44 protein-coding genes, 1 tRNA gene and 2 CRISPR repeat arrays (2 of these 47 cut by a window edge) are annotated in these 57,347 nt (G+C 73.6%); of the genes, 19 read left to right on the top strand and 26 right to left on the bottom strand.

Features of this window, described 5'->3' with window-relative positions:
* Both OSB71_RS09005 and pyk read left to right on the top strand, forming a co-directional pair.
* Positions 1 to 232: the final stretch of a glutamine synthetase family protein gene (locus tag OSB71_RS09005; protein WP_265946219.1), read on the top strand. 1,130 nt of this gene lie to the left of the window's left edge; 232 of the gene's 1,362 nt are visible here — the last part of the coding sequence; its start codon lies off the left edge, out of view; the stop codon is at positions 230 to 232.
* A 108-nt stretch (positions 233 to 340) separates the two neighbouring features.
* The gene (pyk, locus tag OSB71_RS09000) at positions 341 to 1,780 is read left to right on the top strand and encodes a pyruvate kinase (RefSeq protein ID WP_265946217.1); all 1,440 of its coding nucleotides are present in this window, start codon (positions 341 to 343) and stop codon (positions 1,778 to 1,780) included.
* A gap of 17 nt (positions 1,781 to 1,797) precedes the next feature.
* Here the strand turns inward: pyk and OSB71_RS08995 are convergent, their stop codons facing one another.
* Together OSB71_RS08995 and OSB71_RS08990 are read right to left on the bottom strand one after the other, a co-directional pair.
* A complete protein-coding gene (locus tag OSB71_RS08995; RefSeq protein WP_265946215.1) occupies positions 1,798 to 2,577 on the bottom strand; it encodes a helix-turn-helix domain-containing protein in 780 nt (259 codons plus the stop codon).
* 76 nt (positions 2,578 to 2,653) lie between these two features.
* Positions 2,654 to 2,736 (bottom strand) — tRNA-Leu (locus tag OSB71_RS08990).
* A 97-nt stretch (positions 2,737 to 2,833) separates the two neighbouring features.
* Here OSB71_RS08990 and OSB71_RS08985 point away from each other — a divergent pair.
* From OSB71_RS08985 to OSB71_RS08960, 6 genes are all read left to right on the top strand, one after another.
* The gene (locus tag OSB71_RS08985; RefSeq protein ID WP_265946214.1) at positions 2,834 to 3,541 is read left to right on the top strand and encodes an ANTAR domain-containing response regulator; all 708 of its coding nucleotides are present in this window, start codon (positions 2,834 to 2,836) and stop codon (positions 3,539 to 3,541) included.
* A 338-nt stretch (positions 3,542 to 3,879) separates the two neighbouring features.
* Positions 3,880 to 5,025 carry a branched-chain amino acid ABC transporter substrate-binding protein gene (locus OSB71_RS08980; RefSeq protein WP_323055260.1) on the top strand — a complete coding sequence of 382 codons (1,146 nt, stop codon included), beginning with the start codon at positions 3,880 to 3,882 and terminating at the stop codon, positions 5,023 to 5,025.
* Positions 5,026 to 5,233: 208 nt separating this feature from the next.
* A complete protein-coding gene (locus OSB71_RS08975) occupies positions 5,234 to 6,157 on the top strand; it encodes a branched-chain amino acid ABC transporter permease (RefSeq protein WP_265946210.1) in 924 nt (307 codons plus the stop codon).
* On the top strand, positions 6,154 to 7,518 hold the full coding sequence (locus OSB71_RS08970) for a branched-chain amino acid ABC transporter permease (protein ID WP_265946208.1): 1,365 nt from the start codon (positions 6,154 to 6,156) through the stop codon (positions 7,516 to 7,518). The genes OSB71_RS08975 and OSB71_RS08970 overlap by 4 nt, the downstream gene beginning before the upstream one ends.
* Complete coding sequence (locus OSB71_RS08965) at positions 7,515 to 8,519, top strand: ABC transporter ATP-binding protein (protein WP_265946206.1); 1,005 nt, start codon at positions 7,515 to 7,517, stop codon at positions 8,517 to 8,519. Before OSB71_RS08970 ends, OSB71_RS08965 begins: the two co-directional genes overlap by 4 nt.
* Positions 8,516 to 9,280: an ABC transporter ATP-binding protein gene (locus tag OSB71_RS08960; protein ID WP_265946204.1), complete on the top strand. Its 765-nt coding sequence runs from the start codon at positions 8,516 to 8,518 to the stop codon at positions 9,278 to 9,280. Before OSB71_RS08965 ends, OSB71_RS08960 begins: the two co-directional genes overlap by 4 nt.
* Before the next feature lie 143 nt (positions 9,281 to 9,423).
* Here the strand turns inward: OSB71_RS08960 and OSB71_RS08955 are convergent, their stop codons facing one another.
* Together OSB71_RS08955 and OSB71_RS08950 are read right to left on the bottom strand one after the other, a co-directional pair.
* Positions 9,424 to 9,879 carry a PaaI family thioesterase gene (locus OSB71_RS08955; protein WP_265946202.1) on the bottom strand — a complete coding sequence of 152 codons (456 nt, stop codon included), beginning with the start codon at positions 9,877 to 9,879 and terminating at the stop codon, positions 9,424 to 9,426.
* A gap of 65 nt (positions 9,880 to 9,944) precedes the next feature.
* Positions 9,945 to 12,230 carry an FdhF/YdeP family oxidoreductase gene (locus tag OSB71_RS08950; protein WP_265946200.1) on the bottom strand — a complete coding sequence of 762 codons (2,286 nt, stop codon included), beginning with the start codon at positions 12,228 to 12,230 and terminating at the stop codon, positions 9,945 to 9,947.
* Between the two features lie 340 nt (positions 12,231 to 12,570).
* Here OSB71_RS08950 and polA point away from each other — a divergent pair, with 340 nt between their 5' ends.
* Both polA and OSB71_RS24610 read left to right on the top strand, forming a co-directional pair.
* Positions 12,571 to 15,240 (top strand): DNA polymerase I, encoded by a 2,670-nt coding sequence (gene polA / locus OSB71_RS08945; RefSeq protein ID WP_265946369.1) that lies wholly within the window; start codon positions 12,571 to 12,573, stop codon positions 15,238 to 15,240.
* 225 nt (positions 15,241 to 15,465) lie between these two features.
* A complete protein-coding gene (locus OSB71_RS24610) occupies positions 15,466 to 17,094 on the top strand; it encodes a lytic murein transglycosylase (protein WP_416237223.1) in 1,629 nt (542 codons plus the stop codon).
* Between the two features lie 79 nt (positions 17,095 to 17,173).
* Here OSB71_RS24610 and hrpB read toward each other — a convergent pair whose 3' ends face one another.
* Complete coding sequence (gene hrpB, locus OSB71_RS08935; RefSeq protein ID WP_265946198.1) at positions 17,174 to 19,786, bottom strand: ATP-dependent helicase HrpB; 2,613 nt, start codon at positions 19,784 to 19,786, stop codon at positions 17,174 to 17,176.
* A gap of 251 nt (positions 19,787 to 20,037) precedes the next feature.
* A complete protein-coding gene (locus tag OSB71_RS08930; RefSeq protein WP_265946197.1) occupies positions 20,038 to 20,841 on the bottom strand; it encodes a class I SAM-dependent methyltransferase in 804 nt (267 codons plus the stop codon).
* A 397-nt stretch (positions 20,842 to 21,238) separates the two neighbouring features.
* Here OSB71_RS08930 and rpsA point away from each other — a divergent pair, with 397 nt between their 5' ends.
* A complete protein-coding gene (gene rpsA / locus OSB71_RS08925; protein WP_265946194.1) occupies positions 21,239 to 22,753 on the top strand; it encodes a 30S ribosomal protein S1 in 1,515 nt (504 codons plus the stop codon).
* Between the two features lie 295 nt (positions 22,754 to 23,048).
* Here rpsA and OSB71_RS08920 read toward each other — a convergent pair whose 3' ends face one another.
* The gene (locus OSB71_RS08920; RefSeq protein ID WP_265946192.1) at positions 23,049 to 24,116 is read right to left on the bottom strand and encodes a methyltransferase; all 1,068 of its coding nucleotides are present in this window, start codon (positions 24,114 to 24,116) and stop codon (positions 23,049 to 23,051) included.
* A 526-nt stretch (positions 24,117 to 24,642) separates the two neighbouring features.
* Entirely contained in the window at positions 24,643 to 25,626 is a 984-nt protein-coding gene (locus tag OSB71_RS08915; protein ID WP_265946190.1) for an NAD(P)/FAD-dependent oxidoreductase, read from the bottom strand.
* A gap of 240 nt (positions 25,627 to 25,866) precedes the next feature.
* On the opposite strand from OSB71_RS08915, the gene OSB71_RS08910 reads away from it, so the two are divergent.
* From OSB71_RS08910 to OSB71_RS08890, 5 genes are all read left to right on the top strand, one after another.
* The gene (locus OSB71_RS08910; protein WP_416237228.1) at positions 25,867 to 26,805 is read left to right on the top strand and encodes a PAC2 family protein; all 939 of its coding nucleotides are present in this window, start codon (positions 25,867 to 25,869) and stop codon (positions 26,803 to 26,805) included.
* A gap of 21 nt (positions 26,806 to 26,826) precedes the next feature.
* The gene (gene coaE / locus OSB71_RS08905; protein ID WP_265946186.1) at positions 26,827 to 27,420 is read left to right on the top strand and encodes a dephospho-CoA kinase; all 594 of its coding nucleotides are present in this window, start codon (positions 26,827 to 26,829) and stop codon (positions 27,418 to 27,420) included.
* Between the two features lie 60 nt (positions 27,421 to 27,480).
* A complete protein-coding gene (locus tag OSB71_RS08900) occupies positions 27,481 to 27,843 on the top strand; it encodes a tetratricopeptide repeat protein (protein WP_265946184.1) in 363 nt (120 codons plus the stop codon).
* 596 nt (positions 27,844 to 28,439) lie between these two features.
* Entirely contained in the window at positions 28,440 to 29,156 is a 717-nt protein-coding gene (locus OSB71_RS08895; protein ID WP_416237222.1) for an HNH endonuclease family protein, read from the top strand.
* Between the two features lie 153 nt (positions 29,157 to 29,309).
* Positions 29,310 to 29,894, top strand: coding sequence for a phosphatase PAP2 family protein (locus OSB71_RS08890; protein WP_265946183.1), 585 nt, complete (start codon positions 29,310 to 29,312; stop codon positions 29,892 to 29,894).
* Positions 29,895 to 30,487: 593 nt separating this feature from the next.
* Positions 30,488 to 30,890: a CRISPR direct-repeat array (repeat unit 37 nt; unit sequence GTTGCGATCCTCGACCGCCCCGGAGGGCGGTTGCCAC).
* Between the two features lie 139 nt (positions 30,891 to 31,029).
* Here OSB71_RS08890 and cas2 read toward each other — a convergent pair.
* The 14 genes from cas2 to OSB71_RS08815 all read right to left on the bottom strand — a co-directional run bounded on the left by cas2 (position 31,030) and on the right by OSB71_RS08815 (position 46,832).
* On the bottom strand, positions 31,030 to 31,320 hold the full coding sequence (cas2, locus tag OSB71_RS08880; RefSeq protein ID WP_265946181.1) for a CRISPR-associated endonuclease Cas2: 291 nt from the start codon (positions 31,318 to 31,320) through the stop codon (positions 31,030 to 31,032).
* On the bottom strand, positions 31,320 to 32,354 hold the full coding sequence (gene cas1c, locus OSB71_RS08875; protein ID WP_265946179.1) for a type I-C CRISPR-associated endonuclease Cas1c: 1,035 nt from the start codon (positions 32,352 to 32,354) through the stop codon (positions 31,320 to 31,322). The genes cas2 and cas1c overlap by 1 nt, the downstream gene beginning before the upstream one ends.
* The gene (gene cas4 / locus OSB71_RS08870; RefSeq protein ID WP_265946176.1) at positions 32,351 to 32,968 is read right to left on the bottom strand and encodes a CRISPR-associated protein Cas4; all 618 of its coding nucleotides are present in this window, start codon (positions 32,966 to 32,968) and stop codon (positions 32,351 to 32,353) included. The genes cas1c and cas4 overlap by 4 nt, the downstream gene beginning before the upstream one ends.
* Before the next feature lie 44 nt (positions 32,969 to 33,012).
* Complete coding sequence (gene cas7c / locus OSB71_RS08865) at positions 33,013 to 33,945, bottom strand: type I-C CRISPR-associated protein Cas7/Csd2 (RefSeq protein WP_265946174.1); 933 nt, start codon at positions 33,943 to 33,945, stop codon at positions 33,013 to 33,015.
* Positions 33,946 to 34,008: 63 nt separating this feature from the next.
* Positions 34,009 to 35,814 carry a type I-C CRISPR-associated protein Cas8c/Csd1 gene (gene cas8c, locus OSB71_RS08860; RefSeq protein ID WP_265946172.1) on the bottom strand — a complete coding sequence of 602 codons (1,806 nt, stop codon included), beginning with the start codon at positions 35,812 to 35,814 and terminating at the stop codon, positions 34,009 to 34,011.
* 3 nt (positions 35,815 to 35,817) lie between these two features.
* The gene (cas5c, locus tag OSB71_RS08855; RefSeq protein ID WP_265946170.1) at positions 35,818 to 36,588 is read right to left on the bottom strand and encodes a type I-C CRISPR-associated protein Cas5c; all 771 of its coding nucleotides are present in this window, start codon (positions 36,586 to 36,588) and stop codon (positions 35,818 to 35,820) included.
* A gap of 545 nt (positions 36,589 to 37,133) precedes the next feature.
* Positions 37,134 to 39,398 carry a CRISPR-associated helicase Cas3' gene (gene cas3 / locus OSB71_RS08850; protein ID WP_265946168.1) on the bottom strand — a complete coding sequence of 755 codons (2,265 nt, stop codon included), beginning with the start codon at positions 39,396 to 39,398 and terminating at the stop codon, positions 37,134 to 37,136.
* 297 nt (positions 39,399 to 39,695) lie between these two features.
* Positions 39,696 to 40,096: a CRISPR direct-repeat array (repeat unit 37 nt; unit sequence GTGGCGACCGACCCCCGGGACGGTCGAGGATCGCAAC).
* 75 nt (positions 40,097 to 40,171) lie between these two features.
* Entirely contained in the window at positions 40,172 to 41,335 is a 1,164-nt protein-coding gene (locus OSB71_RS08845) for an oxygenase MpaB family protein (protein WP_265946166.1), read from the bottom strand.
* A gap of 62 nt (positions 41,336 to 41,397) precedes the next feature.
* Positions 41,398 to 42,450, bottom strand: a complete 1,053-nt coding sequence (locus OSB71_RS08840) for a polyprenyl synthetase family protein (RefSeq protein WP_265946164.1) — start codon at positions 42,448 to 42,450, stop codon at positions 41,398 to 41,400.
* Positions 42,443 to 42,724 carry a polyprenyl synthetase gene (locus OSB71_RS08835; protein ID WP_265946162.1) on the bottom strand — a complete coding sequence of 94 codons (282 nt, stop codon included), beginning with the start codon at positions 42,722 to 42,724 and terminating at the stop codon, positions 42,443 to 42,445. Before OSB71_RS08835 ends, OSB71_RS08840 begins: the two co-directional genes overlap by 8 nt.
* 122 nt (positions 42,725 to 42,846) lie before the next feature.
* Positions 42,847 to 43,674: a DJ-1/PfpI family protein gene (locus tag OSB71_RS08830; protein WP_265946159.1), complete on the bottom strand. Its 828-nt coding sequence runs from the start codon at positions 43,672 to 43,674 to the stop codon at positions 42,847 to 42,849.
* Entirely contained in the window at positions 43,671 to 44,675 is a 1,005-nt protein-coding gene (locus OSB71_RS08825) for a GlxA family transcriptional regulator (RefSeq protein WP_265946158.1), read from the bottom strand. The genes OSB71_RS08830 and OSB71_RS08825 overlap by 4 nt, the downstream gene beginning before the upstream one ends.
* Before the next feature lie 34 nt (positions 44,676 to 44,709).
* Entirely contained in the window at positions 44,710 to 45,882 is a 1,173-nt protein-coding gene (locus OSB71_RS08820; protein WP_265946156.1) for a CapA family protein, read from the bottom strand.
* Between the two features lie 173 nt (positions 45,883 to 46,055).
* Positions 46,056 to 46,832 (bottom strand): class I SAM-dependent methyltransferase, encoded by a 777-nt coding sequence (locus OSB71_RS08815; RefSeq protein ID WP_265946154.1) that lies wholly within the window; start codon positions 46,830 to 46,832, stop codon positions 46,056 to 46,058.
* A 116-nt stretch (positions 46,833 to 46,948) separates the two neighbouring features.
* Between OSB71_RS08815 and OSB71_RS08810 the strand changes: the two genes are divergently transcribed.
* A complete protein-coding gene (locus OSB71_RS08810; protein ID WP_265946365.1) occupies positions 46,949 to 47,650 on the top strand; it encodes a PIG-L deacetylase family protein in 702 nt (233 codons plus the stop codon).
* Between the two features lie 422 nt (positions 47,651 to 48,072).
* Here the strand turns inward: OSB71_RS08810 and OSB71_RS08805 are convergent, their stop codons facing one another.
* The 3 genes from OSB71_RS08805 to OSB71_RS08795 all read right to left on the bottom strand — a co-directional run bounded on the left by OSB71_RS08805 (position 48,073) and on the right by OSB71_RS08795 (position 51,455).
* Positions 48,073 to 49,416, bottom strand: a complete 1,344-nt coding sequence (locus OSB71_RS08805; protein WP_416237221.1) for an MFS transporter — start codon at positions 49,414 to 49,416, stop codon at positions 48,073 to 48,075.
* A 309-nt stretch (positions 49,417 to 49,725) separates the two neighbouring features.
* Entirely contained in the window at positions 49,726 to 50,280 is a 555-nt protein-coding gene (locus OSB71_RS08800) for a methylated-DNA--[protein]-cysteine S-methyltransferase (RefSeq protein WP_265946152.1), read from the bottom strand.
* Between the two features lie 137 nt (positions 50,281 to 50,417).
* Positions 50,418 to 51,455, bottom strand: coding sequence for a glycerophosphodiester phosphodiesterase (locus tag OSB71_RS08795; RefSeq protein ID WP_265946151.1), 1,038 nt, complete (start codon positions 51,453 to 51,455; stop codon positions 50,418 to 50,420).
* Between the two features lie 207 nt (positions 51,456 to 51,662).
* On the opposite strand from OSB71_RS08795, the gene uvrB reads away from it, so the two are divergent.
* The gene (gene uvrB, locus OSB71_RS08790; RefSeq protein WP_265946150.1) at positions 51,663 to 53,825 is read left to right on the top strand and encodes an excinuclease ABC subunit UvrB; all 2,163 of its coding nucleotides are present in this window, start codon (positions 51,663 to 51,665) and stop codon (positions 53,823 to 53,825) included.
* A gap of 653 nt (positions 53,826 to 54,478) precedes the next feature.
* Positions 54,479 to 55,471 carry a TerC family protein gene (locus OSB71_RS08785; protein WP_265946148.1) on the top strand — a complete coding sequence of 331 codons (993 nt, stop codon included), beginning with the start codon at positions 54,479 to 54,481 and terminating at the stop codon, positions 55,469 to 55,471.
* Positions 55,472 to 55,700: 229 nt separating this feature from the next.
* Here OSB71_RS08785 and OSB71_RS08780 read toward each other — a convergent pair whose 3' ends face one another.
* On the bottom strand, positions 55,701 to 57,347 hold the 3' portion of the coding sequence (locus tag OSB71_RS08780; protein ID WP_265946147.1) for a phosphodiester glycosidase family protein. It continues 615 nt past the right edge of the window; only the last 1,647 of its 2,262 coding nucleotides appear in the window; the start codon falls outside the window, past its right edge — the gene reads right to left on this strand; the stop codon is at positions 55,701 to 55,703.

Below are 57,347 nucleotides of genomic sequence, written 5' to 3'. Positions count from 1 at the left end.
GCTGCCCCTGCCCGACCCCCACCCCGCCAACGCCCTCGCCGACCCGGCCGTGCCCCGCCTGCCCAGCACCCTCACCGCGGCACTCCACCACTGGGAGACCAGCGACCTGGTCGCCAAGACCTTCGGCGACACCGTCACCACCCACTACGCCCAGGCCGCCCGCACCGAACTCGCCGCCTTCGAGCGCGCCGTCACCGACTGGGAGCGCCACCGCGGTTTCGAACGTCTCTGACGCCTCTTCCCGGCGTTCAACAAATGTCAACCTCCGTACAAGCAAAGGTCATTCACCCCACCACCGGACACAGTCGACTACCCGCCGGTAAGCCATAGGCTCAGCTCCATGCGCCGAGCCAAAATCGTCTGCACCCTTGGGCCCGCCAGCGACTCGTACGAGCAGATCAAAGCGCTCGCCGACAGCGGAATGGACGTCGCCCGACTCAACCTCAGCCACGGCACCCACGCCGAACACGAACAGCGCCTGCACCACGTCCGCCGAGCGGCCGAGGCCACCGGCCGCACCATCGGCATCCTCACCGACCTTCAAGGCCCGAAGATCCGCCTGGGCACCTTCGCCCACGGCCCCGTACTCCTCGAACGCGGCGACGACTTCACCATCACCACCGAGGACACCCCCGGCGACCACCGGCAGTGCGGCACCACCTACCCCGGCCTCGCCACCGACCTCAACCCCGGTGACACCCTCCTCATCGACGACGGCCGCGTCACCCTGCGCGCCACCGCCATCGACGGGACCCGCGTCCACACCACCGTCATCGAAGGCGGCCTGATCTCCGACCACAAGGGCATCAACCTCCCCGGCATCCCCATCTCCGTGCCCGCACTCTCGCCCAAGGACGTCGAAGACCTCCGCTGGGCCCTCCACCTCGGCACCGACCTCATCGCCCTCTCCTTCGTCCGCAGCGCGGGCGACGTCCGCGAGGTCCACCGCGTCATGCGCGAGGAGGGCATCCACCGCCCCGTCCTGGCGAAAATCGAAAAGCCCCAGGCCGTCGACAACCTCCACGAAATCATCCACGCCTTCGACGGACTCATGCTCGCCCGGGGCGACCTCGGCGTGGAAATGCCGCTCGAAGACGTCCCCGCCGTGCAGAAGCGCGCCGTGAAAATCGCCAAGCGCAACGCCAAACCCGTCATCGTCGCCACCCAGATGCTCGACTCGATGATCGAGAACTCCCGCCCCACCCGCGCCGAGGCATCCGACGTCGCCAACGCCGTGCTGGACGGCACCGACGCCGTCATGCTCAGCGGCGAGACCAGCATCGGCAAGCACCCCGTCCTCACCCTGCGCACCATGAGCCGCATCATCACCGCGGCCGAGGCCACCGTCCTGCCCGCCGGGCTCCCGCCGCTCACCGAGGCCACCAAGCCCCGCACGCAGGGCGGCGCCGTCGCCCGCGCCGCCGCCGACATGGGCGACTTCCTCAACGCCACGCACCTCGTCGCCTTCACCCAGAGCGGTGACACCGCACGCCGCCTGTCCCGCTACCGCTCGCCCATCCCCCTCCTCGCCTTCACCCCCGACCCCGCCACGCGGGCGCAACTCGCCCTCACCTGGGGCGTGGAGACCTTCCTCGGCCCCACCGTCGCCACCACCGACGACATGGTCGACCAGGTCGACGAACACCTTCTCGAGATCGGCCGCTGCGAGCCCGGCGACACCGTCGTCATCACCGCCGGCTCGCCGCCCGGCGTCCCCGGCACCACCAACCTCGTCCGCGTCCACCACATCGGCGACAAGAGTGCCGGGCGCTCCACCTGAGGCGCCACCGCCCCACGTCAGCACTTCGGCCCCACGTGCACGTCCATCAGCGCCACGGAGGCCCGCCGCGCCACGGAGACGTTGAACGGTTCGCCGTCTCGGGCGAGGGTGGCCCATTCCACGCCCACGCGCGTGAGCGCGTCGGTGAAAACGCGTCGGATGTCGTCGGACTTGTTGGTGAAGAGGTACCGCGGGTATTCGTAGCGCTTCCTTCGCCCCGCGACCGTCCGCGTCGTCCAGTTCGTGACCCGGCAGCCGTCGGAATGGACGAGCCCGCGGATCAGCTTCCATGGATGTGCTTCGGTGATCGTCCGCTGCCAGCCTTCCAGGGTGATGCGCCGCTCGTGCTTCTTCCCCGGCCCGTGCTGCGGGAGCAGGCAGGGCCAGTGCGAGGAGTAGGACTTGACCTCCGTACAGCCCTGGCGCCTGACCCGGTTGGTGCTTGGCATCGCCATGACCGCGCGGGCCGCGGCCTCCGCCTCGTCGATCAGCCCCGGGTAGGCACTCGTGCAGGAGATCGTCAGGTGGTGGTGGCGGGGCTTGGAGATGATGTGGCCGTCGCCCAGGTAGAGCCCCAGCAGGTAGGCGTACGCCGGGCCGTCGGGGTCCCTCCCGGCGCAGCGGGGGCAGTCGTGCGGGTGTTCGTAGGCGATGCCGCGCGCTTTGCGGTCCCTGTGCAGCCACCAGTCAACCGTCCCCGGTGGAACGGAGAGCCGCTTGGCGACGCTTTGGTTCGTCGCTCCCTGATGGAGCAGGGCGAGGGCTTCTCGGCGCAGCGACGGTGCGTGCTTGGTCATGCACCAAGCGTGCGGGTGTTCGAATAGCGAATGCCAGTGCGGTCGTGCGAATTCACTCTGGTGGAGCAGTGTGCGGTGCCGGGTGTGGGACTCGAACCCACAAGCCCTTTCGGGCAGAAGTGTTTGAGACTTCCGTGTATGCCATTCCACCAACCCGGCAGGCCGTGGCCACGGGAAGTGTACCCGGTCGTCCCTGCGCGCGTCGGCCCGATAGGCTCTTGGGGCCCGACCTGCTCGAACCCCCGCGAGGAGCACAGTGAGTGCCGCTGACGCCCCCGAGACCCCCACGCCGGCCGACCCGACGGAGGGCGCGGACGCGCACGTGCCGCCGGCCACCACGCGTGTGGTGATCGCGGAGGACGAGGCCCTGATCCGGCTGGACCTGAGGGAGATGCTGGAGGAGGAGGGCTACACGGTCGTCGGCGAGGCGGGGGACGGGCAGCGCGCGGTGGAGCTGGCGCGCGAGCACGACCCGGACCTGGTGATCATGGACGTGAAGATGCCGGTGATGGACGGCATCTCCGCCGCGGAGAAGATCGCCGAGGAGGGCATCGCGCCGGTGCTGATGCTGACGGCGTTCTCGCAGCGGGAGCTGGTGGAGCGGGCGCGGGACGCCGGTGCGATGGCGTACCTGGTGAAGCCGTTCAGCAAGAGTGACGTCGTGCCGGCGATCGAGATGGCGGTGTCGCGGTTCGCGCAGCTCAAGCAGCTCGAGTCGGAGGTCACGGACCTCACGCAGCGGCTGGAGACGCGCAAGCTCGTGGACCGCGCGAAGTCGTTGCTGCAGACGGAGTACGGGCTGACGGAGCCGGCCGCGTTCCGGTGGATCCAGAAGACGTCGATGGACCGTCGGCTGTCGATGCGGCAGGTGGCCGAGGCCGTGATCGAGGACGCCGCGGAGAAGCAGGCGGAGAAGCAGGCGGAGAAGCAGGGCGCGAAGGACCGGCGGGAGCAGCGGAGCTGACCCGCGCGGCGCGTCCGCCCCGCGTGAACGAAGGGGCTTGCGCCCCTTCGTTCACGTGCGCCACACATGCCCCTTTTGCGGCATGTGTGGCGCCGTCGTGCTCTTCAAAGGATCATCCCCTTTCGTTCGGTGAGCGGTAAGGACCGTCCTCTTTTCGACACGTGGCAGAGGTCACAGGGCGATCACATCTGTGGTCAGCGTCTGTTTGGCCTGGACCGTGAGCAATAGATTCCGTGGCCAACCGCACGGTCGTGCGGTCTCTTCCGCCGGTTCGGTACGGCGGTCGCACACGTTCTGGGCCGGACCAGGGGGTTCGCACTGTGCTGAACAAGACCATCGTGAGACTGGCTGTGCCGTTGGCCGTGGGCGCGCTGGCGTTGACGGGCTGCGGGGACGGCGGGTCCGGCGACGGTGGCGGCGACACCGTCAAGATCGGGTTCCAGGGACCGTTGTCGGGTGACAACGTGCAGCTCGGCCAGAACATGGAGAACGGCGTCAGGCTGGCGATCGACCAGGCGAACGCCTCGGGCGACTACGACTTCGAGGTGGAGTACTTCGCGGCCGACGACCAGGGTCTGCCGGACAAGGCGCCCACCGCGGCGCAGAGCGCGATCTCCGAAGAGGTCATCGCGGTCGTCGGCCCGGCCTTTTCCGGCTCGGCGGACGCGTCCGCCGAGTACTACGCGGAGGCGGGCATTCCGGCGGTCTCGTCCTCCGCCACCCGCGCCGACCTGACGACGAAGGGCTACGGGTCGTTCCTGCGCGCGGTGCCGAACGACTCGGCGCAGGGCGCGGGCATGGCCACGTACCTGTCGAAGTCGACGGACGCGGAGAAGGTCGTCGTGGTGGACGACAAGACCGACTACGGCGTCGGCCTCGCGGACGTCGCGGAGCAGTCGCTGAAGGACGCCGGTCTGGAGGTGGTGCGCCACAGCGTGCCGCAGAAGACGCCGGACTACAGCGCGGCGGCCCGCAACGTGGTGGGCGCGGACGCGGACGCGCTGATCTACGCCGGCTACTACGAGGACGCGGGCCCGTTCGCGACGAAGCTGGACGAGGCCGGGTTCGAGGGCATCCGGATGTCCGGTGACGGCAGCCGGGACATGCAGTTCGTGGAGCTGGCCGGGGACTCGGCCAACGACTGGCTGCTGACGTGCGCGTGCACCGACCCGACGCAGGAGGAGGCGACGAAGAAGTTCGCCGAGGACTACGAGGCGGCGTTCAACCAGCCGCCGGGGACGTACTCGGCGGAGTCCTTCGACGTGGCGAACCTGATCATCGAGCAGATCGCGGAGACCGGCGGCGCGGACTCCACCGGCGAGAAGCTGCTGGAGGCGCTGCGCGCGGTGGAGTACAAGGGCATCACGAAGGAGTTCTCCTTCGACGACACGGGTGACTTCACCAACCAGACGATCTACATGTACGAGGTGCAGGACCGGGAGATCAACTACCTGGGCAGCGTCGACAAGCTGACGGCCAAGTGACGGCCCCGGCCGTCGGCTGAGCCGGCCGGCGCGGTGTGCGGTGCGCGGGTGGTGCCCCGCCGTACACCGCGCCACCGCTCGCACACCGCGTGGGCGGTGCGCGGGGCGGGTCGCGGGCGGGTGGCCGCGGCCCGGTGTTCCTCCTCGTCGTCCGTGAGCGCTGAACGCGTGCGTGCGACGGCTCTCGTTCCCAAAAGGAAGTCGTTCGATGTCCCTCAACGCTTTCTGGGACTTCCTGGTCCTGGGGCTGGTGCTCGGCTGTCTGTACGCCGTCATCGCCATTGGTTACACGCTGGTCTACGGCGTGCTGCAGTTGCTGAACTTCGCGCACAGCGAAGTGTTCATGTTCGGGGCCTTCGGTGGTCTGCTGGCGTTGACGGTGTGGGCGCCGGCGGCCGATCCGGCGGGCGTGCAGTCGGTGGTGTACGTCGTGGTGGGCCTGCTGGCCGGGGCGGCGTTCGGTGGTGCCGTCGCCTACGGGCTGGAGAAGGTGGCGTACCGGCCGCTGCGGCGGCGCGGTGCACCCCGGCTGGTGTTCCTGATCACGGCGATCGGCGCCTCGTTCTTCCTGTACAACCTGGCGGGCAAGTTGTTCGGCCGGAACTCGCTGGCGATGCCGAACCTGTACGAGAACCGCCGGGTGCTGACGGTGTTCGGCGCGGACCTGAACATCACGCAGGTGATCATCGTGGTGTCGGCGGTGGGCATGATGGTCGGCCTGGACTACGTGGTGAACCGCACGAAGCTGGGTTCGGGCATCCGGGCGGTGGCCCAGGACCCGGAGGTGGCGTCGCTGATGGGTGTGGACATCGACAAGGTGGTGTCGCGGACGTTCGTGATCGGCGGCCTGCTGGGCGGTGCGGCCGGCTTCCTGTTCGGGGTGAACAACAAGGTCGTCTACACGATGGGCTTCCTGCCCGGGATCACGGCGTTCGCCGCGGCGGTGCTGGGCGGTATCGGCAACGTGCGCGGGGCGATGCTCGGCGGGATGCTGCTGGGGGTCGTGGAGACGATGACGGTGTTCGTGTGGGGTGAGGAGTGGCGTTACGTGGCCGGGTTCGCCGCCCTGGTGCTGGTGCTGATGTTCCGCCCGACGGGCCTGCTGGGTGAGCGTGTGGGGAGGACGGCATGAGCGCGACGACGTCGGTGAACGTGCGGACGGCGCGGCGGCTGCGCGCCGAGCGCTGGTACCAGCGGCCGCGTTGGCGGCGGTTGGCGGCGATGGTGGCGCTGGCGGTGACGATGACGCTGGTGACGGGCGCCCAGGGCTCGCACCAGGACCTGTTCTTCGCGCTGGAGGAGAACCTCACCGGGGTCGCGCTGTGGGTCTGGCTGGCGTTGGCGGTCGCGGTGTGGGCGGGCCGGGAGTTCCTGACGCCGCAGGTGGCCTCGGCCGTGTCGGGTTCGAGGGCCCTGGCGTCGGGCCCGCTGGGCCGGGTGCGGGAGGTGTGGCGGGCGGACCGGCGGGTGCGCTTCGGGGTGCTCGCGGTGGCGGCGGCGCTGGCCGTGCTGGTGCCCTCGGGCCTGGACCGTTACTGGCAGACGGTGCTGGTGGACCAGATCGCGATCTTCGTGCTGGTGGCGGTCGGCCTGAACGTCGTCATCGGCTGGGCGGGCATGCTGGACCTGGGCTTCATCGCGTTCTTCGCGATCGGCGCCTACAGCGCGGCGTACTGGACGGGCGCGCTGCCGGTGCAGCCGCCGATGGTGCTGAACAACTTCGCGGTGATCCCGATCGCGGTGGTGACGTGCCTGGTGGCGGGCGTGCTGCTGGGGGCGCCGACGCTGCGGTTGCGGGGCGATTACCTGGCGATCGTGACGCTGGGTTTTCACGAGATCGTGTACCTGTCGGCGAAGAACCTGGCCGACTACACCGGGGGCACGCGGGGCGTGAAGGTGGACCGGTTCGCGGTCGACCTGGGCTTTTGGAGCTACGAGTGGGGCGTGGTCGACGCGATGCCCTACTACTACCTGCTGCTGGCGTTCGTGGCGGTGGTGGTGTTCCTGTTCTGGCGGCTGGAGCACTCCAAGGTCGGCCGGGCGTGGACGGCGATCCGCGAGGACGAGGTGGCGGCGGCGTCGACGGGGGTGGACACGGTCCGCTACAAGCTGATGGCGTTCGCGATCGGCGCGTCCACCTCCGGTGTGGCCGGTGTGGCGTACGCGTCGAAGGTGGGCTACATCAACTCGGAGAACTTCGTCATCCTGCTCTCCGTCCTGGTGCTGGCGTACGTGATCTTCGGCGGCATGGGGTCGATCCCGGGCGTGCTGTTCGGCGCGGCGTTCCTGGTGTGGCTGCCGGAGGCGCTGCGGAGCCTGGTCGACCCGAAGGACCGGTACATGTACCTCGGCGGGCTGCTGGTGGTCATGATGATCTACCGCCCGCAGGGGGTGATCCCCTCGCGCCGCCGGTCGCGGGAGCTGAAGCTGGCCCGCTCCGGCGAGGTGGAGGGGGACGGGACGACCGAGCCGGCGGGAGGCAGGCTGTCATGACGGTTGACGTGCGCAAGGAGGAGGGCGGTCCGCGCGCTGCGGCCGACCCCGGCGACCTGGTGCTGGACGCCTCGGGCATCACGCTGCGCTTCGGCGGTGTGACGAGCCTGGACGGGGTGGAGCTGGGCATGCGGCGCGGCGAGATCCTGGCGGTGATCGGCCCGAACGGAGCCGGGAAGACGTCGCTGTTCAACTCGCTGACGGGCGCCTACGTGCCGCAGGAGGGCCGCATCACCTACCGGCCGCGCGCGGGCGGTGAACACGAGTTGCGCGGGCGCAAGCCCTACCGGGTGAACCGGCTGGGCGTGGCCCGCACGTTCCAGAACATCCGCCTGTTCTCGGCGCTGACGGCGCTGGAGAACGTGAAGATCGCGGCGGAGACGCGGCTGAAGGCGGGCCCGGTGTCGGTGATGCTGGGGCTGCCGAGCGCGCGGCGGGCGGAGCGGCGCAGCGACGAGCGGGCGCACGAGGTGCTCGACTTCGTGGGGCTGGCGGGGAAGCTGAACGAGCTGGCCGGTTCGCTCAGCTACGGCGACCAGCGGCGGCTGGAGATCGCCCGGGCGCTGGCCACCGACCCGCAGGTGCTGCTGCTGGACGAGCCGGCGGCGGGCACGAACCCGACGGAGAAGCTGGAGCTGGAGGAGCTGATCCGCCGGATCAACCGGGAGCTGGGCGTGAGCGTGCTGCTCATCGAGCACGACATGCGGCTGGTGATGTCGGTCGCGGACCGGGTGATGGTGCTCAACTTCGGCCGCAGGATCGCCGAGGGCACGCCGTCCGCGGTGCAGCAGGACCCGGCGGTGGTCCAGGCGTACCTGGGCGCCCCCGCCGCTGACGCCGCTTCGGACGACGCCGCCCCGGACGAGGGCACCGCGCCCGACGGGACCACCGCGCGCGGCGGCACGGAGCCGACGGACGCACGGGTGCCGTCGGCGCGCGAGGGCGAGGACGCCGGCACACGCGCGGCGCGGAACGAGCAGCCCGGGGAGGAGCCCAAGTGAGCGGCGCCGTGGAGTTGACGCAGGACGAGGCGCGCGGCGGCGCGCGCCCGGCCCCGGTGCTGGAACTGCGCGACCTGCGCGTGTTCTACGGGGCCATCGAGGCGCTCAAGGGCGTCGACCTGGTGGTGCGCGAGGGCGAGGTCGTCGCCCTGCTCGGCGCGAACGGCGCGGGGAAGTCGACGACGCTGCGCACGGCCTCGGGCATGCTCCAGCCGCGCTCGGGGCAGGTGCTGCTGCACGGTGAGCGCGTGGACGGCATCAAGTCACACGATCTGGTGCACTTCGGCATCGGTCACGTCCCCGAGGGGCGGCGGGTCTTCCCGCGCATGACGGTGCGGGAGAACCTGGAGATGGGCGCGTACCGGTTCCGTTCACCCGACCGGGCCGACCTGGACCGCGTGTTCACGCTCTTCCCCCGGCTGGCCGAGCGCACGTCGCAGCTCGGCGGGACGCTCTCCGGCGGCGAGCAGCAGATGCTGGCGATCGGCCGGGCGCTGATGGGCAAGCCGGAACTGCTGCTGCTGGACGAGCCGTCGATGGGTCTGGCGCCGCTGATCGTGCGGCAGATCTTCGACATCCTGCGGGAGATCAACGACCAGGGCACCACGGTGCTGCTGGTGGAGCAGAACGCGGCCCAGGCGCTGAGCCTGGCCGACCGCGGCTACGTGCTGGAGACGGGCGCGGTCACCATGACGGACGAGTCCGCCGCGCTCCTGGCCGACCCCCGGGTCCGGGAGGCCTATCTCGGCGAGGGCGCGTAGCCCGGCGGCGGGGGAGGGGCAGCCGGGTCGCGCCCTCCCCGGCCCGGCGGCCGCGGCCCCGTACCGTGGCCCGAGTCGTGGCGCGGAAGGGGACCCGAGCCGTCGCCCCGAGCCGCGGTACAGCGCCGCGGCCCGGGCCCGGATCAGGCGTCGCGCAGCAGGCAGGTGAGGCGCGCGGAGCACACCCGGCGCTCCTGCTCGTCGGCGACGACGATCTCGTACGTGGCGGTGGTGCGGCCGCGGTGGACGGGGGTCGCCGTGCCGGTGACGACGCCGGAGCGCACGGCCCGGTGGTGGGTGCAGTTGAGGTCGACGCCGACGGCGACCCGGCCGGGGCCGCCGTGCAGCATGGCGCCCACCGAGCCGAGGGTCTCGGCCAGCACCGCGGACGCCCCGCCGTGCAGCAGGCCGTAGGGCTGGGTGTTGCCCTCGACGGGCAGCGTGCCGACGACGCGGTCGGGCGAGGCCTCCACCACCCGCAGGCCCATGCGCTCGCCGAGGTGACCGGCGGAGAACAGGGCGGGCAGGTCGAGGCCGCGCCCGGTCCACTGGTCGAGGACCTCCTGCGGGAACCGGGTGGCGGCGGGGTTCTCGCCCATGGGTGACTGGCTCCGATCGGTGCGGGGAACGGTGAGCCCTGTCCTATCAGATCCTGAGCGGCCGCTCATCGCCCGGTCGGGGTGAGGCGGATCACCAGCGACTTGCTCGCCGGGGTGTTGCTGTCCTCCGCGGTCGCGTCCAGCGGGACGAGGACGTTCGTCTCCGGGTAGTAGGCGGCCGCGCACCCCCGGGCGGTGGGGTAGTGGACGACGCGGAAGCCGTGCGCGGTGCGCTCGCTGCCGTCGCGCCACTCGCTGGTCAGGTCGGCGAGGCAGCCGTCGGGCAGGCCGAGCGCGGCCGCGTCGCCGGGGTGGACGAGCACGACGCGGCGGCCGCCCTTGATGCCCCGGTAGCGGTCGTCCAGGCCGTAGATGGTGGTGTTGTACTGGTCGTGCGAGCGCAGGGTCTGCAGCAGCAGCCGCCCTTCGGGCACCCGGGGCCAGACCACCGGGGCGGCGGTGAAGCGGGCGCGGCCGGTGGCGGTGGGGAAGCGGCGCTCGTCGCGCGGGGCGTGCGGCAGCGTGAAGCCCCCGGGCCGGGCGACGCGGGTGTTGAAGTCCTCGAACCCGGGAATGACGCGTGCGATGCGCTCTCGTACCCGGCCGTAGTCGCGCTCGAACTCCTCCCACGGGGTGGTGCTGCGCTCACCCAGCACCCGCCGGGCCAGCCGCGCGACGATCGCCGTCTCGGAGAGCAGCTCGGGGTGGGCCGGCGCCAGGCGGCCGCGGGAGGCGTGCACCATGCCCATCGAGTCCTCGACGGTCACGAACTGCTCCGCCCCGCCGCGCACGTCCCGCTCACTCCGCCCCAGTGTGGGCAGGATCAGCGCCCGCGCGCCGGTGACGCAGTGCGAGCGGTTGAGCTTGGTGGACACGTGCACGGTCAGCTCCGCGCGCCGCATCGCGTCCTCGGTGACGGCCGTGTCGGGGGACGCGGCCACGAAGTTTCCGCCCATGGCGAAGAACACCTTCACCCGCCCGTCGCGCAGCGCGCGGATGGACTCGACCGTGTCGTAGCCGGGGGCCCGCGGTGCGGTGAAGCCGAACTCCCGCTCCAGCGCGTCCAGGAACGCGGGCGCGGGCTTCTCCACGATGCCCATGGTGCGATCGCCCTGGACGTTGCTGTGCCCGCGCACCGGGCACACCCCCGCCCCGGGACGGCCGATGTCGCCGCGCAGCAGCAGCAGGTTGACGACCTCGCGGATCGTGGCGACGGAGTGGGCGTGCTGGGTGAGCCCCATGGCCCAGCACACCACGGTGCGCCGGGAGGCCAGCACCATGCGCAGCGCCTCCTCGATCCGCTCGCGGGGCAGGCCGGTGGCCGCCAGCGCCTCGTCCCAGTCGGTGGCCGCAGCGGCGCGCGCGAGGGCCTCGTAGCCGTCGGTGTGGGCGGCGACGAAGTCGGCGTCGACGGCGCCCTCGGTCTCGATGACCAACTTGTTCAGCAGCCGGAACAGCGCCTGGTCGCCGCCGATGCGGATCTGTAGGAACAGGTCCGTCAGCGCCGTCCCCGAGCCGAGGAGGCCGCCGGGCCGCTGCGGGTTCTTGAACCGCGTCATCCCCGCCTCGGGCAGCGGGTTGACCGTGATGATCCGGGTGCCGCCGCGCTTGGCCTCCTCCAGCGCGCTGAGCATGCGCGGGTGGTTGGTGCCCGGGTTCTGCCCGGCCACGATGATCAGGTCGGCGCGGTGCAGGTCCTCCAGCAGCACGCTGCCCTTGCCCACGCCGAGCGTCTGCGTCAGCGCGGCGCCGGAGGACTCGTGGCACATGTTGCTGCAGTCGGGCAGGTTGTTGGTGCCGAACTCCCGGGCGAAGAGCTGGTAGAGGAAGGCCGCCTCGTTGCTGGTGCGGCCCGAGGTGTAGAAGACCGCCTCGTCGGGGTCGGCGAGCGCGTGCAGTTCCCCGGCGATGAGCGTGAACGCCTGCTCCCAGCTCACCGGCGTGTAGTGCGTGGCGCCCGCGGCCAGGTACATCGGGTGCGTCAGCCGCCCCCGCTTGCCCAGCCAGTACCCCGAGCGCTCCGCCAGCTCCGCGACCGGGTGCCGGGCGAAGAACGCGGGCGTGACGCGGGCCCGGGTGGCCTCCTCCGCCACGGCCTTCGCCCCGTTCTCGCAGAACTCCGCGGTGTGCCGCCTGCCGCCCTCCGGCCACGCGCAACCGGGGCAGTCGAAGCCGTCCTTCTGGTTGACGCGCAGCAGGGTGAGCGCCGTCCGCCGCACGCCCATCTCCGCGTGCGCCATCCGCAGCGCGTGCCCCACGGCGGGCAGCCCCGCGGCCACCTCCGCGGGCGGCCCCACCGCCGGCGCGTCCTGCACGGGCTCTCCACCGGACTGCGAACTGGCACGCGACATGTCCTCATCATTCCACGCCCGCCGCCCCCCGCCCCGGCCGTTCCCGGCCACCGGCCCGCCTCTCCGCCGCCCCTCTTCTTCGTCGGCCCGTCGGCCCGCCGCCCGTCGCCCGGCGGCCGCCCCGCCCGCCACCGTGGCCGCTCCGGACGCCGGGCCGGACGCCACCCGCCTGCCGCCGGAGGGCCGGGCCGCGGACCGTCGTCGCGGACCCGCCGCCCCGCCGCGCCACCGGCTGTCGGTGCCGCATGGCAGGATCGGTCCCGTGGCTGAGAACGTGGCAAAGACAGCAACCGACCCCGAGCCCGCGGAGCCCGTGGAGGGCCCCCGCCGCCTGCTCCTCATGGACGGGCACTCGCTGGCCTACCGGGCCTTCTTCGCGCTGCCCGAGGAGAACTTCTCCACCACCACCGGGCAGACGACGAACGCGGTCTACGGGTTCGTCTCCATGCTGTCGAACACGCTGCGTGACGAGGCGCCCACCCACTTCGCCGTCGCGTTCGACGTGTCGCGCAAGACGTGGCGCGCGGAGCGGTACGCCGAGTACAAGGCCAACCGCTCCAAGACGCCGGACGGCTTCAAGGGCCAGGTGGAGCTGATCGGCGAGCTGCTGGACGCCATGCGCGTCAAGCGGTTCGCCGTGGAGGGTTTCGAGGCCGACGACGTTATCGCCACCCTCGCCACGCAGGCCGAGTCCGAGGGCTTCGAGGTGTCCATCGTCACCGGGGACCGGGACGCCTTCCAGCTCGTCTCCGACCACGTCACCGTCCTCTACCCGACCAAGGGCGTCTCCGAGCTCACCCGCTTCACCCCGGAGAAGGTCCGGGAGAAGTACGGCCTGGAGCCGCGCCAGTACCCGGACTTCGCCGCACTGCGCGGGGACCCCTCGGACAACCTGCCCGGCATCCCCGGGGTGGGGGAGAAGACGGCCACCAAGTGGATCAGCCAGTTCGGCTCGTTCGACGAACTGGTGGCCCGGGTGGACGAGATCAAGACGAAGGCCGGGCAGAACCTGCGCGACCACCTGGAGTCGGTCAAGCTCAACCGGCGCCTGACGGAGATGGTGCGCGACGTGCGGCTGCCGTGCGGCCCGGCGGAGCTGGCGCGCGCCCCGTACGACGGCGACGCGCTGCGGGCCCTGCTGGACGCCCTGGAGATCCGCAACGCCAACTTCCGCGAGCGCCTGTTCGCCGCCGACCCGGCCGCCGCCACCGCCGCCGACGAGCCTGCCCCCGCGGCCGGGGTCGAGGTCGACGGCAGCGTCCTGGACACCGGCGAGCTCGCGCCCTGGCTGGCCGAGCACACCGGCGCCGGCCGCCCGCTGGGCGTGGCCAGCGTGGACGACTGGAAGCTGGGCGCGGGGCAGGTCACCGAGGTCGCCCTCGCGACGGCCGACGGCCCGGCCGCCTGGTTCGACCCGGCGCGGCTCGACGCGGCCGACGAGCAGGCGTTCGCCGCCTGGCTGGCCGACCCGGCCGGCCCGAAGGTCGTGCACAACGCCCGGGCGGTGCAGCGGGTCTTCGCCGAGCACGGCTGGCGCGTGGCGGGCATCACCACCGACACCGCCCTGGCCGCCTACCTCGTGCAGCCGGGCCGGCGCAGCTTCGCCCTGGACGCGCTGAGCGTGGAGTTCCTCGCCCGCGAGCTCCCGCAGCCCGCCCAGGCCGGCAGCGGCCAGCTCGCCCTGGGCGCGGACGAGGCGGCCGAGGCCGACGCGCTGATGGGCCAGGCCCGCACCGTGCTGGACCTGGGCGAAGCCTTCGGCGACCGGCTGTCGGAGGTCGGCGCCTCCGGGCTGCTGGCCGACATGGAGCTGCCCGTCTCGGAGCTGCTGGCCCGCATGGAGCGCTCCGGTATCGCCGCCGACCGCCCGTGGCTGGGGCAGTTGGAGCAGCAGTTCGCCGACGCCGCCCAGCACGCGGTCCGCGAGGCGCACGCCGCCGTCGGCCACGAGTTCAACCTGGGCTCGCCCAAGCAGCTCCAGGAAGTCCTCTTCGGGGAGCTGGGTCTGCCCAAGACGAAGCGGACGAAGACCGGCTACACCACCGACGCCGACGCCCTGACCTGGCTGGCCGCGCAGACGGACCATGAGCTGCCGGTGCTGATGCTGCGCTACCGCGAGCAGTCCAAGCTGCGGGCCACCGTCGAGGGGCTGATCAAGACGATCGGCGCGGACGGCCGCATCCACACCACCTTCAGCCAGACGGTCGCCTCCACCGGGCGGCTGTCGTCCACCGAGCCGAACCTGCAGAACGTGCCGGTGCGCACCGACGAAGGCCGCGCCATCCGGCGGGCGTTCGTGGTCGGCGAGGGCTACGAGTCGCTGATGACGGCCGACTACAGCCAGATCGAGCTGCGCGTCATGGCCCACCTCTCCGACGACGACGGGCTCATCGAGGCCTTCACCTCGGGGGAGGACCTGCACACCACCGTGGCCTCGCAGGTCTTCGGCGTCGACAAGGGCGCCGTCGACGCCGAGATGCGCCGCAAGATCAAGGCCATGTCCTACGGTCTCGCCTACGGCCTGTCCGCCTTCGGCCTCTCCCAGCAGCTCGGCATCACCCCGGAGGAGGCGCGCGGGCTGATGGAGACGTTCTTCGAACGGTTCGGCGGCGTGCGGGACTACCTGCGCCGCGCCGTCGAGGAGGCCCGCGCCGTCGGCTACACCTCCACGATGCTCGGGCGCCGCCGCTACCTGCCGGACCTCAACTCCAGCAACCGGCAGCGCCGTGAGATGGCCGAGCGCATGGCGCTCAACGCGCCCATCCAGGGCACCGCCGCCGACATCGTCAAGATCGCGATGCTCCGGGTCGACGGTGCGCTGCGCTCCGCGGAGCTCGACTCCCGCATGCTGCTCCAGGTGCACGACGAGATCGTGCTGGAGGTGGCCCCGGGCGAGCGGGACCGCGTCGAGGAGCTGGTGCGGCGCGAGATGTCCGGCGCGGTGGAACTGCGCGCCCCGCTGGACGTGTCCGTGGGAGTGGGTCCGGACTGGGAGTCGGCCGCGCACTGAGCCGGAGCCGCTCCCGCCGAGCCCACCGCGCGGCGGGGGCGGCCCGTCCGGAAACCGGAGCGTCCGGGCCCGTGACCGGAGGCGGTGCGGTGACGTAAGGTCTCCTCGCTGCCGCCGGCCTGGACACGCACACGGCGGCAGGCCGCGCACTCGCAGCAGATCACGTGCATCCGCAGGGGAGGGGACGGCCGCATGACGGGTCGTACCGGCAGGATCCGCAGGGGGATGACCAGCACCGCCGTCGCGGCGGCCGCCATGGTCGTCCTGTCCGCTTCGCAGGCGCCCGGCGCTCCGCTGGGCCTCCCCCAACTCCCCGCCAAGGACCCGGTGGCCGGCACCGACGACCCGGTCCCCCAGGGCGACGACTCCTACCACACCGAGCTGCCGCCGCTGGAGTCCCCGGTCAAGCCGGGGGAGTCCGCGGGACCCAGCGGCGGTGGCACCCCGGTCGTCACCGGGCCCAGGGAGGCCGGCATACCCGCCACCGTGCTGGCCGCCTACCGGCAGGCCGAGACGGCCCTCCGCACGGAGCGGCCGGGCTGCAACCTGCCCTGGCAACTGCTCGCCGCCATCGGCAAGGTGGAGTCCGGGCAGGCCCGCGGCGGGGACGTGGACGCGAACGGCACCACGGTCCAGCCGATCCTCGGCCCCAAGCTGGACGGCAACGGCTTCGCGCTCATCCGCGACACCGACGGCGGCGCGCACGACGGCGACGCCGCCTACGACCGCGCCGTGGGGCCCATGCAGTTCATCCCCTCCACCTGGGCCTCCTGGGCCGCCGACGGCAACGGCGACGGCGCGAAGGACCCGAACAACATCTTCGACGCCGCGCTCGCCGCCGGCCGCTATCTGTGCGCGAACGGCCGCGACCTGTCCGTCCAGGCGGACTTGGAGCAGGCCATCCTGAGCTACAACCGCTCCACCGAGTACCTGCGCACGGTCCTGTCCTGGCTGGAGTACTACCGCGAGGGCGTCCACGAGGTGCCCGACACCGGCGGAGTCCTGCCCGACTCCCCGGGCGCGGGCAACCCGGACGAGCCCGCCACCCGCCCGGCCACGAAGCCCGCCCCGAAGCCGGAGCCCGAGCCGAAGCCGGGCAGGGGCGGAGGCGAGGACAAGGGCGGGAACAAGGACAAGGGCGGGAACAAGGACGAGGACCGGGACAAGGTCGAGGACAGGGAGCCCGGCAAGGACGAGGACCGGGAGCCGGAGCGGCCGGGACAGACGCCGCGCCCCGAGCGTCCCGACGACGCCCCCGTGGTCCCGCCGCCGCCCACCTGGAACGACGACCGCCCCGGCGACGACCCGGACCAGCCCGAGGAACCCGAAGAGCCGGGCGAGGAGCCGGAGGAGCCGGGCGAGGAGCCGGAGGAGCCCGGCGAGGAGCCGGAGGAGCCCGGCGAGGAGCCGACGGAGCCCCCGGCGGAGTGCCCGGCCGACCCGGAGGAGCCGGGTGACGACGAGGACTCCGCACCGGGCACGGAGCGCCCGGCCGAACCGGGCGACCCCGCCGACCCGGAGGGTGACGAGCGGGACGAGCAGCGGGAGCCGCAGGAGCCGACCGCCGAGGAGCCCGGCGAGGACGCCGAGGGCGAGCCCGGGAGCGCCCACGGGGACGAGCCCGGGGACGGGGAGGACCCGGAGGCCACCGAGGCCCCGGCCGACCCGTGCGGCGACCCGGACGACGGCGACCCGGACGACGGCGACCCGGACGACGGCGGCACGGACGGCAACGGGACGGACGGCGAGGACCAGGAGACCCAGGACGCCGATCAGGGCCAGGCCCCGGACGCCGACGACCCCGCGCGGAAGGAGGGGCCCGCCCAGCCCGGCCCCACACCGTCGGCGGCCTGACCCGGCGCCGCGGGCCCGGAAGCGGCCGGCGCTCCCCGGCCCGGCGGGTGCCGGAGTCAGGGCGTCGGCGCGCCCCGGGTCACCGGCGGCGGTTGGTGCGCCGCGTCGGCTCCGCCGTGGCCGGGTCCTGCGGCCACGGGTGGCGCGGGTACCGTCCGCGCAGCTCGGCACGGACGGCCCGGTATCCCTCGCCCCAGAACGACGCGAGGTCGGCCGTGACGGCGGCCGGGCGCCCGGCGGGGGAGAGCAGGTGGACCACGAGCGGGACGCGCCCGTCGGCGAGCCGAGGCGCCTGGGCCCAGCCGAACAGCTCCTGGAGCTTGACCGCGAGCACCGGCTGGTCGCCGCCGTAGTCGACGCGCACGCGCGATCCGGAGGGGACCTCCACGCGCTCGGGCGCCAGCTCGTCCAGGCGCGCGGCCGACCCGTCGGCCCACGGCAGCAGGGACCGCAGCAGGGCGAGCGTGTCCACGGACTCCGGCCGCTCGGCGGTCAGCCACTCCGGGGCGCGCGCGAGCAGCGCGGCGTCACCGACGTCGGGCCAGGGAGCGCCCATCGCGCGGTGCAGGAAGTCCAGCCGCCGCCGCAGTGACACCGCCGCCGGCGGCCACCTCAGCAGCCCGAGCCCTTCGGCGCGCAGGGCCGCCAGGAGCACGGCGCGCACCCGTTCCGGGTCGGGGTGGGCGAGCGGCCGGGTGCCGAGGTCGATCGCGCCCAGCCGCGTGACCGACCGGGCGACGACCTGTCCGCGCTCCCCGTCCCAGGTGACCTCGTCCGCCTCCCGCCACAGGGCCGCGCCCGCCTGCCGGGCGACCTCCTCGTCGATCACCGCGACGAGCCGGGCCCGCGCCGAGGCCGCGCCCGTCGGACGGTCGGCCGAGGCCACCGCGAGCCACGGCGCGTCGCCCACCGGGCCCGGCACCTCCGCCCGGGTGCCGGAGGCCATCAGGAAGCTGCCGCCGCCCTGCCGCCGCGCCACCCGCTCGGGGTAGGCGAGCGCCACCACGAGCCCGGCCGCGTCCGCCCCGGCCGCGTCCATCCCGGCCGCGTCCATCCCGGCCGCGTCCATCCCGGCCGCGTCCATCCCGGCCGCGTCCATCCCGGCCGCGTCCATCCCAGGCGTCGCGTCCCGCGCCGTGCCGCCGCCCGCGTCCCGCGCCGCTCGCCGCAGCCGGTCGGCCTCCCGCCGCCAGCGCCCGGCGTACCCGTCGCGGCCCTGCGGCCCGCCGCGTCGCACGGCGCGCAGCACGTCCCCGACCTCCTGCCCCAGCTCCCGGGGCGGCTCCTCGCTGAGCACCGCCACGACCTCGGCCGCCGTCCGCGCCCCGACCAGGTGGGCGCCGTCCAGCAGTGCCCGGGCCAGGCGGGGGTGCAGCCCGAGCCGCGCGAGCGCCGTGCCGCGCGGCGTGGCCCGTCCGGCGGCGTCCACCGCGCCGACCGCGCGCAGCACCTCGCGGGCGGCGGCCATGGCGCCGTCCGGCGGCGGGTCGAGCAGCGCGAGGCCGGAGGCGTCCGGGTCGCCCCAGCAGGCGGCCTGGAGCGCGAAGCCGGTGAGGTCGGCGACGGCGATCTCCGGCGAGGGGAAGCGGGCGCGCCGGGCGTCCTCGGCCTGGGCCCAGCACCGGTAGACGGTTCCCGGCGCCTCGCGGCCCGCGCGTCCGGCCCGCTGCCGGGCCGCCGCCCGCGAGGCCCACACGGTGGTCAGCCCGCCCAGCCCCCGGGCGTGGTCGGTGCGGGGCTCGCGGGCCAGCCCGGCGTCCACGACGACGCGCACCCCCGGCACGGTGAGGCTGGACTCGGCGACGGCGGTGGCCAGCACCACCCGGCGTGGCTCGTCGGCTCCGCGCCCGGCCAGCACGGCGTCCTGGGCCCGCGCGCCGGTGCGCCCGTGCACCTGGAGCACCCGCGTGCCGTCGGGCTCGCCCAGCAGTCCGGCCACCCGGGCGATCTCCCCGACGCCGGGCAGGAAGCACAGCACGTCGCCCTCGCGCTCGCGCAGCGCCCGGCGGACCACGGCGGCCACGTGGGTGAGCAGGGCCCGGTCGACGCGCAGGCCGTGCGGCGGTGCCACGGGGGCGGGCGGCGGGGCCCACACGACGTCCACGGGGTGGGACAGGCCCGGGGCCGTGACGACCGGGGCGCCGAGGAGCCCGGACCAGCCCGCCGCGTCGGTCGTCGCGGAGGCGGCCACCAGGGCGAGGTCCGGCCGGAGGGCGGCGCGCACGTCCAGCAGGAAGGCCGCCGCGGTGTCGGCGTCCAGGTGCCGCTCGTGGCACTCGTCCAGCACGACGGCGTCGACGCCCGGCAGCTCCTGGTCGCGTTGGAGCCGCCGCAGCAGGACCCCGGTGGTCACGACCTCCACGGCGGTCTCGCGGCTCACCCGGCGCTCACCGCGCACGGTGTAGCCGACGCGGCCGCCGACCTCCTCGCCCAGCAGCCACGCCATGCGGCGGGCGGCGGCGCGCGCGGCGATGCGGCGCGGCTCGGCGACGAGTACCCGGCGCGGCCGGCCCTCCCCGGTCAGCCCGGCGAGGGCCAGCGGCACGAGCGTGGTCTTGCCGGAGCCGGGCGGCGCGCACAGCACGGCACCGCCCGCGCGGTCGCAGGCGTCCCGCAGCGCGGGGACGGCCTCCGCCACGGGCAGGGGCGGGGCGGGGCGTGGGGGCGGGGTGGCGGCCGGATCGAGTGACACGCCGCCATTGTCCCGGGGCCACCGGGCCCAGCGGCCGGGGGAGGGGCAGCGCGCGCCGTCGCGGCCCGTCCCCACCCGCGGGCGCCCCGGTTTCGCAGGCGGCCCAGGGCCGGTCCGGCTCCGCGCGCGGGTGTCGCACCACCGCACGCGGACGGCCGTGGCCCGCGCCCCGCAGGCGGACGACGGCGGCCCGGCCCCGCCGCGCGCGGGCGAAGGCCGCCCGGTCCCGCGCACAGCGGCGCGGACCCGGCTCAGTCCCGCACGCAGACGAAGATCGCCGTGCCCGGGATCAGCGCGCCGCGCAGCGGGGACCAGCCGCCCCACTCCCGGGTGTTCCACGCGGGCCACTCCGGCTCGACCAGGTCCACCAGCCGCAGCCCGGCCGCGACCACCTCCCGCACCCGGTCGCCCACGGTGCGGTGGTGCTCGACGTACAGCGTCCGCCCGGCGTCGTCCTGCTCGACGTAGGGCGTGCGGTCGAAGTAGGACGCCGAGACGGTCAGCCCCTGCGGCCCGGGCTCGTCCGGCAGCGCCCAGCGCACCGGGTGCGTCACCGAGAACACCCAGCGCCCGCCGGGCCGCAGCACGCGCCGCACCTCGCGGAAGACCCGGACGGGGTCGGCCACGAACGGCACCGCTCCGTAGGCGGAGCAGGCGAGGTCGAAGGAGGCGTCGGCGAAGGGGAGCGCGCCGGCGTCGGCCTGGACCACGGCGAGGCCCTCGGCGCCGATGCGCAGCGCGTGCTGGAGCTGCCGGTGGGCGATGTCCAGCGCGACGGGCCGGGCGCCCTGTGCGGCCAGCCAGCGCGAGCACTGCGCCGCGCCGGCGCCGATCTCCAGCACGCGGGCGCCGGGGAGCGTCGCGGGGTCGCCCAGCAGGCGGGCGTCGGCCTCGTCCAGCCCCTCCGGGCCCCACACGAACCGGTCGTCGCCCAGGAAGGTGCCGTGTTCGCGCTGGTAGGCGTCGGCGTTGCGGTCCCACCAGCGCCGGTTGGCCCGGCTGCTCTCCGCGTCCCCGGCGTCCCGCCGGACCGCGTAGCCCTCGTCGTCGGTCACCGCACCCGCACCCCTTCGCCGTCGCGTCGAGGCGTAACGATAGGCTGTGGTCACCTTGTACGTGCGGTGTGCGGGGAGCACGCTGTGTCGTGTGCGTGAGTCGGTGGCGGTGCGCCCGGTTGGCGGTCTTTCGCCCCTTGCGTCCCACCTGTCGCAAACGCGCATTGACCATGCTCGCCCGCGCCCGTATGCTACAAGTTGCGCTGCGGGCCTGCGCGCCTCGGACGGAGCAGGTCGCGCTCGCTTCTGTTGTATGTCCCCTCGGTTGGCGAGGTGCCCCCTCCCGGGTCTCCCGGGTGAGCATCTCTGAAGGCTGTCCGGCTTCGGCGGTAGCGATAAGGGCTCACGGCGTAGCAGTACCTACGACTTCTGTGTCCGTACCGGAGCCCTTTACCACATGACGAGCAGCACCGAGACCACCGTGACCACCCCGCAGGTTGCGGTCAATGACATCGGTTCCGAGGAAGCCTTCCTCGCCGCGATCGACGAGACGATCAAGTACTTCAACGACGGCGACATCGTCGACGGCGTCATCGTGAAGGTCGACCGGGACGAGGTCCTGCTCGACATCGGTTACAAGACCGAGGGCGTCATCCCTTCCCGTGAGCTGTCGATCAAGCACGATGTCGACCCCAACGAGGTCGTCGCCGTCGGTGACGAGATCGAGGCGCTTGTTCTCCAGAAGGAGGACAAGGAAGGCCGCCTGATCCTGTCGAAGAAGCGCGCCCAGTACGAGCGGGCCTGGGGCACCATCGAGAAGATCAAGGACGAGGACGGCATCGTCACCGGTACCGTCATCGAGGTCGTCAAGGGTGGTCTCATCCTCGACATCGGCCTGCGCGGCTTCCTGCCGGCGTCCCTGGTCGAGATGCGCCGCGTCCGCGACCTGCAGCCGTACGTCGGCAAGGAGCTCGAAGCCAAGATCATCGAGCTGGACAAGAACCGCAACAACGTGGTCCTGTCCCGCCGTGCCTGGCTGGAGCAGACGCAGAGCGAGGTCCGCCAGACCTTCCTCACCACCCTGCAGAAGGGCCAGGTGCGCTCCGGCGTCGTCTCCTCGATCGTCAACTTCGGCGCCTTCGTGGACCTCGGCGGTGTCGACGGCCTGGTGCACGTCTCCGAGCTGTCCTGGAAGCACATCGACCACCCCTCCGAGGTCGTCGAGGTCGGCCAGGAGGTCACGGTCGAGGTCCTGGACGTCGACATGGACCGCGAGCGCGTCTCCCTGTCGCTCAAGGCGACGCAGGAAGACCCGTGGCAGCAGTTCGCCCGCACGCACCAGATCGGCCAGGTCGTGCCCGGCAAGGTCACCAAGCTGGTGCCGTTCGGTGCGTTCGTCCGCGTCGACGAGGGCATCGAGGGTCTGGTCCACATCTCCGAGCTGGCCGAGCGCCACGTGGAGATCCCGGAGCAGGTCGTCCAGGTCAACGACGAGATCTTCGTCAAGGTCATCGACATCGACCTGGAGCGCCGCCGCATCAGCCTCTCGCTGAAGCAGGCCAACGAGTCCTTCGGCGGCGACCCGATGGCCGTCGAGTTCGACCCGACGCTCTACGGCATGGCCGCGTCCTACGACGACCAGGGCAACTACATCTACCCCGAGGGCTTCGACCCGGAGACCAACGACTGGCTCGAGGGGTACGAGAAGCAGCGCGAGGAGTGGGAGAACCAGTACGCACTGGCGCAGACCCGCTTCGAGCAGCACCAGGCCCAGGTCGTCAAGTCCCGCGAGGCGGACGCCCAGGCCGAGGCCGAGGGTGCCGGCGGCGGCGCGCCGCAGGGCGGCGGCAGCCAGGGCGGCGGTGGCGGCGGTTCGTCGTACTCGTCGGACTCCGGCGAGGACAGCGGTGCGCTGGCCTCCGACGAGGCCCTCGCGGCACTGCGCGAGAAGCTGGCCGGCGGCCAGAGCTGAGTCGGCGCGCCGGGCGCTGAGCCCGGCGGAGAGCTGAACGACCGAAGGCCCGCTCCCCTCGGGGGAGCGGGCCTTCGGCGTGTCCGCACCGCGTGCCCTGGCGGGCGGCCGGGACGCCGCCAGTGCGCGGGCGCGCCCCGGCCAGGCGTGGGGCCCCGGCCAGGCGCGGCCGGCCGAGGCCAGGACGCGGGCGCGCCGCGACCAGGACGCGGGCCGGACGCCGCCCGGCCGCCACGCCCGCTCCGGGCGCGTGCCCCGGTCCCGGTCGCGGCGCGCGCCCGGGACCGGGGCGCCGTCAGGCCGCCGCGGCTTCGACCAGGCTGAACCCGACGCTCGCCGGCAGCGGTACGACGCCGGTGACCTTCAGGCCGGCCCGCGCGCACAGCCGGTCGACGTCGGACCGGGTGCGCTCCCGGCCACCGACGAGCACCGCCATCTGGAGGTCCTTGACGTAGGGGTCGAGCCCCACGGCCCGTTCCTCCGACTGTCCCGGAGTCGTCGGCGGCACCACGTCCGGCAGCACCACGTCGACGATCAGCACGCGGCTGTTCTCCGACATGGCCCGGCGGCAACTGGCCAGGATGGCGGCGGCCCGCTCGTCGTCCCAGTTGTGGATCACGCTTTTGATCACGTACAGGTCGGAGCCCTCGGGGACGGCCTCGAAGAAGTCGCCGGTGGCCACCGTGCACCGGTCCTGGAGGCCGGCCGCCGCGAGCGTCTTCGACGCCTGCGCGGCGCCCTCGGGGGTCTCGAAGACCACGCCCCGCAGCCCGGGGTGCTCCCGCAGGATCGCGGTGATCAGCGTGCCGTCGCCGCCGCCGACGTCCGTCACCGAGCGGTACCGGCCGAAGTCGTAGTGCGCGGTGACGGCGGCGGCGGTCTCGCGGCTCTCCTGGCTCATCGCGGCGTTGAACACCTCGGTGAACTCCGGGTCGTCCGCCAGGTAGGCGTACAGCGGCATGCCGAACTGCTCGTCGAAGGCGGTGCGCCCGGTGCGCAGGGTGTGCTCCAGCAGGTCCCAGGGCTGGAGCGTCTGGGGCGCGGTGTGGAACAGGGTGAAGTCACGCAGGGACTCCGGGTGGTCGCTGCGCAGCAGGGCCCCGGCGTCGGTGAGGGCGAAGCTCCCGGGCGCGCGCTCCACGCACAGGCCGAGGCTCGCCAGCGTCCGCAGGAGCCGGGTCATCTGCTCCGGGGCGATGCCGCGGTCCCGGCCGAGGTCCGCGGCGTCCCGCTCGCCGTCCCCGATCGCGTCCGCCAGGTCCAGCCTGGCCGCCAGCCCCACCACCTGGGTGATCCTGGAGCCGAACACCCGCCGCATCAGAGCGCGCCGGGCGGCGTGCCGGTCGGCGTTGCCTTCCGCCATGTCCGTTCCTCTCGGTGTCGGTGCGATGGCGGTCGGCCACGTCCGACGGCCGGCCGCCCTGGGCGTCGGAGCGGGCCCGCTCGCGCACCGGCGCGCCCGACGCTGTGTGACAGGCGGGGCCCCGCGGTGCGGGCCCCTCGAAGCGGTGGTGCGATCGGCGCGCCGTCGTGCGGCGCGCCGTCCTCGGGGCGACGGGGCCCCGGCGCCCCGGAAGCCGGGGCCCCGTCAGGAAGGCCGGGTCCCACGGTGGTTTCCGTGGGACCCGGCCTCCCGGTCCGGCGCGGGCCGTGGCGGCGGCTGGGCCGCCCCGGTGGCCCGCCGGTGGCGCGGCCGGTCGACGAACGGCACGGAGTCGACGGCACCGCGCGTGCGGGGTGGGTACGGGTGCCCGCGGGGCGACCGGCCGCCGCCGGTCGTCCCGCGGGCACCCCGCCCGGGCGTTACACCGCGCCGTCGGGGGAGCGGCGTGGGCGGGTGCCCGAGCGGTGTGGCCCCGGCCGGGTCCGTGCGGGCCCGGCCGAGGGGCTCACGGGGCGGGGGTGAGGGAGTCGGGCCGGGCGGCCGCGCGGTGGCGGGCCAGGTCCTGGGCCAGCTCCTCGTCCACGAGGTCGTGGTTGAGGACGAACGCCGTCAGGGCGCCCATGCCGGCCGCCGTGACGACCTGGACCCGCGGGTCGACGACGTTGCCCACCGCCCACAGGCCGGGCACGCTGGTCTTCCCGGCGCGGTCGGTGACCAGCCAGCCGCGCTCGTCCTTCTCGCAGCCCAGGCCGTCGAGGAAGGAGTCGTTGGGCGTCATGTGGGGGAAGAGGAAGACGGCGCTGCGCGCGACGGTCCGGCCGTCGGCGAGCTCCACGGCGTGCACCTGGTCGTCCCGGGTCAGCACGGCGGAGATCGCGCCCTCGGCGACCCGCACGCCCCGTGCGGCCAGGAGCTCGCGCTCGTCGTCGGTCAGCTCCCCGGTGTGCGGGAAGTAGACCAGGTCGTCCGACCACTGCCGCAGCAGTACCGCCTGGTTCACGGAGTTGGGGTGGGTGCCCAGCACCGCGAAGGGCTGGTCGCGCACCTCGAAGCCGTGGCAGTAGGGGCAGAAGAGCACGTCCTTGCCCCACCGCTCGCGCAGCCCGGGGATGTCGGGCAGCGTGTCGCGCAGCCCGCTGGCCACGACGACGTGCCGGGCGGTCAGGGCGGCGCCGCCCGCCAGCCGGACGACGAAGCCGGGCTCGGCGCGGTCCACCTGGTCGACCTGGGCCGTGACGAGGTCGGCCCCGTAGCGCGCGATCTCCGCGCGCCCGGTCTCCAGCACCGTCTGCGGGTTCGCCCCGTCGCGGGACAGGAAGCCGTTCAGGTGCGCTGACGGGGCGTTGCGGGGCTCACCGGCGTCGACGACGGCGACGGAGCGCCGGGACCGGGCCAGGGTGAGTGCTGTGTTGAGACCGCCCGCCCCGCCGCCTATCACGATGACGTCGTAGGTGGATCGGGTAAGTGTGTCGTTGTGCGTGCCGCTCATGGCGATCACCTCCGGCGCAAGCGTGCGGTCAACACCCGGGACGAGCAATTTTTGTTGCCGTTTTCGAAACGTCGCGGCGGAGGCGGACGGGCACCGCCACCCGGCCGGGGGAGCGGCGGCCCCGCCGGCGGGGTGGGAAAGGCGCGCGGCGGCGCGGGAATGCGCACGCCGCGTCGCACGTTGCACGGTGCGGAAAGTGCACCCGAGGGGGCGAGGAATACCGTGTCGAAGCCGCGTGACCTGTACGAGTGGGAGCCGGGCGGGCTGCGTGCCGTGGACGAGATCATCGACCGCGGCGTGGGGAGCGGTCTGGTCATGCTGTACCACTTCGAGGGCTTCATCGACGCCGGGGCCACCGGCGAGCAGATCGTGGGCCGCCTGCTGGAGAGCCGCCCGCACCAGACGGTCGCCCGGTTCGACGCCGACCGCCTGATCGACTACCGCGCCCGGCGCCCGATGATGACCTTCCGCCGCGACCAGTGGGCGTCCTACGACGCGCCCGCCCTTGAGGTGCGGCTGCTGCACGACGCGACGGGCACCCCCTTCCTCCTGCTCAGCGGCCCCGAGCCGGACGTCCAGTGGGAGCTGTTCACCGCCGCGGTGCGCGAGATCGTCGAACGGCTCGGGGTCCGGCTGTCCGTCGCCTTCCACGGCATCCCCATGGGCGTGCCGCACACCCGTCCCGTCGGCCTCACCCCGCACGGGAACCGCAGCGACCTGGTCCCGGGCCGTCCCGCCCTGTTCGACGAGGCGCAGGTCCCCGGGAGCGCCTCCGCGCTGCTGGAGTACCGCCTGATCGCCGCCGGTCACGACGTGCTGGGCCTGGCCGCGCACGTCCCCCACTACATCGCCCGCTCCCCGTACCCGGACGCCGCGCTCGTCGTCGTCGAGACGATCACCTCGGCCACCGGCCTGGTGCTGCCGGCCCTGGCGCACACCCTGCGCGGGCAGGCGCACAAGGCGCAGACGGAGATCGAGCGGCAGCTCGCGGACGGCGACGGCGAGCTGGCCGCCGTGGTGCGCGGCCTGGAGCAGCAGTACGACGCGATCGCCGGTTCCGCGACGCGCGGCAACCTCGTCGCCGAGCCCGCCGAGCTGCCGTCCGCCGACGAACTGGGCGCCGTCTTCGAGCGCTTCCTGGCCGACCGCGAACGCGAAGGCGGCGACGGCGAGGGCTGAACCGGCCAGTAGGGTGGCCGCATGCTGAGTGTGGGACTGACTGGTGGCATTGGGGCGGGCAAGAGCGAGGTCGCCCGCCTCCTCGCGTCCTACGGCGCTGTGGTCGTCGACGCCGACCGCATCGCCCGCGAGGTCGTGGAGCCCGGCACCGAGGGGCACGCGGCGGTCGTCGCCGAGTTCGGCGAGGGCGTCCTCGGACCGGACGGTGCCCTGGACCGCCCGGCGCTGGGCCGGATCGTCTTCGCCGACGACGAGCGCCGCGCCGCGCTCAACGCGATCGTGCACCCGCTGGTCGGCGCCCGCAGCGCCGAGCTCCAGCGGGCGGCGGGCGGGGACGCCGTGGTGGTGCACGACGTGCCGCTGCTGACGGAGAACGGGCTGGCCCCGCTCTACGACGTCGTCGTGGTCGTGGACGCCTCCCAGGAGACGCGGCTCAGGCGGCTGACGGAGCTGCGCGGCATGCCGGAGGACGAGGCCCGCGCGCGCATGGCCGCGCAGGCCACCCGGGCCGAGCGGCGCGCCGTCGCCGACCACGTGATCGACAACGACGGCCCGCTGGAGGCCCTGGAGCCGCAGGTTCGCGCGCTGTGGGAGAGCCTGCGCGGGCGTGCGTAGGCCCGCGGGCGGGAATGCTCGGGAGCACCCGGCTGTTGTCAGGGCCGAAGGAGGCACCTCATGTCCCGCACGCCCGAGACGCACGTGATCGACTTCCGCGCGGCCGAGAAGCTGCTGGAGGCCAGGGACCCGCTGGGCGCGGTCAAGCTCCTCGACCCGCTCATCACGGCCCACCCAGAGAACACGGCCGCGCGGCTGCTGCGCGCCCGGGCGTTCTTCCACTCGGCCCAGCTCCGCTCGGCCGAGCTGGAGTTCCAGCTCGTCCTGGAGCGCGAGCCGGACAACGCCTTCGCCCACTTCGCGCTGGCCCGCACGCTGGAGCGCGCCAGCCGCTCCGGCGAGGCCCGCCGCCACTTCCGCCTCGCCGCCGCGCTCGACCCGCGCCCCGACTACCTCGACGCGGCCCGCTTCGACGACTCCTGACCCGTCCCGGCCCGCCGCGTACCCGGCGAACGCCTCACGGCCGCTTTGGTCAGCGCCGCGCCGGGTCGTGGTGCGCAGTGCGGTGTCAGGGTGTACTGGGCCGCGCCGGTCAGCGCCGTGACGTGCGGGCTCGCACCGGCGGCTTCCGCGCAGGGCGTGTGGCACGGCGCCGGGCAGACGCGCCGGACAGCGCCGCGCCGGGTGGTGGCGCATAGCGCAGTGCCGCGCAGCGCCGGGCCGGGTCCTGACGCGCAGTGCGGTGCCGGGCCGCGCTGGGCTGCACAGCGCCCCGCCGCACAGCACAGCGCCGAGCCGGGGCCGCACAGCGCCGCGCGGGGCCGAGCCGCGCAGCGCCGGGCCGAGCCGCACGGCGCGGGGCGGGGACGCGCCGCAGGTCGACGCCGCGCTGGGCGACGGCCCGGTGCGGCACGAGCGGGCCGACCGCGCGCCCCTCGCCCTTGCCGGTCCTCTCCTCGGCGGGGGCGCGGCACGGCGTGCGGCGAGAAGCGCACGGGTGCCGCGCGCGCCGGCCCGGCGGTCGCGTGGGGTGCCCTGGCGCTGGGCCGGGGGACGTGGGGCCGCTAGGGTGATCGGGCGTGACCCGTCGTACCCGCGCCGCCGCGCCCGCCGTCCTCGCCGCCCTGTTCGTAGCCACCGCCTGCACGGTGGAGAACGTGCCGGAGGCGGGGGACGAACCCCCCGCCGACTCCGCCCTGCGCGCCCTCGCCGACCTGACGGTCGGGGAGCGCGCCGCCGAAACCGACTACGACCGGCGCAAGTTCGGCTCGCCGTGGGCCGACACCGACGGCAACGGCTGCGGCACCCGTGACGACATACTCAGCCGCGATCTCACCGGGATCGCCGTCGACGCAAACGGCTGCGCCGTCACCTCCGGGACGCTGGACCCGGACCCGTTCACCGGTGAGTCCATCGCCTTCGCCCGCGGGGGCCGCAGCGAGGTGGACATAGACCACCTCGTCGCCCTCTCCGACGCCTGGCAGAAGGGCGCCCACGCCTGGGACCCCGCCAAGCGCATCGCCTTCGCCAACGACCCGCTCAACCTGCTGGCCGTCGACGCCGGGGCCAACCGCGCCAAGGGCGACGCCGACGCCGCCACCTGGCTCCCCCCGCACGAGCCCTACCGGTGCGCCTACGCCGCCGCGCAGGTGGGCGTCAAGCACAAGTACGGCCTGTGGGTGACCCGGGCGGAGCACGACGCGCTCACCCGTGTCCTGAACGCCTGCCCGGACGAGCCGCTGCCCACCGGCGGCGCCCCCACCGCGGCACCCCCGGAGTTCACCGCGCCCGAGTAGCCGCCACCGCGGTCGGACGGGCGGCCTCGGCCTGTCGGGGCGCCGGTGCCGCGGAGGCGTCGGGGCGCCGGGGCGTCGGTGCGGCGCGGGTGCCCGGCTGACCGGAACCATGAGTTCCGGTTTAGCGGACGGGGGACGTGGCAGGTGTCAGCCATGCGTCCCTCGCCCCCACTGCGTCGCGTCCGCCGTCTGGACCGTGCCCTGACCCGCCGCGTCAGCTCCCTCGACGCCCCCGGCCTCGTCCGCGTGCTGGACGGCCTGGAAGCCGCCGCGTCCCGGACCAAGCTGTGGTGGGGCGGCGCGCTCGTCCTGGCCGCGGGCGGCGGTGCGCGCGGGCGGCGCGCCGCGGCGGCCGGGCTGCTGAGCATGGGCGCGGCCCAACTGCTGGCCAACGCCGTGTTCAAGCAGCTCTACGCCCGCCGGCGCCCGCCGAACGAGCTGGTGGGCCGTGCCGAACCGCCCGCCCGGCCCGGCTCCTCGTCCTTCCCCTCCGGGCACGTGGCGGCTGCCGCCGCGTTCTCCGGCGGCGTCGCACTGGTGTGGCCGGCCGCCGGGGCCCTCGCCTGCGTCCCGGCCGCGCTGATCGGCGTGCAGCGCGTGCACTGCGGCGCCCACTACCCCAGCGACGTGGCCTGCGGCGCGCTCATCGGGCTCGCCGCCCCCGCCCTGCTCGCCCGGACACCCCGGGCCGCCGTCCGCCCCCTCGTCCGGGCCGGAGCCCGTATCGCCGCTCCCTGAGCGAGTGCACGGCAGACGAAGGCGACCCGCGCGCGACCACCGAGCCGGAGAGCGTGCTGCTGCCCGGACACGACGTGCCGCTGGGCCGCTACACCACCGTGCGGCGGCTGCTGCCGCAGCGTGGGCGGCGCATGGTCGGCGCGTGGTGCTTCGTCGACCACTTCGGTCCAGAGGACATCGCCGACCGCCCGGCATGCGCATCGCACCGCACCCGCACACCGGTCTGCAAACCGTCACCTGGCTGGTGGCCGGAAAGTTGGACGGCGGCCACCGACCGGTTCGGCCCCGTCCGCGGCTGTCCGGAACCCCTATTCCCCGCCCCGGAGCTGCCGACCGTCCGGTTGAAGCCCCGTGGCCGCACCGGTTGACCAGGACTTTCCAGCACTGACCGCCACCATACGACAGGCGACAAGAGTTACAGGCTGGCCAGCCGGAGTGGGAAAACTGGCTGGAAGAAGCGGCTTCTCGGTGGGGGCGGCCGCCACCTCGGAGGACGGTCTGATCCAGAAGTTCGAGGAGAGGTTGCGACCTCAGTCGCCCTGGAGGGCGGTCGCCACGCGCATCATCTCTCGCCCGGCGGTGCGGCCTTACGAGTTGCGATCCTCGACCGCCCCGGAGGGCGGTCGCCACCGGCGGAGGTGGTCGGCGAAGTCCGGCGGATAGTTGAGGTTGCGATCCTCGACCGCCCCGGAGGGCGGTCGCCACGATCTTCTCCGCGAGCACGCTCACGAGCTGGCGGGGTTGCGATCCTCGACCGCCCCGGAGGGCGGTTGCCACACGAGCACGACCAGGAGCACGACGACGCCCCGGCCGGGTTGCGATCCTCGACCGCCCCGGAGGGCGGTTGCCACCAGCGACTGGGTGATGGTGGTGCGGATCGGCGAAGTGTTGCGATCCTCGACCGCCCCGGAGGGCGGTTGCCACGCGACGGTCTTGCTGGTCATCGCCAGGTAGTCCGCGTTGCGATCCTCGACCGCCCCGGAGGGCGGTTGCCACGGTGTTTGAGCTGCTGTTTCGCCTCTGGGAATGCCAGCGTGACACCGATCTTCAAGTTCATTCAGGGCGTTTCGGGCATTCTGCTTCGGTGCGATGCGGGTTTCGTGTGTGCACTTGGGGTTCCGAAGCGTGTGCTGGTTCAGACGATGAGGTCGTCTCGGTGTGACTGTAGCTGGGCGGTGCCTCGGGTTTGAACGGCGGTGAGACCGTGGTGGGGGAGGCGGTAGACGCGGATGCTGTCTCGGTCGTGGTCGATCGTGGCGTCGATACTCGCTAGGAGGCGGAGGAGGTCGGCCTCGTCGGTGACGATTTCGAAGACCGATTTCTGGACGCGCAAGCCGTAGCCTTCGCAGAGTTTCGCGACGCGTCGCAGTCGGCGGGCGCCCCCGAGGGTGGTGGTGTCGACATCGTAGGTGAGGAGGAGGTCCATCAGGTGGCGGTCCAGGGGAGGTAGGCGGGGAGGTCGCCGCGGAGGTGGCGGGCGAGGAGGCGTGCTTGCATCACGGGGAGCAGCCCGGCGGGCACCCCCCGGCCGGAGAGGGTGTGCGCCCAGGTCTGCTGTCTGGCCTCCTGCCATGCCTGGACCAGAGCGGTGCGGCCGTCGTCGGTGAGAGTGACGGCGCCGCCGGGCAGGTGGTCGAAGTGTTCGGCGCGGAGTTGGCGTCGGTTGAAGAGGGTGAGCACGAGCCGGTCGGCCAAGGGGGCGCGGAACTCTTCCATGAGGTCGAGGACGAGGGCCGGCTTGCCGGGCCGGATTCCGTGAAGGTAGCCGACGTACGGGTCGAGTCCCACCTGTTCGGCGGCGCCGTGTACGAGGCCACGCAGCAGTCCGTAGGCGAAAGACAGGGCGGAGTTCACCGGGTCTGTCGGGGGTCTACGTTCGCGGCGCACGAACGGCGGGATGCCGTCGGCCGGCCGGAGTGCGTGGCGGAGCGTTTCGAAGTGGAGGCGTGCGGCATTGCCTTCGTATCCCATGAGGGTGTCGGTGTCGGGCGCCTCGGGGGTCTTGGCCAAGGCGTCGGCGAGTTCGCTCGCCGCTGTGCGCATCGCGGCCTGTTGTGCCGGGGCGGCGTCGCGGGCGGCGCGGAGAAGCACCCAACGGCTGTTGCGAATCTTGGCGGCTACGGCGTTCCTGGCGATCGCGACCCGGGTGTCCTTGTCGTCGTGTGCTCGGTGCTGGGCGTGCCGGAGGAGGACGTTGCCCTGCACCGCGCCGTCGAGGCGGCCGAGGAACCGGCCGGCGCGGGTCATCCAGGTGACGGGTCGGCGGTCCTGGGCGCAGCGGGCGATGAGTTCGGTGGTCAGGGTGACGTGTCCGTAGACGACGATAGCGTCGATGCGGCGCAGGGGCAGGACGCGGCGTGCGGGCTGATCGGGGAGGCGGATGCGAAGGGAGTCCTCTTCGAGACGGAGTTCGATGCCCTGGGTCTGGACGTAGAGGGTGTTGAGGAGTTCGGTCGTCATCTCTGGTCCGGTGGTGGGTCGGTGCGGTACAGGTCGCGCAGGGCGCGCCGGAAGCGTTCGGTGCCGCTGAGGACGCGGGGCATGCAGGAGGTGGCCATCGAGCAGCGGCGGCAGCGGTTGTCTGCTGCCGGACGGGGCAGGGCGCTGGTGGTGAGCATGGTGCGGATCTCGGTGGTGAGGTCGCGGACCTGGTCTCGGAGGAATTGGTCGATGGTCACGGTGTGGCGACGGCGGTCGGCGGCCGAGTAGACGGCCGCTCGGCTGATGCGGGTGCCGAACATGGACTCCAGGCACAGGGCTTGCCCTGCGGTCTGGACGTCGGCGGGCCTCCCGGGGAGGTAGCGCCCCGATTTGTGCTCCACTGGGAGGACCCGGCCGTCGGCGTGGAGTTCTACGGTGTCGCAGTAGCCGTAGAGTCCGAGATCGTCGTGGTAGACGGGGAGGCGGTGGAGGGTGCGGACGGTACCCCGTCCGCGGTTCCCGGGTGTGTCCACGCGCTGGTGGAGGAGCGTTCCGCGGACGGTGGCAGCGTCGTCCTCGAAAGCGTCTTCCAGGAGGATGAGTCCGCTCTGGCGGGGGCAGTAGGCGTAGTGCTCCAGGGCGGAAAGGGGCACCTGCGGTAAGGGCCCGTTTCCGGCCTGAGCCTCGGAGGCGGTGGTCACGCCGGCTGGGTCTGGGGCAGGAGCGTGGTGAGCGTGACTCCGGCGGGTGGCTCGGCGGGGACGTTGAGCTGGTAGTCGTCGAAGGCGCGGGCGGTGGCGTCGCCGCGAGCGGCGATCTTGACGCTGTCGGCGAGTTGGTGGGAGGGGGCGCGGCCGAAGGCGTCGTCGTGGGTGAAGACGTACAGACCGCGGAGCGCGAGGCCGGCGCGGGCGGCGGCCCGGTCGTGCTCGAACATCAGGGTGAAGGCGCGCCAGAGCGTGGCGAGGTCCTGCGCACTGACCCCGGTCTTCTTGGCCAGGGGGGCGCTGAAGTGGCCGACGCCCTTGTAGAGACCGTAGGGGACGACGTGCTTGGAGCCCATCTCGGTCTCCTTGCCCTTGTTCTTCTTGTCGTCGGGGTCGGGCTTGTTCCAGGCGTCGACGTCTTCCTGACGGGTGGGGGTGACGCGGGTGATGCCGATGTCGAAGGGGGTGACGGGGTCGATGGAGCGGGCGAATCCGATCTGTACCGGACCCTGGACGCGGCCGGCCCACTTGCCCTTCTTGCCGGTGGTCATGACGGCACCGAACATGCGGACGTCGAAGAAGTTCCGGCACATCCACGCCTGGGCGGACCGAGGGCCGTCGGCGGCACCCTCGGCGTAGGCGCGTTCGTGCTGCGCGTTCAGTGCGACACCGGCCTCGACGTAGATGTCGTTACCCGGGGTCTCCTCGAATTCGTTGAGCATGGCGACGGTGTCGCGCAACTTCCGCTTCACGGCGACATCGGTGATCAGACCCTGGCCGGTGATCGGGTCGGTGCGCGGAATGCCTCCGTTGTCGGGATCGCCGTTCGGGTTGGAGTCGACGGCTTCGATGAGGAAGACGAAGTCGTGCTTGCGGGTGGGGTCGAGGTGGACGGCGTCGAGGCTGGTGGTGTCGGTGGTCATGGCGGTGTGTTCCTTCTGGGGTACGGCTGCCGGTGGAATGAGGGGGCGGGCCGAGCGGTACGGTCAGGCCTGGGCCGCTGTCACCGTGGCCTCATCGTCCGGTGGGCTCGCCTTGCCGGTCTCGCGCTGCTTTCGCGCGGCCTGGCCGGAGGAGTGGCGTTGGTGGAAGTAGCCGAGGACGAACCGGGCCTGCCCTTCCGGGGTGAGGTGCTGGGGCAGCGTGTTCGTCAGCCGCGCTTGCAGCTCGGAGAGCCGGTTGAGCAGTGCGGTACCGGCGGCCGGATTGTCACGTGACAACCGTCTGAAGTGGGCGACGGAGTTGGCCGCAAGCTGTGTCATCGTCGTGCGGGGTGCGATCATCGCGGTGCGGAAGTGCTTGTCCCGCAGCGACGTGTTGAGGTTGTGCAGGGCGAGGCGCTGCGTCTCTTCGAGGACGAAGAACATGCGGCCCGCCGTGTACGCGGGGTCGTCACTCGTTTCGTCGAGCCGTTCGGGCATTGCCGGGTCCACGGCGTTCCTCTCGTGATGGTTGCGGTTGAGGACGAGGCGCAGCAGCGCGACACGGGGTGTGTCGATGCGCTGGTCGGCCTGGATGCGTTGAAGGAGAGTCGGCAGGACGCGGGCCGGGACCGGAGATCCGCCGAGCGCGGAGCGGAGCAGGGCGTGTTCCAGGTCACGCGGCGCGCTGTCCTTGGCGTAGCGGTCACCGTTCCAGCGGCCGCAGGACAGGGCCATCAGCCAGACCGGCACCCACCGGACCCGGCCCTCCCAGCCGTCGAAGACCCCGTGCTGTGCGAACCAGCGCCCCAGGTGCGTTGTGACCTCTCGTACGGGCACGTCGATCCAGTCGCGCACGACGACCCGCGCGTTGTTCAGCCCGAGCGTCAGGCCGTAGAACACGTCCGTATCGACGCCTCGTGTCGCCAGCGGGGTCGGGCGGTCGTTGAGGCTGTCGACCATCCGGCCGACGAGCGTCTCGTCCAACTCGTCCTGGACCACGGCGCGGAGATCGTCGTCCGCCGAACCCACGCGGGTCCACCAGACCAGAACGCCGTTCTCCCGGAAGCGCCGGCTGTGGCGGTCCGAAGCGAGCAGGTGGTTGAGCGCCGCCATGGCGCGGCCCCCGCAGGAGTGGCAGATCGGGGTGTTCGCCAGTTGCGTGATGCCCCGCCGACCCTGCGCGGCGGCGTTGATGGAGATCAGTTGCCCTTCGTTGCTGCCACCGGCCGTGGGGACGGCCCCCTTCTTGACCGGTTCGGGAATCGTCGCCAGCAGGGAGGCGCGCTTTCCGCAGACCAGGCACAACCCCGACCGCTCGGTACGGCCCCCCTTGCGGCGCCGTACCTCCTCAGCCCAGTACCGCTGCACGGAGGGAAGCGTGTGGAGCCAGCGACGCCCCACCCGTACCGCCACCAGATCCTTGGCCTCGACACGCGGGCCAACGGCGGCGGGCCGCACCACGGGATCGGTCAGGTAGACGCGCAGCGCTGACGCGGTGCCGTCCTCCGGAGCACTGCCCGCCCAGGCCAGTGCGAGTGCACGCCAGGCGCGATGCCGACGCTCCGCCTCGACGGCCAACTTCTCACCAGCCGACCCTTCCCCGGACCTGGGCACCCCGAGCACGAACTCGGCCGTATCGACCAGCAGGTACGGGGGCACCTTCGTCCCGGACCGCTGGACGTGGGGAACCTGCTCGACCACCGCCTGGTCCCGCTGCTTGGCGGGCAGCGGCCCATCACCCTGCAACTCGGCGCTTCTGCCGTCCTCGGCGATGCGCAGCACCCAGTGGACGGTCTTTGAGCGGTAGTACTCGGCCGGCAGCTCCTCGGCTGCTCTGGCGGCGAACTCGTTCAGCCTCTGCAACAGCATCGCTCAGGCCTCCGGGCCGTCGGCGCGCCACGGGCCCTGCGGCATGGCCACGGCCTCCCTCGGCAGCGGCTCGCGCGGCACGTGCAGCACCCCGTTCTCGACCCGGGCACGAAACCACCGGTACTGCTCATCGCCTCCCGGCGTGTACTCGATCGAGTGCAGCATGACGCCCAGCTCCTCGGTGAACGTCTCTTGCACCTTCTCGGCCGCATCCAGCGGTCCGAAATGAGCGGTGAATTCGCGGCACCCGAAGAACGGCTGCGAGAAGCACGCCCCCCGCTCCACTCGGCGGCGCAACTGATCGCGGTACTTCTCCTCAGACGCTGGTGGAAAACCTCTGCCCCCGACCCTGGCCTCCGCCGACACGACCACCTGTGCGTGGATGCGGTAGCGGACATCCGACAGCGCCATGGTGCTGCGCTGATCCCGGTCCGCCTCGACGTCATAGCGGTGGGTCCGGCTCTTCTTCAGCGCCTCCACCTCGGCGGTGGAGGTGACGGACCGCACCTCGTTCCTGCGCAGCAGATGCCACCGCACAGGGCGCAGCACCTCGATCTTCGTGATGACGTACTGAAACTGCGGCTTCCAGAAAATCGCCTGCAACAGCCCGTTCGCGGCCGAGGGCGTCATCACCTGATAGCTCACCCGTTCGGACTTCAGCTCCGGCCGGGTGAAGCACGCCATTTCTCCCCAGGTCTCGACGACCAGGTCGGGGAACATCCACCCGTCGTTGCCTCGGGTCATCCGCCGCGTACCGGCGGTCGTACCAACCATGTTCGCTCCTGAGGAAGTCAACGCTTTCGATAGGAAGTAGCGAGAACACGTGCATGAACACGGGGAGGCCCCGCCTCCGCCTCGACGGCGGGACTGATCCCTCGTGCGGCCCTGTGGCTCCTCGTGTCGGTGCGTCATCCGAGGCGGATCATCTTAAAGAATCGGTAACGTCAACAGGCGACGAGTCCGGCTATGCCGGGCACTTGGCTCCACCAGTCGCGTCACTTATAGAGAACGGAGACCCTGATGGAAAGACGAGTACAGGTATTCGACTGCCGAACATTTATTCTGCTCGTGGTGGTGCTGGTCCTGTGGCCTCCCTGCCAGGTTCTGCTGGCGTTCGGATCTCGTTGACCCGGGTGCCTGCCGCGCGCTCCAACGCGCGGCAGGCACCCGGCCGACCCGTCGATATCCGGGCCCGTGGCTAACACTGCCCGCGTCGCTAATAGGGTTGCGATTCTCGGCCCGTAGAGGGGGCCGCTAGCCCCGGAGAGGCAAATCGATGCTGCCATATCAGGGAGCAGCCTCCGTGTATCTCACACTCACTACAGGGTGAACTGGGTCCGGTCCTCGGGCTCGTCGCGGTCCAGACCGCGGTCTTCGTCGTAGTTGCCGAGCCATTCCACGAGATCGCCGGTGATCGGTTCGGCAAGCCCCGCGTTCACCGCTGCGTGCACCTCCGGCCGAGGTAGTGCAGCGGTATGCGGCTGGAGGCGTCGCAGTACGTCAGGGCCGGTGGGGAAGTCGCCGCGCAGTCGGCCGATGTCCTTCCTCGCCTGCTCCCGGTCCTCCTCGCTCACCTCGGGGCGGATCACCACCACCGGGCTGGTGTGATCCTGTTCGATCATCTGAAAGTCGGCGGCGACCTGCGGGAAGTCGAGATCGCGGCGTGCGTCCTGGATGGCCTTGCCGAAGGCTCGTCCGTCCGAACCCTGCGCCGAGTAGCGCTCCAGGTAATACGCGGACAACGCGCCGAGGTCGTCGGGGCGGTTCAGATCCGGACCGAAGTACAGACTGGTGGCTTCCCTTGCGGCGCGGTAGGCCTTGTCACGGGGTTCACCGCCCTCGGCCGGGTTGAAGACGACCACCCGTCCGGCCTTCAACCTGCCTTCCCGGTTGCAGCGGCCGGCCGCCTGCTGTAGCGACTCCGCCGAGGTCACCGCCCGGTAGACGCACGGGAAATCGAGGTCGACCCCGGCCTCGATCAGCGAGGTGGAGACCACCAGCGTGGCCTGCCCGGAGTCCAGGAGCTGTCGGATCGTGGCGATGACCTCGCGTCGATGCCCTGCCGTCATCCGGGTCGAGAGGTGCAGCACGCGAGGGGCATCGCGGTCGGGCACCGCCTCCTCAACCGCCCGGTGCAGACGTGCGGCATCGGCGGTCGTGTTGACCACGGCCAGTACCTGGCGCTCCGGCTCCGCCGTGATCTCGGAGGCCAGCACCTCCCAGCTCAGGTCTGCTTCAAGCCGCCACGCGTAGTCGACTCGTTTGAGCCGCTGGAAGAGGCGCTCGACGTCGTCCACCATCTCCAGTCGCGACATGCCCTCCAGCTCAGGGTGGGACCAGAACTCCGGCTGCGTGGCGGAAGCCAGGACCACGGTCGCCCCGAACCGGTCCACCAGGCTCCGCAGGGAGCTGAGAATCGGTGCCAGCAGCCGGTCCGGGAGTGCCTGGACCTCGTCGAGCACGATCACCGAACCGGCCAGCCGGTGCAGCTTCCGCATCGCCGAGGGACGGTGGGCGAAGAGCGAGTGGAAAAGTTGCACTGTCGTCGTCACCACGAACGGTGCGTCCCAATTCTCCGCGGCCAGCCGCGCCCAGCGTCCGGCTCCGGTGTCGTCCAGCTCCACCGAGCTGTGGTGCTCCAGTACGACGGGTCCACCGGACTCCCCGCCCGCCGGGTCCATCATCCTCCGGTAGACCTGGGCGTTCTGCTCGGTGATGCTGATGAACGGAACAGCGACCACGACACGCCGCTTCCCGTGCTCGGCGGCGTGCCGCAGTGCGAACCCGGCCGAAGCGAGAGTCTTGCCCCCACCGGTCGGGACATGCAATCGGTAGAGCCCGGGAGCTCTGGCCGCGGCTGCCAACGCCTGCTGGTAGACATCCTCGCGCACAGCGTCGAGTTCGGAGCGTTCACGACGGGCCAAGAACGCCTGCCGTCGGCCTTCGAACCGTTCGCTCAGCCGACGCATATCGGCGTCGGGAGCGACCTGCGGGGAGGCGCCTGCGAAATGCGCCGCGGTGTCGAGGAAGTCGGCGTCGACCAATGTGCTGAACAGCATCCGCGACAACATGTCCAGCTCCAGGGCCATTTGGTCGCGCCGGCCTTCCCCGAGCCAGCCGGGCAGGGGTAAGCGCTGCGGCGGGACGACCTCGGGCACCATCGCTCGCACAGCCGTGACGGCCTCCTCCGCGGCTTGGGCGTCGGGCCCGTCACCGGACAGGGTCAGAAGTTCCTCCCGGATGCGGTGCCGATCGGGTAAACCGCCGTGGTGGCCGTGTACCAGCGTGGCGAAGGCAGACCCGATGTGCTCCGCCGCCAACTTCGCCCCAGCGCCCTTGTGGGGAACGCCGACGCGGGCACCGCTCCGCTCCGCCCGCACAAGCCCGTTCTGCCACATGCACGTTCCTTTGCCGACATCGTGCACGAGCGCCAGGTACGCGGCGATGTCACCCGCGCCGAACACGGCACCGAACCGTCGCGCCAAGACGGCAGAGCCCCGTAGATGCTCAGCCAGACCGTGCCGAACCCCACTGGCGTTCGCACTGTGTGCGTACAACAGTGCCCCCTCGCACCCGAGTGCCACTCACTTCCGATGGACGCGCATACCGTAGGCCACTGCACTGACAACAACCCCGCCCTCACTGAAAACGGAGACAGGGGAGGCATCCGTGGTGTAGTGGGTCTCCGGCGACAGGATTGGAGCGGGTCCGGGTCTCTGTCACACTGGCCACGACTCACCGCTTGCGAAGCGGGTTCGGTACCACAAGTACACACGGAACACGCGAGTCGCACCGAAGTAGAATGTCTGAAACGCCCGACTTGTTCCCCCTGGTGGCTGCGATTCGCAACGACCAGCAGACAAAACGGCAGTTCAGACACCGTGGCGACCGACCCCCGGGACGGTCGAGGATCGCAACCTGGAGGACGGGCGCACCATCGAGCTGATCTCGATCGGTGGCGACCGACCCCCGGGACGGTCGAGGATCGCAACACCAAGGGCTACTGGCAGCCCGTCGACGGCGAGAAGTGGCGACCGACCCCCGGGACGGTCGAGGATCGCAACCACCGCTCGGGCGTGGTCCAGCAGTGCGGGGGCTCGGGTGGCGACCGACCCCCGGGACGGTCGAGGATCGCAACCGCGTCTACCGGACGGCCCGCACCCGCAAGCGGTGGTGGCGACCGACCCCCGGGACGGTCGAGGATCGCAACAGTGACCGCGATTGTCGGCAGGCAGGTGCCGTCGGGTGGCGACCGTCCTCCGGGGCCGTTGAGGGTCGCAGCGGCCGCTAGGGGCCGGTGTCGGGCGGGCTGGTGCCGGGGTGGCCGCGGCCGGGGGTGTGTCGTGTGCGGTGGGTGTCAGTCGAGGGGGGCGGGGGGTGGTGGGGTCCAGCGGTGGGGTGGGGGGACGGTGGGGGAGAGGCCGTAGTCGGGGCGGAGGGCTTCGGGGATCGCGTAGTGCATGACCCGGCCCCGGGTGAGTGAGGACAGCTCGAACAGGGTGGTGTGGCGGCCGAGCCGGTCCAGTGCCCAGGCCGCCAGCGGGGACCGGTCCTCCGCGGTCTCCAGCACCCCCAGCAGGTGCGGCACGGTCCGCACCAGCCGGTCCCAGGCGGTGCGCGGCACCTCCAGCCAGTCGGCGCAGGTGTCCCCGACCAGGTAGCGGATCAGGGCCGGGACGAGCGGGTCGAAGACGGTGCCCGGCACCACCTGCTCGTAGAGCTCGACGAGTTGGCGGGTCAGGTGGACGCCCTCCGCGCTGGGCCCCATGTGGCGGAGCATGTACCGGTCGAGGAAGGCGCGGCCCTGGTCGAGGTCGCGCGGCACGCTCTCCTGGTCGACGCCGAGCAGCGCGCCGACCACCCGCCAGGCGTAGAAGTACGCCTCGGCGCCTTCGGGGCTCATGTGGACGTTCAGCCGGTGCAGGCTGTCCAGCACCAGCAGGGAGAAGAACATCTGGCCGCCGATCATGTCCTCCTGGCAGATCGGAGTGCCCAGCGCCGCGCTGTCCCATCGCCCCTCGCGGAGCAGGTGGTGGCGGATGGAGGCGTGCAGCAGCCGCACCTTCTGGGCGGCGGGCAGGAAGCGGCTGCCCGCCTCGAAGGCGTCGGGCCGCATCAGGTAGACGGTGAACTGCCCGGTCTCCGCCATGCGCTTGGCCGGGTAGCTCAGGCCGTGCGTCGCCGAGAGCAGCCTGGCGACGTGCGGCACGAGGTAGCAGGCGGGCATGGCGGCGAAGGACAGGGCCGTGGTGATGTGCACGTCGTTGTCCGCGAAGAACAGCCGCGCCCGCTCCATCGTCTCCCAGTCCACCCAAGCGGGCGGCGCGCTGGTGGCGTGCAGGTACTCCCGCGCGACGGCGGGCAGTCCGTCGGGCAGGGGAGCGCCCACGGTCGCGACGTAGCGCATCAACGTGTTGAACGTGCCGACTTCCCCGCGCTCGAACAGCGTGGCGACGGTGGCGTCGGCGAGCTCGTCGCCCGCGTGGCGCAGGGCGTCCAGTGACGCGTCGGTGTAGGTCATCTGCTGCCTCCTGGTGTGCGTCCCGCCCCGATGGGGCGGGACGCGGGGTCTGCCGGGCCGTTTCAGTGCTGACGGGTCGTCGCGGACCGGGCCAGGCCGGTCAGGGCGTGGGCGGCGGGGGCGGGCAGGGCGGCGTCGTCCAGGGCCCGCACCGCCGTGGCCACCCGGCCGGCGATCATGTGCTCGACGCGCTCGGGGGCGGCCAGCCGCCGCATGAGCGCGCGCACCTGCGCCAGCTCCGGCTCGCCCAGGCCGCGCCGCCCCAGCAGGCCGCGCAGCAGCTCGCGCTCCCCGGGGTCCGCGGCCCGCCACGTCTCGGCCAGCAGCGCCGTGGGCCGGTGGGCGCGCAGGTCGTCCAGGCACGCCTTGCCCGTCCGCCCGGCGTCGCCGAACAGGCCGAGCAGGTCGTCGCGCAGTTGGAAGGCCTCGCCCAGCGGCAGCCCGTAGTCGGAGAGCGCCGCCCGCGTGCGCCGGTCGGCACCGGCCAGGACGCCGCCGATCAGCAGGGGCTGCTCGACGGTGTACTTGGCGGTCTTGTACCGGACGATCTTGAGGGAGGCCGCGGTGTCCGGCGGGCCGCCGGTGCGCAGGATCTCCAGGCAGGCCCCCGCGACGAGGTCGCGGGCGAGCGCCGCCCACAGGGGCCGGGCGCGCGACAGGTAGGCGGCGGGTAGGCCGTTGTCCGCGAACAGCTCGCCGGCCAGTGCGATGAGCCAGTCGCCGACGAGCATCGCCAGGGCGCGCGCCGCCGCCCGCGGGAGCCGTCGCCCGCCCGGCGCCCGGCGCAGCGCGACGTGGGCGGTGGGCAGGCCGTGCCGCAGCGGGCTGTCGTCGATGATGTCGTCGTGCACGACGGCCGCCGCGTGCACCAGCTCCATGGAGGCCGCCGCGCGCACCAGCGCGTCGCTGTCCGGCTGTCCGGCCGCGCGCCAGCCCCAGTAGCAGAACGCCGCCCGCAGGCGCTTGCCGTGCGCGACGGCGGCCGCCACCTGGCCGGCCACCGGGGCGAGGTCGGCGTCGACGTCGAGCAGCCGGGCGGTCCGCTCGGTGACGAAGCGCTCCAGCTCCCGGTCGACCCGTGCCTTGAAGGCGGCCGGGTCCCAGGGCTCAGTCACCGCCGCCGTCGGCCCGCCGGGCCAGCGCCTGGCGGGCCAGGATCTCCAGGTGGGCCGGCGGCAGGGCGGCGTACTTGTCCAGGGCCAGCCGGCCGCGGGCCGCCAGGTCGCGCCGCGCGTCCTGGGCCAGTTCCGCGTGGTCCGCGCGCCGCAGGAACCCGCGGACCGTGCCGGCGGCCGCGCCGACGCCGCTCAGCACCACGTCGGCCACGCCCGCCGCCAGTACCAGGGCCTGCTCGTGCGGCCCGCTTGCTGCATCCGTGCTTCGCGCCATCGCGTCCCCTCACCGTCCTCGGGCAGCGGCCCGCGCTCACCCGTTCGGCCTACAGTCTGCCGCCGGGGGCGCGGACCGGCGGCGGAACGCACCATCGGATGACGTGGTGGACGGATGTGCGGTCAGCGCTGGGAGTCCGCGAGGATCCTCAGCGCCAGCTCCTTCAGTTCCGGGTCGGCCGTTGCTGCGTTCCCGGCGTCGAAGGGGGGTCGCGGGTCGTACTCGACGGCCAGTTGGACGGCCCGGGCCGTGGTCTCGTCCGTGAGGAGGGCGGCCAGGTACAGCGCCATGTCCACGCCCGCCGAGACGCCCGCCGCTGTGATGATCTTCCCGGCGCGCACGTACCGCTCCGGCAGGTAGGTCACGTCGAAGGTGGCCTCCAGGTATCCGGCCGACGCCCAGTACGTGGTGGCCCGCCGCCCGTCCAGCAGCCCGGCGGCGGCCAGGACGAGCGAGCCGGTGCACACGGAGGTGGTCCACCGGGTGCGGCGGTGGACGCGGCGTATCCAGCGCAGCAGGGACCGGTTCTCCATCGCGGCGATCGTGCCGCGGTTCCCGGCGCCCGGGACGAGCAGCACGTCGAACCGGTCCACCTCGTCGAGCGCCCGGTCGGCCAGCACGGCGGCGTCGCCGGTGTCGGTGCGCACCGGCCCGCGGCGCTCGGCGACCATCGTCACCGTGGCGCCCGGCAGCCGGGACAGCACCTCCGTGGGGCCGGTCGGGTCCAGCAGGCTGAAGCCGTCGTACAGCAGGACGCCGATGGACGGGCCCGGGCGGCCGGGGCGCCCGGGCCGCCCGGCGCCGGGGGACGGCGCGGTGCCGTCCGCGTGGTGCGCGCGGGCCGCGGCGGGGCCGGCCGCGCCGGCGGTCGCGAACGCGGCGGTGGCCGCCACGGTGCCGCCGAGCAGGGTCCTGCGGGTCGTCGGGCGGGGTGCGTCGGAAGTCGTCATGGCACGGGAGTGTGCTGCGGTGGCGAGGGACGCGCGCGCGGCATGTCCGGCATCTTGCGCAGTGTGTCCCCGCTGACGCCGTAGCGCTCCCGCAGCGCCTGGCGCATGCTCTGCGCGGAGCCGAACCCGCAGCGCCGGGCGATCGCGGCCAGCGGCAGCCCGCTGGAGCGCACCAGGTGGGCCGCCGCCTCGGTGCGCGCGGCGCGCACGGCCCGCGCCGGGGTGGTGCCCAGGTGTGCGGCGAACAGGCGGCTCAGGTGCCGGGTGCTCACCCCGGCCCGGGCGGCGAGCGCGCGCGGCGCCAGGTCGTCGGCCAGGTGGCCGCCGATGTGGCCCAGCAGGTCCCGGACCAGCCGGTCGCCCGGCGGCGGCCCGGCCAGGAACGTGCTGATCTGCGCCTGGTCGGCGGGCCGGTGCAGGTACGTCACCAGCTCCCGGGCGACGGCACGGGCCAGGGTGGGCCCGTGGTCGTCCTCGATCAGCGAGAGCGTCAGGTCCAGGGCGCTGGTCACCCCGGCGGAGGTGTAGACGTCGCCGTCCCGCACGTACAGCGGTCCGACGTCGACGGCCACCTCGGGGTGGCGGGCGGCGAGCCGCTCGCCGTGCCCCCAGTGCGTCGTCACCCGCCGGTGGTCCAGCAGCCCGGCGGCGGCCAGCACGTAGGTGCCCGTGCACACCGAGGCGACGCGGCGGCTGCGCCCGGCCAGGCGGCGCACCTGCGCCAGCAGCCGCTCGTCGGCCGCCGCGTCCTGCGAGCCCGCCCCGCCCACGACGAGCAGCGTGTCCAGCCGCCCCGTCACGGTCTCCAGGCCGCGGCCGGCCCCCAGCACGATCCCGGTCGAGCTGCGGGCGGCGCGGCGGCCCAGAGTGCCGAGCTCGATGGCGTAGGGCGGGGCGGCGCCGTAGCGGTTGGCGATGTCCAGGGCGCCGCTGGGGCAGGCGATGTCGAGGATCTGCGCGTCGTCGTAGGCGATGATCAGGACGCGCCGCTGGGAGACCATGGGGCGATCCCAGCACGCCCGCCGGCGGGGGCGGTCACCGGCCCATGCGCAGGCCGTCCGCCGCGCCGTCCCGGCTCAGTACGGCGTCCCGGATGCGGTCCCGGGCCTCGGCGTAGGCGGGCTGGTCCGGGTCCTCGCGCAGCGCGCGCGGCAGGTTGACCACGCGCAGCGGGTCGTTGGCCATGACGTGCGGGACGAACTCGGCCCGCGTCACCCGCCACGCGCCGTCGGCGCGCTCCGGCGGCGCGAAGGTGAAGCGGGCCGCCGAACCGAGCTGGCCGCGCGGGTCGCTCATCACCCCGGCCACCTGGTCGCCCATGCCGTACACCACCCAGGTGCCGTTGACCTTCTCGTACGCCTGCGGGACGTGGGCGTGGGTGCCGACGACGAGGTCGACGGCGCGCCGCCCGTCCACCTCGGCGGCGGTCAGGTGCTCGGCCAGCGCGAGCTGCCGCGCGTCCGGCTCCTCCTGCCACTCGGTGCCCCAGTGCATGCTGACCACCACCACGTCCGCCCCGCCCCGCCGCGCGGCCTCGGCGTCGGCGATGATGCGGTCGGGGTCGATGAGGTTGACCAGGTAGGGCTGGTCCTCGGGCACGGGGATGCCGTTCGTGCCGTAGGTGTAGGCGAGCTGGGCCACCCGCGCGCCGCCGGCCTCCAGCAGCGCCGGGCGGTCGCGTTCGGCGGCGGAGCGGGCCGAGCCCACGTGGCGCACCCCGGCGGCGTCCAGCGCCGCCAGCGTCCGGGTGACGCCCTCCGCGCCGGCGTCCAGGGTGTGGTTCGAGGCCGTCGAGCAACTGTCGTAGCCGGTGTCCGCGATGGCCTGCGCGACCTGGGGCGGCGTGCGGAACATCGGATAGCCGGTGAACGGGCCGCCGTCCGCGCCGACGACCGTCTCCAGGTGACAGATGGCCAGGTCGGCGGCGTCGACGACCGGTTTGGCGCCCGCGAGCATCCGCTGGAACGCGTAGCCGCCCTCACCGCCGCCCGCGTCGGCCGCGGCCTGCCGGATCACCGAGTCGTGGCTGAGGATGTCGCCGGTGGCGACCAGGGTGAACGATGCGGCGTCCGCCTCGCCGGCCGGGGTCGGCTGCCGCGAGCCGTCCGACCGGGGCGTCGCGGGGTCCGGCTGGCCGCAGGCGGCGAGCGGGGTGAGCAGCGCGGCCGTCAGCAGCGCGGCGATGCGGACTCGTCCGGGGTGTGACACGGCTCCACTCCAAGGTCACATTGTAGGATTAATATGACAATCCCACTGATGCGCAGGGTGGGGAGCACGACAACGCCGCCACGCCGGTCGTTAGCCGGGGTGGCGGCGTCGTGACACTCGTCCGGGGGAAGCCCGCGGCCCGCCCGCCGGACGCGGGGGAGCCCGGCAGGGCGTCAGCCGGGGTGCGTCACCCGGATCTTCGACTGCTTGTGCGGCAGCTCGTCCCAGTCCGCCATCGGCCGGGCCACCAGCCCGTGCGACGCGGCGAGCGCCGTCAGCGTCTCCGTGCGGTAGTAGAAGTCCTCGCGCAGCACGTGGTGCTCGTTGCCCAGCGTGCGGTTGTAGGTGAAGTCGAAGTGCCCGCCCGGCGCCAGGACGCGGCCCACGTGCGCCAGGCACTCGTCGATGACCTCGACGGGCGAGTGCGAGAAGACGCTGTGGGCGTGCACCACCGTGAAGTGGCCGTCCGGCAGGTGCGCCAGCTTGAGGTCGTCCACGAGCGTCAGGTGGGGCAGCTTGTCCGCCAGGCCGTGCCGGATCAGCGTCTGCCGCGCGGCGAGCAGGATCTCCGGCGAGATGTCGACGCCGTGGTAGTGGCCGGGCTCCAGGTACTCGATGAACAGGCGGCCCGCGCGCAGGTTGCCGCAGCCGATCTCCAGCATGCGGTCGCCGGGGGCCAGCCCGTGCCGCACCAGGTAGTCGAACTGCATCTGACCGAGCGCCACCCAGCGCTCGTGCGTGGCGCTGCCCACCGCCGACTTCGGGTCGCGGGCCGTGTCGTCCCGCATCACCGCCCGGTAGTAGGCGACGTGGTCCCCGCCCGACGCCCGCCGCAGCCGCCAGTCCCGCGCCAGGCGGCGCAGGTAGGGCCGCACGCGGCTGGGGTGGCGCGCCGCGTAGGCCAGCTTGTGCGCCAGGGACGAGCGGTTGGTGTGCAGTCGTCGGGACATGGGGATGAGCCTTTCGCCGGTCGCCGGTATGCCGTGGTGCCAGACGGGAAGCCCCCGTGTGAGCATCGCTACGTCAACGACCCAGGGAGGCGCAAGTGGCGGACGAGCTGGCGGACATGCCGCAGGACTGGCAGCGGGCGCTGGCGGTGGTCGCCCACCCCGACGACCTCGAGTACGGCGCGGCGGCGGCCGTCGCGCACTGGACGGCGCAGGGCAAGGACGTCACCTACCTGCTGGTCACGCGCGGCGAGGCGGGCATCGACACGATGGAGCCCGCGGAGGCGGCCCGGGTGCGCACGCGCGAGCAGCAGGCGAGCGCGGAGGTCGTCGGGGTGCGGACCGTGGAGTTCCTCGACCACCGGGACGGCGTCGTCGAGTACGGCGTCCCGCTGCGCCGCGACCTCGCCGCCGCGATCCGCCGCCACCGCCCCGACCTGGTGCTCACCATCAGCGGCGACGACACCTGGCCGGGCGGCTACTGGAACACCCCCGACCACCGGGCCGTCGCGCGCGCCGTGGTCGACGCGGCCGGTGACGCGGGCAACCGGTGGATCTTCCCCGACGCCGGCCCGGAACGCTGGGACGGTGTGCGCTGGGTGGCGGTGGCCGCCGTCGCCGACCCCACGCACGTCCAGCGGGTCACGGACACCGACGTCGAGCGCGCGGTCGCCTCGCTCACCGAGCACCGCGCCTACCTGGCCGCGCTGAGCGAGGAGCCGCCGGAGCGGTACGCGCGCTCCTTCCTGACGTCCGCGATGGAGCCCCTGCGCGAACGGCTCGGCACGACGGCGGTCTCCTTCCGCGTCCACCCCCGGTAGCCGCGCCGGGCCGCCGCGCGCGGCGGGCGCACCCGTACCGTCTCCGGCGGACGGGTGCGGCGCCCGGCCGCGCGGCGCCTTCCGGGCCGGGGGACGCGGGCGGCGGGGGACGCGGGGCCGCGTGCGGTCACCGGCCCCGGGCGGGTGGAGCGACCCCGCGTGCCGGTCGCGCGGCGTCCCGGCGCGGAGGCACCGGGGCGGGCCCCCCGACGGCGCGCACGCTTCGACGGCGCGCACGCTTCGGCGGCACGCGGCACGCGGCGCGCCGTGCGGCCCCGGCGCCCGGGCCGCGTGCCGGGCACGGCGCCGAGCCGGTCCGCGGCGCGCCGTGCCCGGGCGCGCGGTGACCGGCGTCGTCGCCCCGGCGCCGGGCGTGTCCGGCGGGCCGTGCCCGCGCCCGCCGCGCCCTGCCCGGGGCCGGGTCAGGCGCGGCCGCGCGGGGTCCACAGGGCCAGGGCGGCCAGGGGCAGCAGCAGCGCCGCGGCTGCCGCGTTGAGCCAGCCGTAGCCCGCCTGGGCCACGATCAGCCCGGCCAGTGCCCCGCCCAGCCCCGCCGCCGCGTTCATCGACAGGTCGGACAGGCCCTGCGCGGCCGCCCGCGCGGCCTGCGGCACCGCGTCGGTCAGCAGCGCCGAGCCCGCGACCAGCCCCGCCGACCAGCCCAGGCCCAGCAGGAACAGCCCCACCGCGCTCTGCGTGTGGCTGGCGCCCGCCGTCCCGGCGAGCAGCGTCGCGCACGCCAGCAGGGCCACGGCCAGGGCGATCACCGACACCCGGCCCACCCGGTCGGCGAGCCACCCCATCAGCGGCGAGAACGCGTACATCCCGCCGATGTGGCCGCTGATCACCAGGCCGATCAGCTCCAGGTCGGCTCCGTGGTGGCTGAGGTCGACCGGGGTCATCACCATCACCGCGACCATCACCGTGTGCGAGCCGGTCACGGTCGCGAGCGCCAGCCGGGCGCGCGGCGAGGCGGCGACGGCCCGCCAGCCGGCCCGCAGGGAGCGGTCGGCGGAGGAGTCCGGCGCGCCGCCGCCGGCCGCAGCGAGCGCCCGCGCCGTCAGCAGCGGGTCCGGCCGCAGCAGCAGCCACACCAGCGCGGCCGCGACCAGGAAGATCCCGGCGCCCCAGACGAACGGGCCCGCCGTCTCGGGGATGCCGAGCCCGGCCAGACTCCGCCCGGCCGGGCTCGCCAGGTTGGGGCCGGCCACCGCGCCGATCGTCGTGGCCCACACCACCAGCGAGATCGTCCGCGCCCGGTGGCGCGGTTCGGCCAGGTCCGCCGCGGCGAACCGCGCCTGGAGGTTGGCCGACGAGCCCGCGCCGAAGGCCGCCATGCCCAGCAGGAGCAGCGGGAACCAGGCCAGTACGGCCCCGACCACGACGACCGCGCCGCCGGCCGCGGCGATCAGGTAGGCCAGCGTCAGGCCCGGCCTGCGCCCGCGGGCCGCCATCAGCGCGGCCAGCGGCAGGGACAGCAGCGCGGTACCGATCACCGACGCGGTCGAGGCGAGCCCGGCCACGGCCTCCGAGCCGCCGATGTCCTCGGCCAGCACGGCGGCGAGCGCGATCGCGGTCGCCACGCCCAGCCCGCCGAGCACCTGGGTGACCACCAGTACGGCGTTGGTCCGCCGTCGGATCGCCGCGAGCCGTACGGCCTCCGGGGCGGCCTCCGCCGGCGGCGGCACGACGGGGGAGACGGCGGGGACGGTGGCGGATATGGCGGGGGTGTCGGTGCTGTCAGCAGGCTCGTTCACAGCGCGCATTGTGGCAGCCGGGCCGGACGCCGCCCATCGGACGGGCAGACGAGCACACCGGAGCGCGGGTGTCTGGACCCGGCGCACGCCCGGCACACGGACGCACACCGCCGACGCGGGGCGCCGGGCGCGCGGCAGACGGGCGCCCGGCGCCCCGGGGCGGGCGCCCCGGGAGTCCGGCGCCCGCCCCGGCGCGCTCCTGCCGCCGTCCGCGTGCGCCGGACGCGCACCGGGCGCGCGGTGCCGGGCGCGCGGTGCCGGGCGTGCGGTGCCGGGAGTGCGCGGGGTGCCGCACGGGCGGGCTGGCGGCGAACGGCGCTAGAAGAGCGGCGCGGGCAGGAGGCCCTCCACGGCCAGCAGCGCCCGCTTGGTCTCCAGGCCGCCGCTGAAGCCGCCGATGCCGCCGCCGGTGGCCACCACCCGGTGGCACGGGACGAGCACCGGCAGCGGGTTGGCGCCCATCGCCGCGCCGACGGCGCGCACCGCGCCGGGGGACCCCACGGCGTCGGCCAGGTCCTGGTAGGTCACGAGGCTGCCGTAGGGGACCGCGTGCGCCAGCTCGCGCAGCACCCGCGCGGTGAACCCGCCGGTCAGCGCCCAGTCCAGCGGGGTGTGGAACGCGCGCAGCCCGCCGGTGAAGTAGGCGTCCAGCTCCTCGGCCGCCTGGCGGAGCACCGGGTGGGCCCCGGCGTCGGCCGACTCGGTGGGCTCCGTGCCGAGCCGGCCGCCCGCCTGGGCCAGCGCGCGCCGGACCCGGCGCTCGTCGGCGTGGAAGCCCACGTGCAGCAGGCCGTCGGCGGTGGCGAGGAGCAGCAGCGGTCCGACGGGCGTCTGCCGCACCGTCCAGGACGCGGGCACGGTCGTTGGGGTCATACGCGAGACCTTACGGCCGCGCGGGCGCCCCCGGCCGGGCTTCGCGCGGCCCGTGCCGGACGGGACGGGACCGGGACGGGACCGGCCCGGGGCGGGTACGGGGCGGTACGGGCCCGGCCCCGCCCGTGCGGCGCGCGTCAGCTCCGGCCGCGGGCCGCGTCGCGCACGACGTCCGGACGGTTGCTGATGATGCCGTCGACCCCGAGGCCGGCCATCCGGGCAGCCGTGTCGGCATCGTCCACGGTCCAGGTGAACAGCTCCAGGGGCCGCCCGCTCGGACCCCGGGTGGCGTGCACGGCGTCGACGTACTCGGCGGTGACGGTGGTGTAGCGCGGGTTGACCTGGTCGGCGAAGGCGGCGTACCGGGGCAGGTCGGCCACCTTCGGCGTGCCCAGGAAGCCGGTCTTGACCTCGGGCTTGAGCTCGTGGACGCGGCGCAGGGAGGCGGCGTCGAACGTCTGCACGGCCAGCCGGGTGCGCAGGTGGCGCCGGTCGAGCCAGCCCTCCTTGCGCAGCTCCCGCAGGATGTCCCGCTCGATGCCCGGGTACAGCTCCGGCTTCTTGATCTCCAGCAGCAGCTTCTGGTTGTTCGCGGTGATCGTGTCCAGGAACTCCGTCAGCGTGGGCACGCCCTCGCCCGCGTACCGCGCGTCGAACCAGCTCCCGGCGTCCAGCCGGTCGATCTCCGCCGCGGTGAAGTCGGTCACCTTCCACGGCGCGCGGTCGGGGAAGACCTCCTCGACGTCGGTAGTGCGGCTCAGCGTCTCGTCGTGCATGACGATCAGCTCGCCGTCCTTCGTGCGCTGGACGTCGTTCTCCACCCAGGTGATGCCGAGCTCGTCCGCCTTGTCGGCCGCCGCCAGCGTGTTCTCCGGGGCGTAGGCGGAAGCGCCGCGGTGCGCGACGGGCACGACGCCGCCGGGCCGGGGCGCGGCGGGCGCCGCCGGGGCGTCCGGTGCGGCCGGCGCCTCGGGCGCTTCGGGTGCCTCCGGAGCTTCCGGGGCCTCGGGGGCCTCGGGAGCCTCCGGCGCGGGGACCGAGGGCGCGGCGGCCGGGGCGGCGGCGCCCGCCCCCGCGCCCTGGTCCGCCGGGGCGGCCGGGGCCGGCGCGGCGGTGAGGAGGAAGGCGACGACGGACAGGAACGAGCCGGTCACAGCGGTGGGGCGAAGGGACACAGGGGGCTCCTCACGTCAGGGACGGCGGTGCGCGTCGTGCGCGTCCCGCCCGCTGCTCTCGACGGTGCGTCAGCGCGGTGTCGCACCGCGTCAGCGACGCGCACGCAAGGAGCATTCCCGCAGCACGCTGCGCATACGTGGGCGCCAAACGGGTGCCGGGTGACGACGAGCTGAACGTTGTCGGTGCCGCGCCGTACCGTGGGTGTCATGCGGCCCGTGACCCAGATCGAACGCAAGGTGGCGCCCTTCGAGGTCGTCAGCCCCTACCAGCCCAGTGGGGACCAGCCCACCGCCATCGCCGAGCTCGCCCGGCGCGTCGAGGCGGGGGAGAAGGACGTGGTGCTGCTCGGCGCCACGGGCACCGGCAAGTCGGCGACCACCGCGTGGATGATCGAGAAGCTCCAGCGGCCCACGCTGGTGATGGCGCCGAACAAGACGCTCGCCGCCCAGCTCGCCAACGAGTTCCGCGAGCTGCTGCCGAACAACGCCGTGGAGTACTTCGTCTCCTACTACGACTACTACCAGCCGGAGGCGTACGTCCCGCAGTCCGACACCTACATCGAGAAGGACTCCTCGATCAACGAGGAGGTCGAGCGGTTGCGGCACAGCGCCACGAACTCGCTGCTCACCCGGCGGGACGTGGTGGTGGTCGCCTCCGTCTCCTGCATCTACGGCCTGGGCACGCCGCAGGAGTACGTGGACCGCATGGTGCCGCTGAAGGTCGGGGACGAGGTCGACCGCGACGCGCTGCTGCGCCGCCTGGTGGAGATCCAGTACGCCCGCAACGACGTCAGCTTCAGCCGCGGCACCTTCCGGGTCCGGGGGGACACCATCGAGGTCTTCCCCGTCTACGAGGAACTCGCCGTGCGGATCGAGATGTTCGGGGACGAGATCGAGGCGCTCTCCACGCTCCACCCGATCACCGGCGAGGTGGTCTCCGACGACACCGAGCTGTACGTCTTCCCCGCCTCCCACTACGTGGCCGGTGAGGAGCGCATGCACCGGGCGGTGCGCGCCATCGAGGACGAGCTGGCGCGGACGCTGACGGCGATGGAGAAGCAGGGCAAGCTGCTGGAGGCCCAGCGCCTGCGCATGCGCACCACCTACGACCTGGAGATGATGCAGCAGATCGGCACCTGCTCGGGCATCGAGAACTACTCGCTGCACATCGACGGCCGCGAGCCCGGCTCCCCGCCGCACACGCTGCTGGACTACTTCCCGGAGGACTTCCTCCTGGTGATCGACGAGTCCCACGTCACCGTGCCGCAGGTCGGCGCCATGTACGAGGGCGACGCCTCCCGCAAGCGCACCCTGGTCGACCACGGCTTCCGGCTGCCCTCGGCGATGGACAACCGGCCGCTGAAGTGGGAGGAGTTCCTGGAGCGCATCGGGCAGACGGTCTACCTGTCCGCCACGCCCGGCGCCTACGAGCTGTCCCGCTCCGACGGCGTCGTCGAGCAGATCATCCGCCCCACCGGCCTGGTGGACCCGGAGGTCGTCGTCAAGCCCACCGAGGGTCAGATCGACGACCTGGTGCACGAGATCCGCACCCGCACCGAGAAGGACGAGCGCGTCCTGGTCACCACCCTGACCAAGAAGATGGCCGAGGACCTGACGGACTACTTCCTGGAGATGGGCATCGCGGTGCGCTACCTGCACAGCGACGTGGACACCCTGCGCCGGGTGGAGCTGCTGCGCGAACTGCGCGCGGGGGAGTACGACGTGCTGGTCGGCATCAACCTGCTGCGCGAGGGGCTGGACCTGCCGGAAGTCTCCCTGGTGGCGATCCTGGACGCGGACAAGGAGGGCTTCCTGCGCTCGGGCACCTCCCTCATCCAGACCATCGGCCGTGCCGCGCGCAACGTCTCCGGCCAGGTGCACATGTACGCGGACAAGGTCACCCCGGCGATGGAGCGGGCCATCGACGAGACCAACCGGCGCCGCGCCAAGCAGATCGCCTACAACACCGAGCGCGGCATCGACCCGCAGCCGCTGCGCAAGAAGATCGGCGACATCGTCTCGGCCATCGCCCGCGAGGAGCTCGACACCGAGGAGCTGCTGGGCACCGGCTACCGGCAGGCCGTCGGCGGCGGCAAGGGCGGCGGCAAGCCGAAGGCGCCGGTCCCCGCGCTGGGCAAGGGCGTCGTCAAGGGCGACGCTCGCGGTGCCGCCGGACGCGGCGCGGTCGGCACCGCCGACGCCCCCGCCGACCGGCCGGCGACGGAGCTGGCCGGGATCATCGAGGAGCTCACCGAGCGCATGCGGGCCGCCGCCGCCGAGCTGCAGTTCGAGGTCGCCGCCCGGCTGCGGGACGAGGTGGGCGAGCTGAAGAAGGAGCTGCGCCAGATGCGCGAGGCCGGGCTGAGGTAGCCGCGCCCGCCGGGACGGGCGCGGCCCCGCGCGGTGCGGCGGGGATGCGCCCGCCGCCCGTGCTCGCGGGCGGCTCCGTGCTCCCGGGCCGCCCCTCGGCGCTTCCGGGCCGCGGCGTGCTCGCAGGCTGCTCCGCCCGCGTCGGCCGTTCCGCCCGCGCAGGCGGCCCCCCGTCCGCGGGCGGCCCCGGCCCGCGCGCCCGGCCCGGCCGCGGCACTCCGCGCGGGCCGGCGCGCACCCCTCCCGCGCGGGCCGGCGCCCCGGACGGGTCGCGCGCCGGGCTGCGTCCGCCGGCGCCGTCCCGCACCGCGCTCCCGGCGCCTGGGCGGTGCGTCCGCCCGGTGGCCCGCCCACGGGCGCGCCCCGCCGCGGTCCGGCGCCGTCGCCCGGTCGGACGCCGTCGCGTGCCCTGGGGCCGGTCGCTGTCGCGTGCCCTGGGGCCGGTCGCCGTCGCGTGCCCGGGGCGCCGGGCGGGACCCGCCTTTGCCTTTTCTTGAAGGTGTCGTACGCTGCATGACACGGAGGGGAGTACTCCCGCACGCGATGTTCCCGTCAGTACGGGCCGAACCTTTGCGGCCCCGGGGCATCGGTCCGCGGCCGCGACGGCCCGGACGGAAGAGACCTCCGGCCACTGACAGCCGGAGGAGTGCTGCATGGAAGTAACCCTGACCACCTGGGTCGTGACCGTCGTCGTTCTGTGCGCCCTGATCGCCGTCGACTTCTTCATCGGCGGGCGCAAACCGCACGAGGTGTCCATCAAGGAGGCGGGCATCTGGTCGGCCGTCTGGGTCGCGCTCGCCGTCGCCTTCGGCGCCAGCCTGCTGTGGTGGGGCGACGCCCAGGCGTCCGGTGAGTTCTTCGCCGGGTACATCACCGAGAAGTCGCTGAGCGTCGACAACCTCTTCGTCTTCATCCTCATCATGGCGAAGTTCGCCGTCCCCGCGATCTACCAGCAGCGCGTGCTGATGATCGGCGTGCTGATCGCCCTGGTGCTCCGGGCGGGCTTCATCGCCGCGGGCGCCGCGCTCATCTCGCAGTTCGCCTGGATCTTCTTCGTCTTCGGCGCCTTCCTCGTCTGGACGGCGTGGAAGCTGATCCAGGAGGCCCGGGCGGAGGAGGAAGAGGAGGCGTACGAGGAGAACCGTCTCCTGAAGGCGATCGAGCGCCGCTTCCCCTCGACCGACCAGTACCACGGCACCCGGATGACGATCGTCCAGAACGGCCGGCGGCTGATGACGCCGATGCTGATCGTCATGCTCGCCATCGGCACCACCGACGTCCTGTTCGCGCTGGACTCCATCCCGGCGATCTTCGGTCTGACCCAGGACCCGTACATCGTCTTCACCGCGAACGCCTTCGCGCTGATGGGCCTGCGGCAGCTCTACTTCCTGATCGGCGGCCTGCTGCGGAAGCTCGTCCACCTGTCCTACGGTCTGTCGATCATCCTCGGCTTCATCGGCGTCAAGCTGGTGCTGCACGCGCTGCACGAGTACGGCGTGCACGTCCCGGTGATCAGCACGCCGGTCTCCCTGGCCGTCATCTGCGGGGTGCTCGTCATCACGACCGTGACCAGCCTGCTGGCCACGAGGAAGCAGAAGGCCGAGGCCGCGCGGAACCCGTCCGACGACGACGCGTCGGTGAACTGACGCACGGCGCCGCCCCTCCGCCCCGGCCCCGGGGCGGAGGGACGCCCCGCACCCCGCAGCCCCCGCCACCACCCCACCCGCGGCCCGGCCCCCGCCTCGACTCCCCGGTGGCGCTGTTGGCCGGTCCGGGGCCTGCCTCGGTGGGGTGCCCGATGATCGCAGTGGGCTGTCGTGGGTCGTCCCTGGCCCCGGACCGACCTCGTCCCTGGCCCCGGACCGACCGACAGCCTCAGCCCACCCGCGGGGCGCGGGGCTCCGGCGGCACCCGGGCCGTCAACTCGTCGAGGACGACCTCGCCCGCGTACCGCGCGGTCGCCCGCGTCTCGGCGAGGTACAGGCGCTCGACGGTCACCGGGTGGGCGAGCCCGGCCGGGACGGGGAAGGAGATCCGGCGCCAGCCGTGCCACGTCACGTGCGGCCCGCGCAGCACGTGGCCCACCCCGGCCGCGTCGGTCACCCGCAGCGAGGGCCACGCGCCGTGCCCGTCCCCGCGCAGCCACAGCGTGAACGCCCGCGGCCGCCCGGGCACCGGCAGCGGGGCGGGCGGCGTCGCGTAGGCGGCCCGGGTCCGCGTCGAGCGGCCGAAGTCGTAGCGCAGCCGCAGCCCGAGTCCCTTCCGGCCCGCCGGGTCCGCGCTCAGCGCGCCCTCGGCCCGCGCCGCCGAGAACGCCCAGCGGTCGGCGTCCGAGAAGTCGGCCACCGGCACGTCCGTCAGCCCGATGCCGACCTCCACCACGGCGCGCCGCCCGGCCACCTCGGCCGTCACCCGGCCGGAGCCCGCGTCGGCGCGGGCCGTCACGGTGAGCGTGCCGCGCGCCGGGTCGGCGGTGACGTCGAACAGCTCGCGGTCGTAGGAGAGCCGGACGTCGCCCGGCTCCACGGGTGCCTCCCGGCCGCCCGCGTCGGAGCCGACGAGGCCGAACGCGGCGCTGTCGCCCGCCGCCGCCAGGCCGACGCGCCCGCTCGTCGCCCGGAGGCGGGCCAGCCCGGTGAGCACCTCCAGCCGCGTGCCGCCGCGGGCCCGGCCCGCCCACGCGGTCACCGTGAGCGGCCCCGGACGCAGGGCGCGCACGGTTCCCCCGGCGTCCACCGCGCCCCGGTCGGGCCGGTCCACCCGCCACCTGGGCACGGCGTGCGCCGGGCCGTACGTCTCGTCGTGGGCGGTCGCCGCGAGCCTGCGGGTGAGCCCGGGGAAGACCCGCTCGGGGCGCGCGCCGGTGCGCTCCACCAGTGGACGCACGTGGAAGCCCGCCGGGCGCCCGCTGCCCAGGGGCACGGTGACGGCGAGCCCGTTGGGCACCGGCCGCTCGGCGCCGTCGGAGGGGTCGTTGACCACCTCGGGCGCCGCGGCGCCCGGCGCCCCGGCCAGCAGGGTCGAGGAGCCGCCGCCGTCCAGGTTCAGCGCGTGGTGGGCGCCCAGCCCGTGCAGCATCCGACCCAGCCGCGTCAGCGTGACGCCCCGGGAGGCCGCCTGGCGGCCGTCCACGGTCAGCACGAACAGCCGCGTGCCGTCGGCCGAGAAGCCCACCGCCGTCCGGGGCGCGGCGCGGTCGTTCGGCGCCCCCGTCCAGTCCCGCGGTGCGCCGTCGACCACCAGCGGTTCCCGCCCGCCGACCGCCGTGCGCGGCAGCGGCCCGCCGTCCCCGGTGCGCGGCCCGTACGTCAGCCGCACCGGGTCGCCGGGGGCGAGCGCGGCCAGCGCCCGGGCGCCCGCGCCGCGTCCCACCAGCACGGTGGTGCCCTCCGGCACCGCCCCGCGCCCGGGTGCGGCACGGACGGAGACCACGGCGCCGTCGGCCACGGCCACCTCCGCGGTCCGCTGCGCACCGTCCACGGTCAGCGCCCGGTCCGCCGTGCCCCACCGGGGGGTGTAGGC

Origin of the sequence: Streptomyces marinisediminis, assembly GCF_026262575.1 — a bacterium.
GTDB classification, from domain to species: domain Bacteria; phylum Actinomycetota; class Actinomycetes; order Streptomycetales; family Streptomycetaceae; genus Streptomyces; species Streptomyces marinisediminis.
This window is presented reverse-complemented; position numbering and strand designations above follow the sequence as displayed.

What these genes read in the sequence shown, in the direction of transcription:
- pyk (WP_265946217.1), top strand. Translation starts at nt 341, where the DNA reads ATGCGCCGAGCCAAAATCGTCTGCACCCTTGGGCCCGCCAGCGACTCG.
- OSB71_RS08995 (WP_265946215.1), bottom strand. Translation starts at nt 2,577, where the DNA reads ATGACCAAGCACGCACCGTCGCTGCGCCGAGAAGCCCTCGCCCTGCTC.
- OSB71_RS08975 (WP_265946210.1), top strand. Translation starts at nt 5,234, where the DNA reads ATGTCCCTCAACGCTTTCTGGGACTTCCTGGTCCTGGGGCTGGTGCTC.
- OSB71_RS08970 (WP_265946208.1), top strand. Translation starts at nt 6,154, where the DNA reads ATGAGCGCGACGACGTCGGTGAACGTGCGGACGGCGCGGCGGCTGCGC.
- OSB71_RS08965 (WP_265946206.1), top strand. Translation starts at nt 7,515, where the DNA reads ATGACGGTTGACGTGCGCAAGGAGGAGGGCGGTCCGCGCGCTGCGGCC.
- OSB71_RS08955 (WP_265946202.1), bottom strand. Translation starts at nt 9,879, where the DNA reads ATGGGCGAGAACCCCGCCGCCACCCGGTTCCCGCAGGAGGTCCTCGAC.
- OSB71_RS08950 (WP_265946200.1), bottom strand. Translation starts at nt 12,230, where the DNA reads ATGTCGCGTGCCAGTTCGCAGTCCGGTGGAGAGCCCGTGCAGGACGCG.
- polA (WP_265946369.1), top strand. Translation starts at nt 12,571, where the DNA reads ATGGACGGGCACTCGCTGGCCTACCGGGCCTTCTTCGCGCTGCCCGAG.
- OSB71_RS24610 (WP_416237223.1), top strand. Translation starts at nt 15,466, where the DNA reads ATGACCAGCACCGCCGTCGCGGCGGCCGCCATGGTCGTCCTGTCCGCT.
- rpsA (WP_265946194.1), top strand. Translation starts at nt 21,239, where the DNA reads ATGACGAGCAGCACCGAGACCACCGTGACCACCCCGCAGGTTGCGGTC.
- OSB71_RS08920 (WP_265946192.1), bottom strand. Translation starts at nt 24,116, where the DNA reads ATGGCGGAAGGCAACGCCGACCGGCACGCCGCCCGGCGCGCTCTGATG.
- OSB71_RS08915 (WP_265946190.1), bottom strand. Translation starts at nt 25,626, where the DNA reads ATGAGCGGCACGCACAACGACACACTTACCCGATCCACCTACGACGTC.
- coaE (WP_265946186.1), top strand. Translation starts at nt 26,827, where the DNA reads ATGCTGAGTGTGGGACTGACTGGTGGCATTGGGGCGGGCAAGAGCGAG.
- OSB71_RS08900 (WP_265946184.1), top strand. Translation starts at nt 27,481, where the DNA reads ATGTCCCGCACGCCCGAGACGCACGTGATCGACTTCCGCGCGGCCGAG.
- OSB71_RS08890 (WP_265946183.1), top strand. Translation starts at nt 29,310, where the DNA reads ATGCGTCCCTCGCCCCCACTGCGTCGCGTCCGCCGTCTGGACCGTGCC.
- cas2 (WP_265946181.1), bottom strand. Translation starts at nt 31,320, where the DNA reads ATGGACCTCCTCCTCACCTACGATGTCGACACCACCACCCTCGGGGGC.
- cas1c (WP_265946179.1), bottom strand. Translation starts at nt 32,354, where the DNA reads ATGACGACCGAACTCCTCAACACCCTCTACGTCCAGACCCAGGGCATC.
- cas7c (WP_265946174.1), bottom strand. Translation starts at nt 33,945, where the DNA reads ATGACCACCGACACCACCAGCCTCGACGCCGTCCACCTCGACCCCACC.
- cas8c (WP_265946172.1), bottom strand. Translation starts at nt 35,814, where the DNA reads ATGCTGTTGCAGAGGCTGAACGAGTTCGCCGCCAGAGCAGCCGAGGAG.
- cas5c (WP_265946170.1), bottom strand. Translation starts at nt 36,588, where the DNA reads ATGGTTGGTACGACCGCCGGTACGCGGCGGATGACCCGAGGCAACGAC.
- OSB71_RS08845 (WP_265946166.1), bottom strand. Translation starts at nt 41,335, where the DNA reads ATGACCTACACCGACGCGTCACTGGACGCCCTGCGCCACGCGGGCGAC.
- OSB71_RS08835 (WP_265946162.1), bottom strand. Translation starts at nt 42,724, where the DNA reads ATGGCGCGAAGCACGGATGCAGCAAGCGGGCCGCACGAGCAGGCCCTG.
- OSB71_RS08830 (WP_265946159.1), bottom strand. Translation starts at nt 43,674, where the DNA reads ATGACGACTTCCGACGCACCCCGCCCGACGACCCGCAGGACCCTGCTC.
- OSB71_RS08825 (WP_265946158.1), bottom strand. Translation starts at nt 44,675, where the DNA reads ATGGTCTCCCAGCGGCGCGTCCTGATCATCGCCTACGACGACGCGCAG.
- OSB71_RS08815 (WP_265946154.1), bottom strand. Translation starts at nt 46,832, where the DNA reads ATGTCCCGACGACTGCACACCAACCGCTCGTCCCTGGCGCACAAGCTG.
- OSB71_RS08810 (WP_265946365.1), top strand. Translation starts at nt 46,949, where the DNA reads ATGCCGCAGGACTGGCAGCGGGCGCTGGCGGTGGTCGCCCACCCCGAC.
- OSB71_RS08805 (WP_416237221.1), bottom strand. Translation starts at nt 49,416, where the DNA reads ATGCGCGCTGTGAACGAGCCTGCTGACAGCACCGACACCCCCGCCATA.
- OSB71_RS08800 (WP_265946152.1), bottom strand. Translation starts at nt 50,280, where the DNA reads ATGACCCCAACGACCGTGCCCGCGTCCTGGACGGTGCGGCAGACGCCC.
- uvrB (WP_265946150.1), top strand. Translation starts at nt 51,663, where the DNA reads ATGCGGCCCGTGACCCAGATCGAACGCAAGGTGGCGCCCTTCGAGGTC.
- OSB71_RS08785 (WP_265946148.1), top strand. Translation starts at nt 54,479, where the DNA reads ATGGAAGTAACCCTGACCACCTGGGTCGTGACCGTCGTCGTTCTGTGC.